Here is a 57,671-nt window from a genome sequence, read left to right as displayed (position 1 = left end):
CCTCAGAGAGCGGGGCGCAGGTTGGATCGACGATCCGAGCAACGAAGATGTGAAATACGAGCGCGTGCGAATTCGGCGGCAACTTTCGGCCGATGCGGGTGCCGAGAGGAATATTCGTGCCATCTGGGACGAGCGACTGGCTCTTTCGGCCGAGGGAGCGGAATGGCTGGATCGTCATTTCAGGCTTCACGGCGGCCTGCTCGGGCAGGTGATGCCTGACGGGTTGCGGCAGGATCGCGCCGTTCTCGACTATGCGCTCGGCCGGCTGACGGCCGTTTTCGGCGGACAGCCGTTCGCGCCGGGGAGGGCGCAGATGGAGCGCCTTCTCTCCTTTGCCACCGGTGAGGAGCCGGGGCGGATGACCGCGGGGAGGGTGGTGTTCGACCTCAGGCGGGACGGGCTTTATCTCACGCGCGAGAGCCGGGGGATATTGCCGCTGGTGGTGAAGCCGGGAGAGGCGGGGGTGTGGGATGGGAGGTTTTGGGCGCGCAACGGGTCGGCAGCTCCAATTGCAATCGAAACCGCCGCTACACACTCCCCCTCATTCCTGTGCTTGTCACAGGAATCCAGCGCGCCCAAGTCCTTGGGCGCGGAAGACACTTCGAGCTGGACGGAGTCAATCACCGCGCGGACGCGCGGTGGCTGGATTCCTGTGACAAGCACAGGAATGAGGAGGAATATGCGGGACCTGCCCAAGGCCGCATGGAAACGCGCCGTCGCCTCCGCGCCAACTTTATCCGTCGAGAAAGCCTCTCTATCTCCGGAATCCACGCCGCCGATCGACCTAATGCCTTATTTCGCACCCTTCGACCGCTTTTTGACACGATTTGATTTCATCTTTGCCAACAGGCTTTCGGCGGTTTTCGCGACGGCGCCCTATGCGAGGCCGCCTTTAAGAAGTATTGACGGAAAAACCATCTGACCTGGGGGATCGCCTTGGCAATCGCACGGCGCAACCCTATGTTAGAAACGAATAAGACGGTCGCCATGAGGCGGCTGTTCCAGTGCTGGGGAGTTCAATGAACCCTAACTTACGTAACTTCGCCTTGTGGGCGATCATAGCGCTTCTGCTGATCGCCCTTTTCAGTATGTTTCAGACGGCGCCGGCGCAGACGGGCTCCCGCGAAATCCCTTATTCGCAGTTCCTGCGTGAGGTCGATGCGGGCCGCGTGAAGGATGTCGTGGTCACCGGCAATCGGCTGAGCGGAACCTATCTGGAGAATAACAATAACTTCCAGACCTATTCGCCCGTCATCGACGACAGCTTGCTCGACCGCCTGCAGGCCAAAAACGTTGCTGTCACTGCGCGTCCGGAGACCGATGGGTCCTCCGGCTTTCTGAGCTACCTCGGAACGCTGCTGCCGATGCTGCTCATCCTCGGTGTCTGGCTGTTCTTCATGCGGCAGATGCAGGGCGGCTCGCGCGGCGCGATGGGCTTCGGCAAGTCGAAGGCCAAGCTGCTCACCGAAGCGCATGGCCGTGTAACCTTCGAAGACGTCGCCGGTGTCGACGAGGCCAAGCAGGATCTCGAAGAAATCGTCGAATTCCTGCGGGATCCGCAGAAGTTCCAGCGTCTCGGCGGCAAGATCCCGCGCGGTGTGCTGCTCGTCGGCCCTCCGGGCACCGGCAAGACGCTGCTCGCCCGCTCGGTTGCCGGCGAAGCCAACGTGCCCTTCTTCACCATCTCCGGTTCCGACTTCGTCGAAATGTTCGTCGGCGTCGGCGCTAGCCGTGTGCGCGATATGTTCGAGCAGGCGAAGAAGAACGCGCCCTGCATCATCTTCATCGACGAAATCGATGCCGTCGGCCGTCATCGCGGCGCCGGTCTCGGTGGCGGCAATGACGAACGCGAACAGACGCTGAACCAGCTGCTGGTCGAGATGGATGGCTTCGAGGCGAATGAAGGTGTGATCCTGATTGCCGCCACCAACCGTCCCGACGTGCTCGACCCGGCGCTGCTGCGTCCCGGCCGTTTCGACCGTCAGGTCGTCGTGCCGAACCCCGATATCGTCGGCCGCGAGCGTATCCTCAAGGTGCATGCCCGCAACGTTCCGCTGGCGCCGAATGTCGATCTCAAGGTTCTTGCCCGCGGCACGCCCGGTTTTTCCGGCGCCGATCTGATGAACCTCGTCAACGAAGCTGCCCTGATGGCCGCCCGCCGCAACAAGCGCGTCGTCACCATGCAGGAATTCGAAGACGCCAAGGACAAGATCATGATGGGCGCCGAGCGCCGTTCGTCGGCCATGACCGAGGCGGAAAAGAAGCTCACCGCTTACCATGAGGCCGGTCACGCCATCACCGCGCTGAATGTCGCCGTCGCCGATCCGCTGCACAAGGCGACGATCATTCCGCGCGGCCGTGCGCTCGGCATGGTCATGCAGCTTCCCGAGGGCGATCGCTACTCGATGAGCTACAAGTGGATGGTGTCGCGCCTCTGCATCATGATGGGCGGCCGTGTCGCCGAAGAACTCACCTTCGGCAAGGAGAACATCACCTCGGGTGCCTCCTCCGACATCGAGCAGGCGACCAAGCTTGCCCGCGCCATGGTCACGCAATGGGGCTTCTCCGACCAGCTCGGTCAGGTCGCCTATGGCGAGAACCAGCAGGAAGTGTTCCTCGGACACTCGGTTTCGCAGTCGAAGAACGTTTCGGAAGCAACCGCGCAGAAGATCGACAATGAAGTGCGCCGCCTGATCGACGAAGCCTATACGCAGGCCCGGACGATCCTGACCGACAAGCACGACGAATTCGTTGCGCTTGCCGAAGGCCTGCTCGAATACGAGACGCTGACCGGTGAGGAGATCAAGGCGCTGATCCGCGGCGAGAAGCCGTCGCGTGATCTCGGCGATGATTCGCCGCCAAGCCGCGGCTCGGCCGTTCCGAAGGCCGGCGCGCGGCCTGCCGCCAAGGGCGACGAGCCGGAAGCCGGCCTCGAACCGCAGCCGCATTGAGCGGCTGGCATCATCTTGAAGAAGGCCGGATTTCCCCAGCGGGAGATCCGGCCTTTTCTATTGGTAACGGGATATAATCATTTTTCTTGCTAATTTACGTGCCGATCGCCGCATTTTGTGGCATTCCGCTGGATTGAGGCAAGCGTGAATCACGCGGGATTGACGACATTCCATGGAAGCGGATTCGCTTGGAACGGTGCGCTGCCTTGAATGGCGCGCGGAAAGCGCAGGAGTGCAGATGAAGAGACGCTATTTCGGAACCGACGGCATTCGCGGCCAATCCAATGTCTTCCCGATGACGCCGGATCTCGCCATGCGGGTCGGCATTGCCGCCGGCACGATCTTCCGCCGCGGCAACCACCGCCACCGCGTCGTCATCGGCAAGGATACGCGCCTTTCCGGTTATATGCTTGAGAATGCCATGGTCGCGGGCTTTACGGCCGCCGGCCTCGATGCCTTTATTCTCGGCCCGATTCCGACGCCTGCCGTCGCCATGCTGACGCGCTCGCTGCGCTGCGATATCGGTGTGATGATCTCGGCTTCGCACAATCCTTACGAGGATAACGGCATCAAGCTCTTTGGTCCTGATGGTTACAAGCTTTCCGACGACCTCGAAGCCGAGATCGAGGATCTGCTCGAAAAGGACCTGAACGCCCAGCTTGCCAAATCCGACGATATCGGCCGCGCCAAGCGCGTCGATGGCGTGCATGACCGCTATATCGAACATGCCAAGCGTACGCTGCCGCGCGACGTGACGCTGCAGGGTCTGAGGATCGCCATCGACTGCGCCAATGGTGCCGCCTACAAAGTGGCGCCCGCCGTGCTTTGGGAGCTCGGCGCCGAGGTCGTCACCATCGGCAACGAGCCGAACGGCACCAACATCAATCTCAATTGCGGCTCCACCAGCCCGGTCGCGCTGCAGAAGAAGGTCGACGAAGTTCGCGCCGATATCGGCATTGCGCTCGATGGCGATGCGGATCGTGTCATCATCGTCGATGAAAACGGCTCGATCGTCGACGGCGACCAGCTGATGGCCGTCATCGCCGAGAGCTGGGCCGAGAGCCAGCAGCTGCGCGGCAACGGTATCGTCGCCACCGTGATGTCCAATCTTGGCCTCGAGCGCTTCCTCGACGAGCGCGGCATGGCGCTTGCCCGCACGCGGGTCGGCGACCGCTATGTCGTCGAGCACATGCGCCAGCACAATTACAATGTCGGCGGCGAGCAGTCGGGCCATATCGTGCTGTCGGACTACGGCACGACAGGCGACGGTCTGGTCGCAGCGTTGCAGATCCTGGCTGCGGTCAAGCGGACCGGCCGGACCGTCAGCGAGGTCTGCCGTCGTTTCGAGCCGGTGCCGCAGCTACTGCGCAATGTCCGCATCAGCGGCGGCAAGCCGCTGGAGGATATCCAGGTGCAGAAAGCGATCGCCGATGCCGAAGCCGAACTCGCCAAAAACGGCCGCCTCGTCATCCGCCCCTCGGGCACCGAGCCGCTGATCCGCGTCATGGCCGAGGGCGACGACCGCGCCCAGATCGAGCGTATCGTCAACGAGCTGATCGGCACGATCTCGAACGTGCGGACTGCTGCCTGATTCTTTGAGGCCAGATCGAGTTCGACCGCAAGCTTCGCGACATAGTTGGAGGATGGGCACGTCCCTCTCTCCGCCCTCATCCTGAGGCGCCCCGCAGGGGCCTCGAAGGACGAGGCCGGCCACCGGGGCGCTATCCGAAAATTCGGATGGCTGTGGTGAGTGCGCAGCCAACCGCTTCGTCCTTCGGTGCCCCTGCGGGGCACCTCTGAAGGCTGATCGGTTTGTTTTGCTCTACGGCAGAAAAGCTAGCGCAAGTATCAACCCACCCTCCTCACCAAGTCAGTTCATGCGGGGACTGGCATTGTCTGGTTTTGCTAGCGGACGGCGTCTCTGACACGAGCGTCTGCGCTGTGAAGGTTCTTCTGCCTGCCCCACACTCCGTCCTGCTCGGCCTTGAGCCGAGCATCCACACCGCGTCCACGGCAGCTGCCGTATGGATCCCAGGCTCAAGGCCTGGGAAGACGGAGAGTGTGGTAGCGTTCTCGCCAAACCCGCCGTCAGCGTGCAGAGACACGCCGCAGCGGTGCTTCGTTAGGCCGACACTTACTACGCCTTCGCCATTTTATCACCACGGCCAGACGAAGATTGCGGGAAGAGCTGGAGCGTTATCCAGCCAAATCATCTCGTCAGGTCCTCTCTTCAAAGACTTGTCGCGGAAATCCATGTTTCCTCTACCTGAAGCTTCAAGATCTACGGTAAATAATCGTGGTTAAGCAGCTTTTAACGTTTCCCATTCATTATCCATCCGAAGCGTATCAGTTTGGCAGCGACTTGAAGCCTGCCGACCCAACGGATTTTGGAGTGGGATCCATGAAAAGAAGCTTGTCCGGCATCTTCGCCGCATTGTTGATCGCGACAAACGCCTATTCCGCGGACCTCGCCCCCGCTGAGCCTATCCCGGAGCAGCCGCCCGAAGTGGCGGTCAGCGAAGCGACCGGCTGGTACCTGCGCGGCGATGTCGGCTATGCCTTCACCGATCTGCGCGGCGCCCGCTATTTCCAGGGCAGCAACGCCACCGAGGTCGATTTCGACGACGCTGACCTCGACGACGCATGGACGATCGGCGGCGGTGTCGGTTATCAAGTCAACAGCTATCTGCGCACCGATCTGACCTTCGACTATCTGACGCAGGCTGATTTCAAGGGCTCGACATCAGGGCAGTGCGGCTTCCCGCTGGTGGATTGCACCTCGAGCGACCGCTCTTCGCTGACGGCTTATACGCTGCTTGCCAACGCCTATGTCGATCTCGGCACCTATGGCTACGTTACGCCTTATGTCGGCGCCGGTATCGGTGGCTCCTACGTCAAGTGGAAGAACCTGCGCAACGTCGCCTGCGCCGATGACGGCAGCTTCTGCGACGATCAGGTCACCCATGGCGGCAAGGGCAACTGGCGCTTTACTTACGCCCTCATGGCCGGCGCCTCGGTCGACGTGACCTGCAACTTCAAGGCCGATGTCGGCTACCGCTACCTGCATATCGATGGCGGCAACATGTTCGGCTATGCCGAAAATGGCGGTCCAGGCCGCGACAAGGGCCTCAGTGCCCATGAAGTCCGCGTCGGTGGCCGCTACCTCTTCGGCGGATGCGCCCAGGCGAGCTACGAACCGCCGCCGGAAATTCCGCTGCAGCCGGCGGTCTACAAGTAAGCTCAATTCGCCCCCATCAGAAAGCCGCCGGCCCGGGCGGCTTTTTGCTGCGTCAAGCGTGCCTGCGTCAAAATATCCTCTCTCTGCGACACTTCGATCTTGACTAAGACGCCTGCTATCCATACACACGGCGGCGGGACACCCTTCCCCAACGAAGGGCTTTCTATCTGAGAGGATAGCATCATGGCGAAGACCGCAAAGCCGGACATCCGTCCGCACAATACTCATTTCTCTTCTGGCCCCTGCTCGAAGCGCCCCGGTTGGTCGCTCGACGCCCTTTCCGACGCGGCCCTTGGCCGTTCGCACCGCGCGAAAGTCGGCAAGACCAAGCTGAAGCAGGCCATCGACCTTACCCGTGAAATTCTCGACGTGCCGGCGGATTACCGCATCGGCATCGTTCCGGCATCCGATACCGGTGCCGTCGAAATGGCGCTCTGGTCGCTGCTCGGCGAACGCGGCGTCGACATGCTCGCCTGGGAAAGCTTCGGCGCCGGCTGGGTCACCGATGTCGTCAAGCAGTTGAAGCTCAAGGACGTGCGCAAGCTGGAAGCCGGTTACGGCGAGCTTCCCGATCTCTCCGCCGTCGATTTCGACCGCGATGTGGTCTTCACCTGGAACGGCACCACCTCAGGCGTGCGCGTGCCGAACGCCGATTTCATTCCGGCCGACCGCAAGGGCCTGACGATCTGCGATGCCACCTCGGCCGCTTTCGCCCAGGAACTCGATTTCGCCAAGCTCGATGTCGTCACCTTCTCCTGGCAGAAGGTTCTGGGCGGCGAGGGCGCCCACGGCGTCATCATTCTTTCGCCGCGCGCCGTCGAACGTCTGGTGACTTATACGCCGGCCTGGCCGCTGCCGAAGATCTTCCGTATGACTTCGGGCGGCAAGCTGACGGAAGGCATCTTCCAGGGCGAGACGATCAACACGCCGTCGATGCTCTGCGTCGAGGACTATATCGATGCGCTGGTCTGGGCGAAGGGCCTCGGCGGCCTCAAGGCGCTGATCGCGCGCGCCGATGCCAACGCCAAGGTCATCCACGATTTTGTCGCGGCCAACGACTGGATCGCCAATCTCGCCGTCAAGGCGGAAACGGCCTCCAACACCTCCGTCTGCCTGAAGATCGTCGACAAGGACATCACGGCGCTCGACGAAGACGGCCAGGCGGCTTTCGCCAAGGGTCTGGTCGGCCTCCTGGAGAAGGAAGGCGTTGCCTATGATGTCGGACACTACCGCGACGCGCCGTCCGGCCTGCGCATCTGGGCTGGCGCCACGATCGAGGCATCCGACATGCAGAACCTGATGCCCTGGCTTTCCTGGGCCTTCGAAACACAGAAGGCGCAGCTCGCTCAGGCAGCCGCCTGACGTGATCGCATCCGGCTCCGCCACAGGGCGGAGCCCGCATCTCCATTCATTCATCGCTGAACACTTTTGAAGGAGGCCACAATGGCACCTCGCGTTCTCGTATCCGACGAATTGTCGGAAACCGCCGTCCAGATCTTCCGCGACCGCGGCGTCGAAGTCGATTTCGAACCGCAGCTCGGCAAGGACAAGGACCGTCTGCTCGACGTCATCGGCAAATATGATGGTCTCGCCATCCGCTCCGCCACCAAGGTCACGGAAAAGATCATCCAGGGGGCGACGAATCTGAAGGTCGTCGGCCGCGCCGGCATCGGCGTCGACAATGTCGATATTCCAGCCGCTTCGCGCCGCGGCATCATCGTCATGAACACGCCCTTCGGCAACTCGATCACCACGGCCGAACATGCGATCGCGCTGATGTTCGCCGTCGCCCGCCAGCTTCCGGCAGCCGATACCTCGACGCAGGCCGGCAAATGGGAGAAGTCGAAATTCATGGGCGTCGAGATCACCGGCAAGACGCTCGGCGTCATCGGCGCCGGCAATATCGGCTCGATCGTCTGCGCCCGCGCCATCGGCCTCAAGATGCATGTCGTCGCCTACGATCCGTTCCTCTCCAAGGAACGCGCCGAAGAGATGGGCGTCACCAAGGTCGAGCTGGAAGAGCTTTTCGCCCGGGCCGATTTCATCACGCTGCACGTGCCGATGACCGACAAGACGCGCGGCATCCTCAACAAGGAAGCGCTGGCAAAGACCAAGCCTGGCGTGCGCATCATCAACTGCGCCCGCGGCGGCCTGGTCGATGAAGCTGCTCTCGCCGAAGCCATCAAGTCCGGCCATGTCGCCGGTGCTGCCTTCGACGTCTTCGAGGTCGAGCCGGCCAAGGAAAGCCCGCTCTTCGGCCTGCCGAACGTCGTCTGCACGCCGCATCTCGGCGCCTCGACGACCGAGGCGCAGGAAAACGTCGCCCTCCAGGTGGCCGAACAGATGGCGGATTACCTCGTCAAGGGGGCGGTCTCCAACGCCATCAACATGCCGTCGATCACCGCTGAAGAAGCACCGATCCTGAAGCCCTTCATCCGCCTCGCCGATGTGCTCGGCGCCTTCGTCGGCCAGGTCACCGAGGAGCCGATCAAGGAAATCGAGATCCTCTATGACGGCATTACCGCCAACATGAACACGCGGGCGCTGACGAGCGCGGTGCTTGCCGGCCTCATCCGCCCGCAGGTCGCCGACGTCAACATGGTTTCGGCGCCGATCATGGTCAAGGAAAAGGGCGTCGTGCTTTCCGAGGTCAAGCGCGACAAGACAGGTGTCTTCGACGGTTATATCAAGCTGACGGTGACGACCGAGAGCATGACGCGTTCGGTCGCCGGCACGGTGTTTTCGGATGGCAAGCCGCGTTTCATCCAGATCAAGGGCATCAACCTCGATGCCGATGTCGGCTCGCACATGATCTACATCACCAATACCGACGTCCCTGGAATGATCGGCTTCATCGGCACGACGCTTGGTACCGCCGGCGTCAACATTGCCAACTTCCAGCTTGGCCGCGACAAGCAGGGCGGCGACGCCATCGCGCTGCTTTATGTCGACGGGGACGTGGATGACTCCGTGCTTGGGGAGCTGACCGCTCACCCGGCGATCCGCCAGGCAAAGCTGTTGACCTTCAACGTCGACTGACTTTCTTCCTCCCAAGGAAACAGCAAAACCCGGCGCTGGAAACGGCGCCGGGTTTTTGCTGCATCAGGAATGGAAGATCTCAGTGGTGCTTACGTCGGCGGACGATCAGGCCGAGGCGGGCGGCATCGTCCTGTGCTTTGGTGCGATGGAGAAAAGCGAGTCGGCTGCCGTCTAACCCCTGGAAGAATTCGTCCCAGGAAATTTCCTCCATCGGTTTCGAGGAAAAATCGACGCCGACGGTTTCGCTGTCCCGGGCGTCCTTGATCCGGGCGGGGTGGCCGCCGCGCTCCTCGATCCAGTGTCTGATCCTCGTATAATCCGCTGTCGTTCCGAACCTGGCCATCAAACCCTCCACAGTAATTCGATTGCGACATTCACCACCTGCAACGCATGATCGAGCGAAACGTTCCGCGGCGGGTAAAATATTTAATCGAATGATTTCCCGGCGAGCCGGTTCCCCGCTCAAGCATTCGTCATTTTGAGAACTGCAGCCGAACCGGCATAATTCACCTGGGCTGGAAAGGAGGATGTTTATGAAACGCTATTCATTCTCGATAATCGGACTGGCGCTCTTGACCGCCATCATCGCCAATCCGGGCATCGCATTCGCCTGCAACAAGCTCATCGGCACCTGAGCCGCACCCCCGCTTCCAAGGCGTGGCTGCGGCTGCGCCTTGCTTTGCCAGCGAATTCCAAAAACCGCTATCCGAGGCCGCCTCTTGCGTCCCGATACAATCCTTTCTATATCGGTTTCTCATCGAGAAGGCGGCCGATCCCGCCTGATATCGGCAAATCCGCCGCAATTGCAGCGCAAGGGCGGATCGAGACCCAAGCAGAATTTGGCACCACCGTTGAACACACTGGATTTTGACAAGCAGCCGGAAGAGACCCGTGTCGTCGTCGCCATGTCGGGCGGCGTCGATTCATCCGTCGTCGCCGGCCTTCTCAAACAGCAGGGTTATGACGTGCTCGGCATCACGCTGCAGCTTTATGACCATGGCGCGGCCGTTCACCGCGCCGGTTCCTGCTGCGCCGGTCAGGATATCGACGATGCGCGCCGCGTCTGTGAAACGCTCGGCATCCCGCATTATGTGCTCGACTACGAGAAGCGCTTTCGCGAGACGGTGATCAATCCCTTCGCCGAAAGCTATGTCGCCGGTGAAACGCCGATTCCCTGCGTCTCCTGCAACCAGACCGTCAAATTCGCTGACCTGCTGGCGACCGCCAAGGAACTCGGTGCCGATGCGCTGGCGACCGGCCATTATATCCGCTCGCGGCCGAACCCGTCGTCGGAGCATCCCGGCCGTCGCGCGCTTTACCGTCCGGCCGATGCCGACCGTGACCAGAGCTATTTTCTGTTCGCCACGACGCAGGAGCAGATCGACTATCTGCGCTTTCCGATCGGCGGCCTTCCGAAGGCCGAGACCCGCAGGCTCGCCGAAGAGATGGGTCTCGTCGTTGCCAAGAAGGCCGACAGCCAGGATATCTGCTTCGTGCCGCAGGGCAAATATTCCGACATCATCACCAAGCTGAAGCCGAATGCGGCGCTCGCCGGCGAGATCGTCCACCTCGATGGCCGGGTGCTTGGAACCCATGAGGGCATCCTGCACTTCACCATCGGCCAGCGCCGCGGCATCGGCATCGCCACCGGCGAGCCGCTCTACGTCGTCTTTCTCGACGCCCGCTCACGCCGCGTCATCGTCGGGCCAAAGGAGGCACTGGAAACGCACCGCGTCTATTTGCGCGACGTCAACTGGCTGGGCGACGAGACGCTTGCGCAAGCTGCCTCCGGCGACGGTTTTGCCTGCTACGCCAAGGTCCGCTCGACACGGGCGCCGGCGCCTGCCGTGCTGCATGTCGATGCAACGGGCACCTATGTCGACCTGACGGTCGGTGAGGCGGGCATCGCCCCCGGCCAGGCCTGCGCGCTTTATTCCGCGCCCGGCGACGACGCCCGCGTCTTCGGCGGCGGTTTCATCGAACGCTCCGAGCGCGAACCTTCGGCGGAAGCTTCGCTGAAGGCCCTTTTGGCCGGCTCCGTCGCTGCGTGAAAGCGATGGGAGAGGACAGGCGGCAAAGCCCACCGTTTTTCTCGATCATGCGCTTGACACAATGCAGAAGCGCACCTTATAAGCCGCTCATCCCACGAGCCCGCAGCGCTTCGCGAGCAGGTATCGTTTGACCAGTGGCGGAGTAGCTCAGTAGGTCAGAGCAGAGGAATCATAATCCTTGTGTCGGGGGTTCAAATCCCTCCTCCGCTACCATCTCTCATTGCAGATTTGGCGATTTTTGCGGCCTTGATTTGAGCCGGTGCCGGCGGCCGTGGCAGCTCATCGGTAGCCGCCCCCTAAACAGGCCGGCAAAGCCGGTCAGCTTCCGATCTGCGGGATTTCCGCTGGCGCCGAAGACAGGACTATTTATAGAGCATCAGAAGCACTATTGGCAGCTTCATCGCCCAAAGGTGGGATGCAGCAGCAATAATAATAGCCCATACGGCAAGCGAGAACGTCACCGCTGCCAACTTGATCCCGACTGGCTGCATCATTTCCTCCATCCCAGCATCCGTGTCCTCCCCGGACATTCTCATGCTAGCAAACACGCAGGTCTGTCCGCTATCGCAAGAAATTGGTACTGGGCAGGCGGCTACAGTGTGAGGATGGCGAACGGCTTCGGCCTCCGCGGCATCTGGAACATTACCTCGTTCACGATGCGGGGAAGGCCGGTTGTTCATCCGAGACGCCCCTCAAACGACGAAATGAAAGTTGTCGTATTGTGCGCCATAATAATCCGGGCCGCTCGCTTCGGTAATGACGGGCTCGGTATCGAGCACGAGAGAGTCGATTTCGCCGTAGGCGCTGAGATCGATCACTTGCGGGTCATGAATGCTGTCGGCGGTCACGTTGACCGTGACCAGGAACACGGTATCGCCGTTCAGCTTACCTTCGATCGTTAAAACGTTGTCATAGTCCGATGTGCCGTTTGCCACGCTGAATTGCTCGATCTGGAAGGTGCCGCCATCGGCGGCTTGGATGGGTGTCCAGAACACGCCGCCTGCGAGATAATGGTTGCCGTCGGCTTCCTTATGTACCGTTGCATCGTCACCATCGTGCCAAGCGCCCCAATCGAAGCCTTTGTAACCCGTGGGGAAGTCGTGTTTGCCGACATCCTCGAAATTGACGAAGACGTCGCCGCGTTCCGGCAAGTCGACCGCGATATTGAGCAAGCCGAAGTCGGTGGCGCCTTTGCCATCCGATATCTTGAAATTGAATTGGTCGACGAGTTGATCGCCCGGGCCGAGCGCCGCCACCACCGGGTTGGAGTGATCGAGTTCATAGGTGTAGTTGCCGTTGGAATAGACGGTCAGCGTGCCGTATTTTCCCTCGATTGTCGTCGTCGTGGCGGGGCCATCCGGATCGGCCGGCTGCGGAATTCTCTGTCCGTTCACGAAGTTGAGGCGCACCCGATCTCCGTCGGCATCTGTGGAACTGGTGCTATCCAGGATGTTGCCGTCGATCGGGTTGTCGATGTCAAAAATAGGCTGGTATACGTCACCTGCGACCGGCTTGTGATTTGCCATTTCTACCTCCCGTCTGATGTTGAATTCGACTATGCAACCCTGTCGAGTGCCTGGCAACCCAAATTGCCGGGAGGGTCAGAGCATTTTCCTGTCTATCCAATGAATTTTCGGCCGGCCGTAGCTCTAACACCCAAGTAAAGAAGCTTCAGGAACCAGGGTTTTACGTCTTGTCCTGCACTGCTGCCGCACGCTCGACCATCATGTTTCTCGCCTCTTCACGCGATCCATCAATTCGGCCGGCAGGAAACTTTCGGTCAGCATAATATCGGCAGGTCAACGATGACGTCGTCATGACGATATACTGCATGAATGGCTCGGCGTGCCAAGGCCAATCTGGAAGGCGGAGCGGGGTCACCGACGGCCCGACTTCGGCGGCCATCAATCAATGCAGGCCGCCGACGCCCAGCAGGCTCTCGATAGCTTCATGATCCCTTGTGAGGTTCTCCGGCGTTCCCGTCCAGGCCAGCCTGCCTCGTTCGAGAATGACGACCTGATCGGCGAAATCGAGCGCGCTCTGAATGCGCTGTTCCACAAGCAGAATGGTCATGTCGCCTGACTTGGCGAGGTCGGTAAAGGCCGCCATCAGTTCCTCGCAGATAACCGGTGCCAGGCCCTCCAACGGTTCGTCGAGCAGCAGGACGGACGGGCGGCCGAGAATGGTACGGGCGGTGGAGAGCATCTGCTGCTCGCCGCCGGAGAGCTGGCTGCCGAGGTTGCGGCGGCGCTCCTTCAGGCGCGGGAACATGGCATAGGCCTCCTCCAGCGCCGTCTTCGGCCGCGCTTTCAGGCCGACGAACAGGTTCTCCTCGACCGTCAGCGTCGGGAAGACGCAGCGTGTCTGGGGCACATAGCCGAGACCCTTATGCGCGCGTGCCGCGCTCGGTGCGGCGGTGATGTCGGCAGCGCCGAGACGGATGTGGCCCTCATATCGCCTGGTCTGTCCGGCAAGCGTCGCCAGGAGCGTTGTCTTGCCCATGCCGTTGCGGCCGAGCAAAGCAAGCCGGCCGCCTGCCGGCACGGAGAAGGAAATGCCTTCGAGCACGCGGGTCGGCCCATACCCGGCCGACAGGTTTTCGACCTCAAGCGACAGGGCCGGCATTGGCATAACTCCCGAGATAAGCCTCGCGCACACGCGCATCCCTAGTGACGTCTTCGGGCAGGCCGTCGAAGATTATGGCGCCTGATGCAAGCACGATGACGCGTTTTGCAAAACGGAAGACGAGATCCATGTCGTGTTCGATCATCAGCACGGCGAGATCGGAAGGCAGATCGGCCAGCGCCTGCTCGATGCGGCCGGTATCGCTCTGCGGCACGCCGGCCGCCGGCTCGTCGAGCAGCAGCACCTTCGGCTTCAGCGCCAGCGCCACGGCGATCTCCAGAAGCCGCTGCTGGCCATAGGCGATCTCGCTGACCTTGCGGTGCATCAGGGGTGCCAGCCCGAGCTTTCCAAGGAGATCGTCGACCTCGGCCATGACATCGGGCATTCGCAAGAAATTTCCAAAGGCGCGCCCGGTCTTTCCGTCCCGTTGAAGAATGGCAAGTCCCACATGTTCGGCCGGCGTCATATCGTGGAAAAGCCGCGTCACCTGAAAGGACCTGATAAGACCGCGTTTGACCCGACCGATCGCATCGACCTTCGTCACCCTCTCGCCGCCGAGGCGGACCTCGCCGGAATCGGGGGCGAGGTTGCCGGTGACGAGATTGACGAAGGTGGTCTTGCCGGCGCCGTTCGGGCCGATCAGGGCGATGCGGTCGCCTGGTGACATCGCCAGCGAAACATCATTGGTGACGGCAAGACCGCCAAAGGCTTTCCTGAGATTGGCGACTTCGAAGACCGGGCTCATGCGCGCTGCTCCCTGCGGCGGTCCATGAAGGCCGCGGCTGTGCCATAGAGACCTTTCGGCGCGAACAGCACGACGGCAATCAGCAGCGCGCCGACTATGGTCAGCCAGTGGAAGGGATTGGCAGCGGAGACATAGTCCTCGAAGAGCATGAAGATGAGAGTGCCGGAGAGCGCGCCGAAGAGAGAGCCGGTGCCGCCGAGCACGAGCATGACCAGCGCTTCGGCCGATTGTGTGAAAGACAGGCTGTCGAGGCCGACGACCTGGGTCGAGATCGCATTCAAGGCGCCGCCGACACCGGCAACCGCGCCCGAGATAATGTACATCCTGATCAGCGTCGCCTTCGGCGAAGCGCCCATGGCGCGGATGCGCAGCGGATCCTGTTTGATGCCGCGGCAGAGCATGCCGAAGGGCGAGCGGACCAGCAATCTGAGCAGCACGAAGACAACAAGCAGCAGCGCCATGCCGAAGAAGAAGGCGGTGTGACCGTAGAGATCGAATTCGAAGAGACCGAAGACCGGGTCCGGCGCGATGCCGGAAAGCCCATCGCTGCCGCCTGTCCAGGACGAAGCCTTGTTGGCGAATTCATGGAAGAGATTGATGAGGGCAATCGACAGCACGAGCTGCGGGAGCCCATGCGCCCGCAGGATGATCGCACCGCTGAGCAGCCCGGCAAGCGCGCCGCCGGCAATGCCGGCCAGCATCATCAGCAGCGGATCATTGATGCCGTAATGCGCCGACAGAATGCCGGCGGCATAGGCGCCGGACCCGAACAGCGCGGCATGGCCGAGCGTGGCGACGCCGCAATAACCAGTCACGAGATCGAGCGACAGAACGAGCAGCGCGATCGTGATCATCCGGGTCAGCAGCGCCAGATTATCAGGGAAGGCGAAATAGCCGATTGCGGCGATGGCCGTCATAACCGCTATTGCGGTGAGATCGCGGCCGAGAAATCCGCGCCGGTGCTGGAGATGTTCGTTTTCGTCGTTGATTGCCAGCGCCATGCTATTTCGCCCTTCCGGCAAGGCCGCGCGGGAAGACGCAAATGATCGCGATCACGGCGAGGTAGAAGAAAAATTCGCCGAATTCAGGCATCAGATACCGTCCTGTCGTATCGATCGCTCCAAGCAGCAGGCAGGCGATCAGCGCGCCCGGAATGGAGCCGGCGCCGCCGACGGAGACGACGACCAGGAAGGTGACCATGTAGCGCAGCGCGTAATAGGGCTCGACCGGCAGCAGTTCGGCGCCGACCACGCCGCCGAAAGCGGCAAGTCCGACGGCGACGGCAAAGCTTACCGCGTAGATGATCTCGGTGCGTACGCCGAGTGCGGCGGCCATGGCCGCATCGTCGACGGAGGCGCGCAGCTTGACGCCGAAGCTCGTCCTTTCGATCGCAAACCAGAGCGTCAGCGCAACAGCCAGGCCGCAAAGGATGGCGAAGAGCCGGTGAACGGGAATGGTGCGGAAGCCGAGATCGGCCGATCCCTGCAGTGTCGCGGGAAGCGGTATGGTTTTCAGCGTCGGCCCCATCGCGTAATTGGCGATGCCGATGACGCAGAAGGTGATGCCGATCGTCATCAGCACCTGGGTCAGTTCGGGCGCACCGTAGATCCGGCGGTAGAGAAAACGCTCGAGCGGGATTGCGATGAGGATGGTGACGACGATGGCGGCGATGACCGCTACCGCATAACCGAGGCCGAGATCGCGGGCGGCATAGGAGGCGATGTAGCCGCCGATCATGGCGAAGGCGCCGTGCGCCAGATTGACGACGCGCATCAGCCCCATGGTCACGGAAAGGCCGATCGATATGACGAAAAGCACCATGCCATAGGCAAAGGCGTCGACGGCTATGCTGAAGACTGTCTGCATGGAAATACCTTGCTCGATGCGACGGGCTCGGCCTCGCGCGCCCGTCGCTTGCCGGGATGCCGGATCTTACTTCACCGCAGCCAGGCCGGGATCGTCCTGCTTCTCGAAGGTCTGGATCTCCTTATTGATGTAGGTCCCGTCATCGGCCTTGGCGACCTCGCGCAGATAGATGTTCTGCGTGATGTGGCGGCTTTCCGGGTCGATCGACACCGGGCCGCGCGGGCTGACCCAGGCAAGGCCCTTGACCGCATCGACAGCCTTCTCGGCATCCTGCTTGCCGCCCGTCGCCTCGATCATCTTGTAGATGACATACATGCCGTCATAGGCGCTGACTGAGGGGAAGGAGAGTTCGGCCTTGTTGCCGATCGCCTTGGAAGCCGCCTCGACGAAAGCCTTGTTCTCGGGAGAATTGTGCGAGACGGCATAGTGGAAGGTGGTCTGGATGCCGAGTGCGGCGTCACCCAGCGCCGGCAGATCGGATTCCTGGGTCAGATCTCCAGGCGCAAAGAACTTGATGCCGGCAGCCTTCAGGCCGTTCTCGTTATAGGCCTTGACGAAGCCCAGCGTCGTCGGGCCCGAGGGCAGGAAGGCGAAGACGCCCTCGGCGCCGGAATCCTTGATGCGCTGCATGATCGGGCTGAAATCGTTGGTGGCAAGCGGCATACGGATCGCTTCGACCACCTGGCCGCCGGCCTTCTCGAAGCCGGTCTTGAAGGCATTCTCGGCATCGATGCCTGGGCCGTAATCGCTGACGACCGAGATCACCTTCTTGACGCCGGCGTCGAAGGCGACCTTGGCGATCGGCGTCGAGGTCTGCCACGTGGTAAACGAGGTGCGCACGACCAGCGGGCTCTTGGTGACGATCGCCGAGGTGGCGGCGTTCATGACGACCATCGGCACATTGCCCTGCTTGAGGATCGGCGTCACCGCCATGGCATCGGGGGTGAAATAGAAGCCCGCGAGATACTGGACCTTTTCCTTGACGATCAGTTCCTGGGCCAGCGCCTTGGATTGAGCAGGATCGGCCTGCGGCACGTCGCGATAGACGATCTCGATCGTGTCGTTGCCGACCTTACTGCCGTTGACCGCCATATAGGCGTCGATGCCGGCCTTGAAGTTCTTGCCCTGGAGCGCGAACGGACCGGAGAACGGGCCGATGACTCCGACCTTGATGGTGTCGGCATAGGCGCTCGTGCCGATGGCGATTGCCGCAACGGCGGCCAGAAGCAGTTTCTTCATTTCTCTCTCCCTTGTTGGCGCATTCCAGCGCCGTATTTGCTAGCCGCAAAAATTGTGCGTTAGCTTGTCATGCGAAATGGTGATGTAAAATGAAATAAAAGCCGCAATCCATCACCATGCGATTATGATTATGTGTGGGAATATTGATGACCGGCTCTGCCGTCGCCTGGGCCGCACCAGCCTCGGATCTTCATGTCAGAATGGCAATCCCACATAGTTTTCCGCGAGCGCCGTGGAGGCAGCACGGGAATGGGTGAGATAATCGAGCTCCGCCTCCTGGATCTTCTGGTCGAAATCGCCGGTATCGGGAAAACGATGCATCATCGTCGTCATCCACCAGGAAAACCGCACCGCCTTCCAGACACGGGCGAGCGCGGTCTGCGAATAGGCGTCGATGCCGTGATCCGAACCGTCGCGGTAATGCTCGACGAGCCCAGAGAACAGGTAATGGACGTCGCTTGCCGCAAGGTTCAGCCCCTTGGCACCGGTCGGTGGCACGATATGGGCGGCGTCGCCGACCAGGAACAGCCGGCCGAAGCGCATCGGCTCGGCGACGAAGGAGCGGAGGGGAGCGATCGATTTCTCGAAGGACGACGCCGTCGTCAACGCTTCGGCGTGATGCGTCGGCAGTCGCCGTCTGAGTTCGTCCCAGAAGCGGTCGTCGCTCCAATTCTCGATCTTCTCGTCGAGCCCGCATTGGATATAGTAGCGGCTGCGCTTGGCCGAGCGCATCGAACAGAGCGCAAAGCCCCTCGGGTGGTTGGCATAGATCAGTTCATGGCTGACCGGCGCCACATCGGCAAGCAGGCCCAGCCAGCCGAAGGGATAGACCTTTTCGAAGCTTCGGATCGCCCGTTCGGGAACGGCCTTGCGGCTGGCGCCGTGAAAGCCGTCGCAGCCAGCGATGAAGTCGCAATCGATGCGCCCGGCAGCGCCGTCTTTCATATAGGTGACGAAGGGAGAGCGGCCGTCGAAGTCATGCGGCGTCACATCGACGGCATCGTAGATCGACAGGGCGCCGCTTGCTTCGCGCCGCTCCATCAGATCGCGTGTCACCTCGGTCTGGCCGTAGACGGTAACGCGCCGGCCGCCGGTCAGTTCATGCAGATCGATGCGATGGTCGCGGCCGTCGAAGGCGAGCGAGAAGCCGTCATGCGGCAGGCCTTCGGCATGCAGTCTCGCTGCGGCTTTGGCCTGATCGAGCAGTCCGACCGTGCCCTCTTCGAGAACACCGGCGCGGACCCGGCCGAGGATATAATCCTTGCCGACGCGATCGAGAATGACATTGTCGATGCCGGCTTCGGTCAGAAGCTGGCCGAGCAGCAAACCGGATGGTCCCGAACCGATGATGGCGACCTGGGTTCGCAAATGCTTCCTCCCTGACATTTTTGCGTTTTGTCAGATTCTGCCGCGCCGGCCGGATCGCCACAATGGACATTCCAGCCTAAAAATTGCACTAATCGAACATGGGCGTGGGAGAGGGCCGATGAGCAGACAGATACCGACCTACGAGCTCTACGGCGAAAACATCGGACGATCGCCGGAATTTTGGTTGCATTGCGAAACAATTCGCTCCCGCAGCAGCCTGCACCAATGGGAGATTCGCCTCCACCGCCACGAGAGTTTCTTTCAGATATTGTACATCGAAGCCGGTTCGGGCGATGCAATCTTCGGCGAGAAGAGCCATGCCATCCGGCCGCCGGCGGTGATTACGGTTCCGCCCGGGCTCAATCACGGCTTTCGTTTTTCACGCGATATCGACGGTCTCGTCATCTCCATATTGCGGTCCCATCTCAGCCATCCGCCCGGCGAACGGAGCCATCTCGGTGAATGGCTGGCGACGCCGCATCTGACGCCGCTCGATCCCGATAATGCCGAGGCTGCCCATGTGATGCAGACGTTGCGGCGACTGGGCGATGAATTCGAAAACCGCCGCAGCGGCCGCAACGAGGTCTTGGCAGCCTACGTCGCCCTGGCGTTGCGGCTGACGGCGCGGATTTCCCATGATGGGAATGCCCGGGAGTTTTCGTCGAACGAAAACGAGCGACGGATGGAGATGCTGGGCGAGCTCATTCAGCAGCATTTTCGATCCCACAAGCCCGCATCCTTCTATGCCAGGGAACTCGGGGTTTCGCCCACGCATCTCACCCGGATCGTCCGGTCGATGACCGGCAGCACGCCGCACGAGTTGATCGCCGCCAAACTCGTTGAGGAGGCGAAGCGTCAGCTTGTCTTTACGCTGGGCAGCGTTCAGGAAATCGGCTTTCGGCTCGGCTTTGCCGATCCCGCCTATTTCTCGCGCTTCTTCCTCAAATATACAGGAGAAACACCGCGGGCCTGGCGCATGAAGGAGAAGGTCCGGCTCGACCGAGCATAGGGTCTTGGCATCCGGTGACGGGCGCATTCGCAGGCGTCAGTCACCGATGTGTCACGTCGCCGGCCATGTCCAGTCCTGCACCTCCGGCATGTCCTCGCCATGTTCGCGCACATAGTCGTGGTGTTCCGAAAGCTTGCCGCGGAAGGCGGCAAGCGCATCCGTCGCCTTTTCCTTCAGGCCCGGTACGCGCTCGATGGCTTCGATGGCAAGGTGGAAGCGGTCGAGTTCGTTAAGGACGGTCATGTCAAAAGGCGTCGTCGTCGTGCCCTCCTCGATGAAGCCGCGGACGTGGATGTTTTCGTGGTTGGTGCGCTTATAGGTCAGGCGGTGAATGAGATAGGGATAGCCGTGATAGGCGAAGATGACAGGCTTGTCTGACGTGAAGATCGCATCGAAGGCCTCGTCGGTCAGTCCGTGCGGATGGTGATCCTTGGATTGCAGCGCCAGCAGATCGACGACGTTGACGGTGCGGATCTTCAGCGCCGGCACGGCCTTGCGCAAGAGGTCGACGGCGGCAAGCGTCTCCATGGTCGGCACGTCGCCGGCGCAGGCCATGACGAGGTCGGGCGCGACGGCGTCTTCCTCGTTGCTTGCCCAGTGCCAGATGCCGATGCCGGCTTCGCAATGTTTCACCGCCTCGTCCATCGACAGCCATTGCGGCTCCGGCTGCTTGCCGGCGACGATGACATTGATGCGGTCATAGGTGCGCAGGCAATGATCGCCGACCCAGAGCAGGGTGTTGGCATCCGGCGGCAGGTAGATGCGGACGATATCGGCCTTTTTGTTGGCGACGAGATCGACGAAACCGGGATCCTGGTGGCTGAAGCCGTTATGGTCCTGGCGCCAGACATGCGAGGTCAGCAGATAGTTCAGCGATGAGATCGGCTTTCGCCATTCGAGCTCGCGCGTCACCTTCAGCCATTTGGCGTGCTGGTTGAACATGGAATCGATGATGTGGATGAAGGCCTCATAGCAGGAGAAGAGACCGTGGCGGCCGGTCAGGAGGTAGCCTTCCAGCCAGCCCTGGCAGAGATGCTCGGAGAGCACTTCCATGACGCGCCCGTCGCGGGAGAGGTGGATATCATAGGGCTCGATATCCTCCATCCAGACACGGTCGGTGACCTCGAAGACGCTGCCGAGGCGGTTGGATTCCGTCTCGTCGGGGCCGAAGATCCGGAAGTTGGCGGCCTCCGCGTTGCGCTTCATCGTGTCGCGCAGGTAGCGGCCGAGGATCTCCGTCGACTGGACCATGGCGCTGCCGCGCTTGCCGATATTTACGGCGTAGTCGTGTATATCGGGAGTATCGAGCTCGCTGCGCAGCAAGCCGCCATTGGCATGCGGATTGGCGCCCATGCGGCGTTTGCCGGCGGGCGCCAGCGCCCGGAGCTCCGGTTTCAGCCGGCCGTCGGCGCCGAACAGATCTGCCGGATCATAGCCTTGCATCCAGTCTTCGAGGATCTTGCGATGGCTCTCATTCTCGCGGCAGTTGGAAACCGGCACCTGATGGGCGCGCCAGAAGCCTTCCACCTTCTTGCCGTCCACCTCCTTCGGGCCGGTCCAGCCCTTGGGGCTGCGCAGCACGATCATTGGCCAGCGTGGGCAGCCGTCCAGAGCTTTGCCGTTACGAGCCTGCCTCTGAATCTCGCGGATGCAGTCGAACACCTGATCCAGCGTCGCGGCCATCTGCTGATGCATATCGCCCGGTTCGTGGCCTTCGACGAAGAAAGGCTGGTAGCCGTAGCCTTCGAAGAGACGGCGCAGATCATCGCCATCGGTCCTGCCGAGAATGGTCGGGTTGGCGATCTTGTAGCCGTTCAGATGCAGGATCGGCAGCACGGCGCCGTCACGGGCGGGATTGAGGAATTTGTTGGAATGCCAGCTCGCGGCCAGCGGCCCGGTCTCGGCCTCGCCGTCGCCGACGACGCAGGCGACGATCAGATCGGGATTGTCGAAGGCAGCGCCATAGGCATGAACGAGGGCGTAACCGAGTTCGCCGCCCTCGTGGATGGACCCGGGTGTTTCGGGCGCCGCATGGCTCGGGATGCCGCCGGGGAAGGAGAATTGCCGGAAGAGTTTGCGCATGCCTTCGGCATCCTCGGAAATGTCGGGATAGATCTCGCTGTAGCTGCCTTCAAGATAGGTATTGGCGACCATGCCCGGGCCGCCGTGGCCGGGGCCGCATATATAGATGACGTCGAGGTCGCGGGCGCGGATCATGCGGTTCAGATGCGCATAGATGAAGTTGAGGCCGGGTGTCGTGCCCCAGTGGCCGAGCAGGCGGGGCTTGATATGCTCCGGTTTCAGCGGCTCGCGCAGCAGCGGATTGGCGAGCAGGTAGATCTGCCCGACCGAGAGATAGTTGGCGGCCCGCCAGTAGCGGTCGGTCAGGGTGAGTTCGGCGTCTGTCAAAGCGGCGGTCGAGATATGCGTTTCCATGGATTTCTCCCGTTCGAAAACCTGTTCAACGTCAATTCTACCGGCCGGCGCGGGGCCTGCCGTTGATCTGGATCAGCCAGTGCCGAGTATGGACAGCGCCTCATCGGCGATGACCTGCTCCTCGTCGGTGGCGATGACATGGGCAGCGATACGGCTTTCCCGCGTGCTGATCGTGAACGCATTGGCGAAATTGGCCTTTTCGTCGATCGCAAGGCCGAGCCAGGAGAGCCGCTTCGCCACGCCGGCGCGAATCTCCGGCTGATGCTCGCCGATGCCGGCGGTGAAGACGACGGCGTCAAGGCCGCCGAGCGTTGCCGCCATGCGGCCGGTTTCGCCGGCGATACGCAGCATGAAGAGGTCGATCGCCTGGCGCGCCTCCGGCCGGCCATCCCTCAACAGATCGCGGGTATCGGCGCTGATGCCGGAAACGCCGAGCAGGCCGGAGCGGTGATAGAGCAGGTCTTCGATTTCTTCGAAGGATTGGTTCCGCTGACCGGCCAGATGCAGAATGACGCCGAGATCGAGTGCGCCCGGGCGCGTCGCCATCGGGATGCCATCGAGCGTCGAAAAGCCCATGCTGCAATCGCGGCTGACGCCATGATCCAGCGCGCAGAGGCTGGCGCCGCTGCCGAGATGGGCGACCACCGCCTTTGCCGCATCCGGCGCCTTGCGGGTTAATTCGCCGGCGATGAATTTATAGGACAGGCCATGGAAACCATAACGCTTGATGCCCTCGTCGTGCAGCGCACGGGGGATGGCGAAGCGGCGAACGAGATCGTCCTGCGTGGCATGGAAGGCCGTGTCGAAGGAGGCCGTCTGGGCAAGATGCGGCTTCAGATGCCTGAGCGCACGGATGAAGCGCAGCGCCTGCGGTTGATGCAGGGGTGCCAGCGGCGTCAGTGCATCGACGGCATCGATTGCGGCGTCGTCGAGGGCGATCGCCCTGGTGAAACGGTCGCCGCCATGGACGACGCGGTGGCCGGCGGCGCGGGTGGCGGCCATGTCGAAATGATCGCCGAGACGCGCGAAGGTCTCATCGATGATGTCGTGCAGGTCTTCCGTCACCTCGGCCTTCAACGGCATGTCGAATGTCAGCGATCCCTTGATCAGGCCGAGCGAGAGCGGTTCGGCACGGAAATCGATAACACCTTTGCCGAGGCGCCGCGCCCTATCGCCATCCATCGCGAAGATACCGATCTTGATCGTGGAGGAGCCGGCGTTGAAGGTCAGGAGCAGATCGGTCGATGACATGTCTTCAGAGACTCCGCACAGTCGGTATTTTGGCCGAACTTAGTGCGGGGGCTGCGGACGGAAAGGCGTTTATCCGCCGTTCACGTGCTTTGCCGATGCGCAGCCTATCGTCATCTTCGGCTGGGATCGAGTACAGCTTTCATCGATGTCCCGGGGCTGGGAGGTGCAATTGGCGCTGGCGGCTTCGATTGCATTCCTGCTCTTCATCATCGACGCCGGCTTTTTAAGCTGTATCGTCAGGCCGTTGAGGCCAGGCTGGCATTGCGATCGCTGATGAAGATGCCCGCCTCGGCGGCGGGCATCGCCTTGCCGAAAAGATAGCCCTGGCCGATGTCGCAGCCGAGCTGCAGCAGGAAGGCGAGCTGGCCGTGCTCCTCGACGCCCTCCGCGGTCGTCTTGATGTTGAGGCTCCTGCCGAGTCCGAGCATGGCGCGGATGATCTTTTCCTGGCGTTCGTCGCCGCGATAGGTGGCGACGAAGCTTTTGTCGATCTTGATCTTGTCGAAACGATAGCGGGCGAGCTGTGCCAGGCTCGAATAACCCGTGCCGAAATCGTCAAGCGCGATCTGGATGCCGGCCGCGTGGAGTTCATCAAGGATGACGGCGGCGACGGCGGGATCCTGGATCAGCGCGTTTTCGGTGATCTCCACCTCCAGGCGCTGCGGCGGCAGCCGGCTTGCCGAAAGGACCTTGAGAATGCGCGACGTCAGCAGCCTGTCTTCCATCTGCACCGGCGAGACGTTGAAGGACAGCATTACATGCTCAGGCCAGGTGAGTGCGTCGCTGCAGGCCTGGGCGAGAAGATCCTCGAACAAGGCGGTGATCATCCCGTTTTCCTCGGCGATATCGATGAAAACAGGCGGCGGAATATTGACACCGTCTTCGCCGATCCAGCGCGCCAAGGCCTCGAAGCCGCAGAGCTGACCGGTCTTCAGGTCGATCAGCGGCTGATAGAAGGGTTTGATCGCCTTGTTGGCGATTGCGGCGCGCAGCCTGGTTTCTAGCGCAGCGCGTTCCGTGACTTTGTCCTGCATGGCCGGTTCGAAAGCGAAATAATGGTTGGGGCCGCGTGATTTTGCCTCGTACATGGCGAGGTCGGCACGATGCGCGGCATCTTCCAGCGGTTCGGCTCCTTCGGTCCAGCGGTCGTAGCCGACGCTGGCGCCGACTTCGACGGCAAAACCGTCGATATGGATCGGCCGGGTGACAGCCTGGATTAGCAGTCTGGCAAAACGCTCCTCGCGCGGTGCCGTCAGGGCAAAGGCGACGATGATGAATTCGTCGCCGCCGAAGCGGTAAACGCAATCGGCGTTGCCGAGCGCGCAGATTCGCCTGGCAACCTCGATCAGCAGAATGTCGCCGCCCTTGTGGCCGACGAGATCGTTGACTTTCTTGAAGCCGTCGAGATCGACGGAGAAGAGCGTGACGTTGCGATCCCATTCCTCGATTTGGTCCTCGTCGTCCTTGATCGGCCATGAGAGGATCTTGCGTTCGAAGGCGTAGCGGTTCGGCAGCTTGGTTAGATGGTCGTGGGTGGCCGTCCAATCGGCCTTCGCCTGGGCGGCGGCGCGCAGTTCCGTTTCCTTGCGCAGGTCGGCGATGCGCAGCACCGAATAGATGAAGCTCATGGCGCCGGCGATGCCGAGCGCCAGAACGAGTTTGTCGGCGCCATATTCGCCGAAACCGGTCATGAAATAGACAAGGCTGTCGTCGAGCTGCAACAGCGCGCCGAGGAGCCAGAGAGTTATCCCAAGCCCGACGATCGACACGCATTGCCTTCCGGCCCTGCTCTGGAAAAACACCGGCATGTGGCCTTCTCCATCTCCACCCTATGCCGAACTATCACGAAAGTCTGAAATGTTCGTTGAAACCAGAAGGCGAATTATTGGAGGCCGCAGCCTGTTGCTGCACCGTCGAGAGACGGACGCGCTTCTCGTGAAGCGGGGACGGGAAAGCACGAAGGCGAGCGTGCTGTCGCATGCTCGCCCTTTCTCGTGCTTCAGGCGGTGACGATCAGCAGCGGGACGCTGACGACGAGACCGATCAGAAGTGTGATTGTGGCGAAACGCATCAGGCGCAGGCGCCGCGTACGCTCGCCACTCCAATCATATGTCATGTCTTCCATCTCCTTGGGACAAGGAAGTAGTCCCGGTGAAGCCGGGTTCAACAGAGATGACGCAATTTGCTTGTGTAAAGCTGGATAAGATGAGGGATCGCTAATGCGCGTCGCATTAAACGGGATTCATGCGACGCGCCTTAGGTTTTTGTTTTATGCATGTCGTTATCCCGGAACCGCGGCACACTTCCGGGCGACATGCATTAATGCTGAAAACGCAGCGACCAGCGCCGTCCGTTGCTGGTCATGCGAACGATACCAAGCGGCTCGATGTCGACGAGCCAGAAAGAGGATGGCGGCGCCCGAAGCACATGGGCAACCGCTGCCCGGATGACGGCGGCGTGGCTGATGGCGATCACATGGCCGCCGAGGGCGGATTCATTGTCCATCCAGCCGGCGACGCGTATGCCAAGATCAACAAGGCTCTCGCCCCCGTGCGGGACCGCTTCCGGATCGCTCATCCAGGCCATGAGGTCCTCCGGCTCCTCGGCCTCTATCGCCGCGATCGACTTGCCGGCCCAGCGGCCATGATCGCAGTCGCCAAGGACAGGGTCCGTCCGGGCTTGAAGGCCGAGCGCGTCGGCAGTCTGGCGGGCGCGCAAAGCCGGGCTGGTGACAATACGATCGGCACGGGGCAGGGCGGCCATCCTGGCCGCGTCTTCTGCGGCCTTGTCTTCCAGCGGTTCGTCGAGCGGGAACAGGGCCTTGCGGCTCGCCGCCGTCGCGCCGTGGCAGATCCAGGTAAGGCGCGTATTCACGGTCGTTCCGATCTCCGGATAGCGGTGGGAACAGCCCGTCGCCGCTTCATGAAGTTTCGTTGACAGGCTCTTCGGCCTGCAGATATAACCGTGCTGTTGCGGGTTTGGAAGCCGGTGTAAATCCGGCACGGTCGCGCCGCTGTGACCAGCGTGTCGAAGGTTCTTCGCGCTGGAAGTCAGACCCTGCCGCATAAGCACTCTTTCGACTGAACGCGTCATTCCCGGAGGAATACATGTCTGACACCACTTTTGCGCCTGTTGCGGCACCGGCGCCGATCCCCGTAGCAGAGATCCTGCCATGGGCGATCTTCGGCGGCCTGCTGATGCTCATCGCCATCTATTTCGTCGGCACCGAGGAAGGCGCGATGGCGCTGTTCAACGGCATGTACGTGCATGAATTCGTGCATGACGCCCGCCACCTCCTCGGCTTCCCCTGCCACTAGGGGAGTTCCCGACATGGTTGGAAACCTCCTGCTACGCGGCATGCTCGCGGGCCTGATTGCTGGCTTCCTCGTCTTCGCCTTCGCCCATACTTTCGGCGAGCCGCTGGTCGATTCGGCGATCGCCTTCGAGGAGGCGAGCGCCCAGGCGACCGGCGAAGCCGCCGAACCTGAAATCGTCAGCCGCGCCATGCAGGCCGGTCCGGGCCTTTTCACCGGCGTCATGGCCCATAGCATTGCCGTCGGCGGGCTTTTCGCGCTCGCCTTCGCTTTCGTGCACGGCCGCGTCGGCAGCCTTTCGGCGCGCGGCACCTCGGCGGTCATCGCCATTTTCGCCTTCGTGGCGATCGTTCTCGTTCCCGCTATCAAATATCCGGCCAACCCGCCGGCGGTCGGCAATGCCGATACAATCGGCGTCAGGACCGAGCTGTTCTTCCTGATGATCGTCGTCTCCCTCGCCGCCCTGATCGCCGCGGTGGCGCTGTCGCGCCGTCTTTCCGAGCGTTTCGGCCTCTGGAACGGCGCCATCATCGCCGGCATCGCCTATCTCGTCTTTATCGGCCTCGTGCTTTATCTGCTGCCGCCGATCAACGAAGTGCCGGAGAACTTCTCGGCGATGGTGCTTTGGCGTTTCCGCACGACAACGCTCGCCATGCATGCGATCCTCTGGGCAACGCTCGGTCTTGGCTTCGGAGCGCTGGCGGAAAAGCGGCTTGCCGTGAAGGGCGGGCAACCGGTCCGGCAGGTAAAGGCCTTCCACTGAACACATCGAGGGGCGCCGTTTTGCCGGCGCCTTTAGATTTTCGGGCAACGATGAAAAGCTGCAGCACCATATCGCTCCTGTCGACGGCCTTTGCCGCCGCCGCTTTCTTTTGCATGCCTGTTGAAAACGCCCTTGCTCATAGCCGCAGCGGCGGCGCCAGCCATGCCGGTCTCGAGATCCCAGAAATTTCGCATGGCGAGATGGCGGTGATTTCGGACTATCGCGGCCGAATTATCGGTCTGGCGTCCCGTGCAGTCGATACGAACGAGCCATTCCGGCGCGTTCTGAACTACGCCGAAATCCAGTATTCCTATTGTCTCTGGGGACGGATGCCGGGCAGCGTGAGCGACGAGCAGAGCCCGTTCAACGAATGCGCCCATGCCTATCTTGCGGCGACCAAGGCGGTATTGCTTTCGATGCGTGAGATGCCGCGGGAGGCCGTTGCGGCTGGTGAAATCATTTCCGCGGTCGATGACGACATGGTGCGGCGCAGCCTGGCGCTCATCACCTGCCGGTTCAGCGGCGAGGCCTTCAACACCGCCGATGTCGTCAAGCCACGCTGGAGTAAAGTGCCGTTTCATGCCGCCAGCATGGCGTCGCTGACGGGGTTCGCCGCTCTGTTCGCCCTTGTGGTGTTTGCGCTGGGTCGCTTTCTGCGGCCGAAGGCTCAATCGTCGGAATAGCGCTGCTCGCGCCACGGATCGCCATACATATGGTAGCCGTTCTTTTCCCAGAAGCCGGCCTCGTCACCCGACATCAGTTCGATGCGGCGCAGCCATTTGGCGCTTTTCCAGAAATAAAGATGCGGCACGACGAGGCGCATCGGGCCGCCGTGATCCGGCGTCAGCGGCAGGCCTTCCCATGATGTCACAAGGATCGCGTCCTCGGCGGCGAAATCGGCAAGTGGAAGGTTGGTCGTATAGCCGTCATAACTCGTCAGCATGATATAACCGGCGTCCGGCTTCGGCATGGCGAGATCGAGCAGATCGCGCGTGGAAACACCCCGCCATTTGTTATCGTAGCGCGACCAGGTGGTCACGCAGTGGATATCGCTGACCTTGGTACTCTGCTCGATCGCCTGGAAGTCGGCCCAGTTGAGTGTGAGCGTCGTTTCGACGAGGCCGCGCACTTCAAGACGCCAGCTATCGGTGGAGATGACGGGCTGCTGGCCGAGATCGAGCACCGGCCAGTTTTTGACGAGATGCTGGCCGGGCGGCAGGCGCTCGGCTTCGGGGCGGCTGATGCGGCCGGTCAGAAACTTGCCCTCTGCCGCCCAGCGACGCTTGGAGCTGGTGAGCTTGCTGTCGGCGGGCGTCTTGTCGTTGCTCATGATGGGGTTCCCTACGATACCGCAATAGGGCATTCGCGTCTCCGGGTGTCAAGTTTCGGCGGGCCCTTGGAAATCCGTGTCGGCGTCATTAAACTTGAGCCGTCGGGTATGCCTCGCTGGGGAGTGGAGGCGGAAAGGGGAGGAGCCGGATCTGTCGAGATATCGTGCGATAGCGGCGTTCCTGGTGGTGCCGTTGATCATCTTCGCCTTCTTCACCTATGGAAGCGCGATTGCGACACGCGCCTATATGGGAGAGGCCTCGGCGCAGGCGGGGACAGCGCTGCGCCTTGCCGTCTCGGCGCTCAGCGGTCACCTCAACCGCTACGAGGCGCTGCCGGCGCTGATCGCCGATCATGACGACATCAAGGAACTGGTGAGCGCCCCTGAAAATGCGGCACTGCGCGATGCGGCCAATCTCTATCTCAAGCAGATTAACGGGCTGCTGAAATCCTCCGACATTTATGTGGTCAAGCCGGATGGAGAGACGATCGCGGCCAGCAATTACGACGGACCTGGAAGCTTCGTCGGGCAGAATTTCAGCTACCGGCCCTATTTCCAAGACGCGATCGAAGGCCGGCAGGCGCGGTTCTATGCGCTAGGCACCACCTCGCTGAAGCGCGGCTATTATTTCGCCGCGCCGATCCGGACCGGCACGGATATTCGCGGCGTCATCGTCTTCAAGGTCGATATCGACATGATCGAATCCTCCTGGGGCGGCGGCGAATACAAGATTTTCGTCTCCGATCCTGAGGGCATCATCTTCATGTCCGGCAGCCCGGAATGGCTCTACGGCGCGATCCTGCCGCTGACGGCCGATCGCATCGCACGCACGGAAGCCTCGCGGCGTTATGCCAATGCCAGACTGACGGCGCTGCCGGTCACACGCCAGCGCTTCGAGCCGCACGAGTTGATGACGCTCGCCGGCGAGCGCGGATCGAGCGAATATCTGGTTCTCTCGCACTACATGCCGGCCGAGGACTGGACGGTGAACGTGCTGATGGAAACGAGTTCCATCCGCGCCCAGGCGCGCACGGCGCTTGCGGCTGTCTTTCTTATCCTTTGCATTGCCGGGCTTGCGGTCGCGGTTCTGCGCCAGCGGCGGGCGCGGCTTGCCGAACGCATGCAACTGCAGACGGAGGCTCGCAACGAACTGGAGCAGCGCGTCGAGGAGCGCACGGCCGATCTTGCCCGCGTCAACAGCCGCATCGAGGAGGAGATATCGGAACGGCGTCTGACCGAGCAACAGCTCCGTCAGACACAGGCCGATCTTATCCAGGCCGGGAAGCTCGCCGGCCTCGGGCAGATGTCGGCTGCGCTTTCGCACGAGTTCAACCAGCCGCTCGCCGCCGCCAAGACCTATACGGACAGCGCCTCCGTTCTCATCGATCGCGGCCGGACCGAGGAGGCGCGGGACAATATAAGGCGTATCGGCGGGCTGATCGACCGCATGGCCGCGATCAGCCGGCATCTGCGCAACTTCGCCCGCAAACCGAACGAGAAACTCGGCTCGGTGTCTCTCGACGAGGCGATGCATGACACGCTCGAGATCATCGCCTGGCGGCTGAAGGCGGCCGATGCCGAGCTCCGGCTTGATCTGGGCACCCGGCCGCCGGTGGTGCGTGCCGGTTCGGTGCGCCTGCAGCAGGTGCTGGTGAATGTGATTTCCAACGCGGCCGATGCCGCGGAAGGGCTTGATGACAGACGTATCGAGGTTTCGGCCTTCGAGGAGGCCGGCAAGGTGGTGCTGACGGTGCGGGACCATGGGCCAGGCGTGCCTGCGGCGATCGCCGAGCGTATCTTCGATCCCTTCTTCACGACGAAGGGCGTCGGCAAGGGGCTCGGTCTCGGACTGTCGATCTCCTACAATATCATCAAGGATTTCGGCGGCAGCCTTTCCGCGGTCAATCATCCGGAAGGGGGCGCGGTGTTCCGTATCGAACTGCAATCGGCGGCAGGGCTGATGCCGGAGGCCGCGGAATGAACGATGCGAAGATTCTGCTGGTCGACGACGAGGAGGAGTTGCGCCGCTCGACGGCGCAGGCGCTGGAGCTTTCCGGCTTCAGCGTCGAGACTTTTTCGAACGGCGATCATGTGCTGGAATTGATCGGCTACAGTTTTCCCGGTGTCGTCGTCAGCGATATCCGCATGCCCGGCATGGACGGAATGACGCTGATGCAGAAAATCCGCGAACTCGACCCTGAAGTGCCGGTCATTCTCGTCACCGGCCACGGCGACGTTCAGCTTGCGGTGAAGGCGATGCGCGAAGGCGCTTATGATTTCATCGAGAAGCCGTTCACGCCGGAGATGCTTGCCGGCGTCATTCGCCGGGCGATGGAGCGGCGCGGCCTCGTGCTCGAAAACCGGCTGCTGAAGGCGGTCGCCGGCAAGCGCGACGATATCGAGGCGCGGCTGCCGGGACGCACGCAGGTGATGGTGGATCTGCGCTACCGCATCCGGGCGATCGGGGCGAGCGATGCCGATACGCTGATTGTCGGGGAAACCGGCGCCGGCAAGGAGGTGGTGGCCCGCGCGCTGCACGATATCAGCGCCCGGGCGAGCCGGCCGTTCATTGCGATCAATTGCGCGGCGCTGCCGGCCAACCTGATCGAAAGCGAGCTCTTCGGCCATGAGGTGGGCGCCTTTCCCGGCGCGGTGAGACCGCGCTACGGAAAGTTCGAGCATGGGCGCGGCGGCACCATCCTGCTCGACGAAATCGGCTCCATGCCCTTCGACCTGCAGGCGAAGTTCCTGCGGGTGCTGCAGGAGCGGATGATTTCCCGGTTGGGATCGAATGAGACGGTGGCGCTTGACGTGCGCTTTATCGCTACGAGCAAGGTGGACCTGGAGGCGGAGGTGGCGGCGGGACGCTTCCGCGCCGACCTGTTCTACCGGCTGAACGTTGCGACGCTGCATGTGCCGTCGCTGTCGCAGCGCCGGGCGGATGTTCCGCTGCTTTTTCTGCAGTTGGTGCGGGAAGCGGCCGCCCGCTATGGCCGCGATGAGGTGACCGTGCCGCCCGACGTGATCTCCGATGTCGCCCAGCGTGACTGGCCGGGCAATGTGCGTGAATTGAGGAATGCCGCCGACCGTCTGGTTCTCGGACTCGACGATGGCGGCCCACAGGCCGGGGAGGCAACCGGGCTTGCGGAGCGCGTCGCCGAATTCGAACGGGGCGTCATTGCCAGTGCGCTGGTGGCGCATGGCGGCAGCCTCAAGCCGGTCTATGAGACACTCGGCATCTCCCGGAAGACCCTCTACGAAAAGATGCAGAAATACGGCCTCGACAAGCGGATGCTGACCACCGAAGGCTAATTCTCGGCGCCGCCCCATGTTCGCGGTGGGTGGAAATCCACCCATCGCACAAGCCGTTTGTTTCCAAATCGACCCATGCTGCATCGCACTGTCGCAAAATCGTGTCTCGAAAGTGGCTGTAATGATTGCGGGCCGGTTTTTCCCGGCGGCAAATAGGTCATGCCCGGCGCGGAGGATGTGTCGGCGGGCTTGCTTGTTTCATCAGGGAGGAAACGATGAAAATTCTGAAGGCCATGCTCGGCCTGACCGCGGCTGCCGCAGTCTCTCTTCTCGCCGGCGTCGCTTCGGCGCAGACCTATCCCGAACGCACCATCACCATGGTCGTGCCCTTTGCGGCCGGCGGCCCGACAGACACAGTCGCGCGCCTCGTCGCCGAATCCATGTCGAAGGATCTCGGTCAGCAGATCGTCGTCGAAAATGTCGGCGGCGCCGGCGGTACGCTCGGCGCCGGCCGCGTGGCGAGCGCCGATCCCGACGGTTACACGATCCTGCTGCACCATATCGGCATGGCGACCAGCGCCACGCTCTACCGCAAGCTCGCCTATGACACGCTCGGCGCCTTCGATTATGTCGGCCTCGTCACCGAGGTGCCGATGACGATCGTCGCACGCAAGGACATGGAGCCGGCCGACCTCAAGGGGCTGATCGACTATATCAAGGCCAACAAGGACAAGGTGACGGTCGCCAATGCCGGCATCGGTGCGGCTTCGCATCTCTGCGGCATGATGTTCATGAGCGCCATCCAGACGCCGCTGACCACCGTTCCCTACAAGGGCACCGGCCCTGCCATGACCGACCTGCTCGGCGGCCAGGTCGACGTCATGTGCGACCAAACGACCAACACGACCAAGCAGATCCAGGGTGGCACGATCAAGGCCTATGCGGTGACTTCGCCGAAGCGCCTCGACGTGATGAAGGACATTCCGACGGCAGTCGAAGCCGGCCTGCCGGGCTTCGAAGTCGGGATCTGGCACGGCATCTACACGCCGAAGGGCACGCCGGCCGCGATCAACGAACGCCTGTCGAAGTCGCTGCAGGTCGCACTGAAGGACCCGAATGTCGGCGCCCGCTTCGCCGAACTCGGCACAGCGCCTTCCTCCGACGCCGATGCGACGCCGGCTGCGCTGAAGGCCAAGCTCGAAGGCGAGATCGCCCGCTGGAAGCCGGTGATCGAGGCTGCCGGCGAATATGCCGACTGAGACTTGTCCTCGTCCAGGACATGCCGGATGAGCCCCTCACCCTAACCCGCGCGCGGGGAGAGGGACTTGCCCCGCGCAACAGCGGCATGGATGAGAGGCCAGCGGCATATCCCCTTCTCCCCGCTTGCGGGGAGAAGGTGCCGGCAGGCGGATGAGGGGCAATCGCCGCAGCAACGGCATCACGTGAACCATCTCCAACTCCAGGAGACACCATGAAATCCATCAGTTTCGATACCACCAATGCGATCTGCGGCGGGCTTTTCGTCGCGACCGGCGCTTTCTTCGCCATCCAGTCGCTGGGGCTCGACCTCGGCACGGCGGTGCGCATGGGGCCGGGTTATTTTCCGCTGGTGCTGGCCGGCGTGCTCGTGCTGCTCGGCGCGATCATCTTCATCCAGGCGCTGCGCGTCGAGGGGGAGCCGATCGGTCTCTTCGCCTGGCGCGGCATGTTCTTCATCCTGCCGGCGCCCGTCTTCTTCGGGCTGACGGTACGCGGCCTCGGATTTGCGCCGGCGCTGTTCTTCACCGCGTTCATCGCCTGCTTCGCATCGCAAAAGATGAACGTGTTCTTCGCGATCATTCTTTCGCTGCTGCTGACAGTCTTTTCGGTGGCGGTCTTCAGCTATGGGCTCGGCCTGCCGTTCGAGCGCTTCGGCCCCTGGGTCCGGTTCTAGGAGTCGATGATGGATCTTTTCAGCAATCTCGCGCTCGGTTTTGCGACGGCCGGCACACCGGAAAACCTGCTCTTCTGCCTGATCGGCGTGCTGCTCGGCACGCTGATCGGCGTGCTGCCCGGCATCGGCGCCACGGCGACGATCGCCATGCTTTTGCCGATCACCTTCCAGCTCGAACCGGTCTCTTCGCTGATCATGCTGGCCGGCATCTATTACGGCGCGCAATACGGTGGTTCGACGACGGCGATCCTCATCAACATGCCGGGCGAATCCTCCTCCGCCGTCACCGCAATCGACGGTTACCAGATGGCGCGCAAGGGCAGGGCGGGGGCAGCGCTTGCGATCGCCGCCCTCGGTTCGTTCTTCGCCGGAACGGTTTCGACCTTCCTCGTTGCGATTTTCGCGCCGCCGCTCACCGCCATCGCGCTGCAATTCGGCTCGGCGGAATATTTCTCGCTGATGATCGTCGGCCTCGTCTCGTCGATCGCTTTGGCGCACGGCTCCGTCGTCAAGGCCTTAGCGATGGTGGCGCTCGGGCTGCTGCTCGGTCTGGTCGGAACCGATATCTACACCGGCACGCCGCGCTTCACACTCGGCATTCGGGAATATGCCGATGGGCTGAATTTCGTGGCGCTCGCCGTCGGTGTCTTCGGCGTGGCGGAGATCCTGCGCAACCTCGAGGGCGAGTCGACCCGCACGGTGCTGATGGCCAAGGTCTCCGGCCTCTTGCCCTCGCGCCAGGAATTCAAGGAGATGATCGCGCCGATCTTTCGCGGCACGGCGATCGGTTCGGCGCTCGGCATTCTGCCCGGCGGCGGCGCGATCCTCGCTTCCTTCGCCTCCTATACGGTGGAGAAGCGCATGTCGAAGACGCCGGAGGAATTCGGCAAGGGTGCCGTCGCCGGTGTGGCGGGCCCGGAATCGGCCAACAATGCCGGGGCGCAGACCTCGTTCATTCCGCTGCTGACGCTCGGCATTCCGGCCAATCCCGTCATGGCGCTGATGATCGGCGCGATGATCATCCAGGGGATCGTGCCGGGACCGAATGTCGCCACCGAGCAGCCGGCGCTGTTCTGGGGCATCATCGCCTCGATGTGGATCGGCAACCTGATGCTCGTCATCCTCAACCTGCCGCTGATCGGGCTCTGGGTGAAGCTCTTGACGGTGCCCTATTACGTGCTCTTCCCGGTCATCATGGCCTTCTGCTCGATCGGGGTCTACAGCGTCAACGCCAACGTCTACGACCTCTATGCCGTCGCCTTCTTCGGGTTCATCGGCTACGTGCTGGCAAAGCTTCGCTGCGAGCCGGCGCCCCTTCTGCTCGGCTTCGTGCTCGGGCCGCTGCTCGAGGAGAACCTGCGGCGGGCGATGATCCTGTCGCGCGGGGATCCGACGACCTTCGTCACACGCCCGATCAGCGCCACGCTTCTGGCGATCGCGCTTGCCGTGCTCATTGTCGTCTTCCTGCCGAGCGTGAAGAAGAAGCGCGAAGAGGTGTTCGTCGAGGAGGCTTGATGGTTGAACTTGCGACCTGTTTGATGAACAAAGGATGATCTGACGCGGGCGCCGGTTGGCGCCCGTTTCGCTTGACAGGATATCCAGGCCCCAGGAGCATTGTCCGATGAGCATCCCCGCCCGGATCAAGGACGATCTGCCGTTTCTCACATCCTTGCGCCGCGATCTGCATGCCCATCCCGAACTTGGTTTCGAGGAAGAGCGCACTGCCGGCATCGTCGCGAGATTTCTCGAGGAGGCCGGCATCACGGTGCACCGCGGCCTCGGCGGCACCGGCGTGGTCGGCACGCTGCAGCTCGGCAATGGCACCCGCCGGATCGGTCTCAGGGCAGATATGGATGCGCTCGCCATGCCTGAAATGGCGGAGCGCCCCTATAAATCGACTGTGCCGGGAAAGATGCATGCCTGCGGCCATGACGGCCATACGGCGATGCTGCTGGGTGCCGCGCGGCATCTGGCGGCGACGCGCGGTTTCTCCGGCACGGTGCATTTCGTCTTCCAGCCGGCTGAAGAGGGCCGCGGCGGCGCGAAGCGCATGGTGGAGGAGGGCCTCTTCCAACTCTTCCCCTGCGATGCCGTTTATGGCCTGCACAATATGCCGGGGCTTGCGGTCGACGAGATTGCCGTGGTCGAAGGGCCGCAGCTTGCTTCCTCCGACAGCTGGCGCATCACTTTTCGCGGCATCGGCACCCATGGCGCAAAACCGCATCTTGGCCGCGATCCGATCACGGCCGCCGGCACCTTCCTGTCGTCGCTGCAGACGATCGTCGGACGGGTGGTCGATCCGCTGCAACCGGCCGTCGTCAGTGCCTGTTTCCTGCAGGCGGGTGATTCCAAGGCCTTGAACGTCATTCCCGATATAGTGGAGATCGGCGGGACGGCGCGGGCCTATTCGCCCGATGTGCGCGATCAGCTGGAGAGCGAGATCGGTCGGTTGGCCAGCGGAACGGCTGCCATGTACGGCATATCCGTCGACTACCATTTCGAACGGCGGATTCCGCCTGTCGTCAATGATGCGGACGCTACCGCCCGGGCGCTCGTCGCCGCCGACGTGGTTTTCGGTGGGAAGGTGCGGACGAGTTTTCCGCCGTCGACAGCAGGAGATGACTTCGCCTTCTTCGCGCAGAATGCCCCGGGCTGTTATGTCTGGCTCGGCAACGGGCCGGCAGTGGATGGGGCACTGCATCACAATACGGCTTATGATTTCAACGACGAGGCGCTTGGATATGGTGCGGCTTATTGGGTGGCGTTGGTGGAGCGGGAGTTGAAGGTTTAGCTAGAGCCTTTGGCCCGCAGGGCGGATGAGGGGGCTGCACGGCAAGTACGGTCTGTGCGTCCAAACTTACAAAACCTCCAGCACCGGGCTTTCCAGCACCTTTCCCGTCACTACATCGGCAATCCCCCGGTCCGTCTGGTGCGGGCCGGCATTGCAGGCAAGCGTTGCGCCGAAGCAGGCCTTGAAGACGCGATAAGGCGGTTTCCAGTCGACGATTTTTTCCATGGCTTTGCGGATGCCGGCGAAAGCCGAAGCGGTTTCCTTCAGCGATGCGCCGGTCACCAGGCCGGAGAGCGGCAGCGGCAAGATCGCCTCGATCTTTCCGTCCTTGGCGACCGCCATGCCGCCGCCGGCTGTTATGACGGCGTTGGCGGCGAGCGCCATGTCACGCGCATTGCCGCCGAAGACGGTGAGGTTGTGGCTGTCATGCGAGACGGTGGTGCAGAAGGCGCCGCGCCATTCACTCCAGCCGGTGAGGAAGCCGATGCGCGGGGTCCCGTCGGCCTTGCCGTGGCGATGGGCGACGGCGATCATGGCGCTGCCGGCCGGCGGCACGACGAAGCCGTCCCTAACCTCCGTCTCCGCCTCGCCCCATTGCGTGAAGCGCGGGCGGTCGATGGTGGCGACGCGAACGCGCTCGCCTCTCGACGGGATGCGGAAATCATCCTCGGCGAATTGCGGGAGCTTCACCGAATTTTCAAGCGGCGCAGTATCGAGCTGCTTAATGTCACCCTGCATGCCGCCGTTGCGGGCGGCGATGCGTCCGCCCGATATGACCAGCCGCGCCCGGAATTGCTCAAGGTCCTCGAAGAGCACGATGTCGGCGCGGCGGCCAGCGGCGATAAGACCGAGATCGGAGCGCTTCAGCCGCGCAGCGGCGTTGAAGGTCGCGGCCCGGAGCGCCCATTCCGGCTTCATGCCGTAGCGCACCAGCCGGCGGATGACATCGTCGAGGCCGCCGGTTTGATAGAGTTCATCGGGAAAGACGTCGTCGGTGCAGAGCGTCACGGTTGGAGGCAGGTGGCCGAGACCGTTCAGCACCTCAACGAATTCCTGCAGCAGATGGTCGTGCGAGCCGCGCAGCTCGATCGTCAGGCCGGCGGCAAGCTTGGCGGCGAGGTCGGTGCCGGAGGTGAGTTCGTGGTCGGAGGTGACGCCCGCCGCCATGAAGGCGTTGAGATCGGCGCCTTCAAGGCCGCGGGCATGACCGCAGACGAGCTTACCGGAGGCAAGGCCGGCATTGACGATAGCGCTCATGCGCGGATCGCCGTCGATGACGCCGCGCATGTTCATGACTTCGGCGACGCCGCCGACGGCGGAGGAACGCAGCATTTCGGCAATGACGGCGGCATCGAAATCGGCGCCGGCAAATTCCAGCCCCGGCGCCGACGGCACGCAGGAGGGGGCGAGCAGGATCATGCGCAGCGGCGGTGAGCGTGCCGCCTCTACAGCCCAGCGCACGCCGTCGAGGCCATGCACATTGCCGAATTCATGCGGATCCCAGACGATGGTGGTGACGCCGCGCGGCAGCACGGCACGCGCATATTCCGCTGGTGTCACCATCGAACTTTCGACATGCATGTGCGTGTCGATCAGGCCGGGTGTTGCGATGCTGCCCGCCGCATCGATGATCTCGGCCGCATCGCTCCGGCTTGCCGGGGCATGGACGCTTGCGATCAGCGCGCCGACGAGGCCGATATCGGCCTCCCGGATCAGGCCCGTTACCGCATCGAGCAGCCGGCCGCCGGTAATCAGCATGTCGAAGGGGGCATCGCCGCGCGCGGCAGCGACGGCTCGCGCACGCAGGGCGGGATCGTTGAGATCGGCGGGTTCCTGGCGAGGGGTGGTGTTCATTTGCGGGCCTCGTTGACCAGGGCGGCGAGAATGATCGCACGCGCGCTATCGGCATCGATGTCGGCGGCGAATTCTGCGTTGAAGGTCGCATGCGTAGCGCGGGTCTCGACGACGGTGCGGCCACGGGTCAAGGTTCCCTGCAGCTCGACGTCGATGCGCGCGGGGCGGAAGCTGACGATGTCAGGAGCGATGAAGGCGACGGCGGCACAGGGGTCGTAGATCGCCATGCCGGGGCGGCCGCGGCTGGCGCCGATACTTACATAACCCGACAACATATCGGCGATCAGCTCGGCATTGGCGCCGCCTGCCTCGCGCACCGGCTCGGCATCCTCCGGCCTTGCCAGCACCTTGCGGCAGAGATCGAGATCGACCATGCGCAGCGGCAGGCCATGGGCGATGACGATCGACAGAGCTTCGGGATCGGCGAGCGCATTGAACTCGGCGGAGGCCGTATGGTTGCCCGATGTGACGCCGCCGCCCATCCAGACGAGGTCGCTGATGCGGGCGGTTAGATCGGGGCGGGCGAGCGCCACGGCGGCGATATTGGTAAGCGGCCCGAGCGCCAGGATGCGATGCTGGCCTTCGCCTTCCAGCCAGCGGCAAAGTGCTGCGAAGGCATCGCTTACGGCAAGGGCTGAGGCCTCCGGCAGGCTCCTGCCGATGGTCGGAATGCCGGTTGCGCCGAGGATCGCCTGGGCGGTTTCGAGCTTGCCGAGAACCGGCATGGCGCGGCCGGTGTGGATGGGGAACTTCCAGCCGAAGGCGCTGGCGGCGCCGGCGGCATTTTTTCTCACCTGCGGTAGCGGCGCATTGCCGAAGACCAGCGATACGCCGGCGATGTCGAATTCCGACTGTGCCACCACCAGAATGGCGGCGATGTCGTCGAAGCCCATATCGGTATCGATCCAGACGCCCATGATTTTACCCGAACCGTTTGAGGTTGGCCGCGCCGGCAACCGGCAGATCGAAGGCCAGCGCGCAGCCGATCTCGTGCGGCGGCAGGTTTGCGTCGATCTCGGCCTTGATGGGCCCAAGCGGCGTATCGAGGAGATATTCGCGAGTGTTGCCAGCAAAGGAGGTGCCGCGCACTGTTCCCTGGAAGGAACCTGAGCCGAGGACCACCGTGCGCGGACGCCAGGCCAGGCCCGCTGCAGCTTGTGGCGGCGGAGCGGAAAGTGCTACCGGGCCGTTCGGCGTCGCAAGCTTTCCGTCTTTGAGCGCGAAGACGTTCTCGAAGCCGACGAAATCTGCAACGAAGGCGGAGGCGGGATTGTTGTAGATTTCCTCCGGTGTGCCGATCTGTTCGATGCCGCCGTTCAGCATGACGACGATGCGATCGGCGAGCGCCAAAGCCTCTACCTGATCGTGGGTCACGAAGATCATGGTGACGCCGGTCTCTTTCTGCACCCGCTGCAATTCGGCGCGCATTTCGAGGCGAAGCCGGGCGTCGAGATTGGAGAGCGGCTCGTCGAGCAGCAGCACCTTCGGCTCCATCACCATCGAGCGGGCAAGGGCCACGCGCTGCTGCTGGCCGCCGGAGAGTTCGGCCGGCTTGCGGCCGGCGAAGGCCGAGAGGCCGACCGATTTGAGGCCGGCGCCGACGCGGGCGTCGAGATCGGCGCCCGAGATGCGCTTGAGGCGCAGACCGAAGGCGACGTTCTCATAGACCGTCAGATGCGGGAAGAGGGCGTAGGATTGGAAGACGAGGCCGACGGCGCGCTTGTTGGCGGAGACGCGGGTGATATCGGCGCCATCGAGGCTGATGCGGCCGGAGGCGGGCGTCAGCAGGCCGGCGATGGCGCGCATCGTCGTCGTCTTGCCGCAGCCGGAGGGGCCGAGCAGCGCCACCAGTTCGCCTTTGCCGATCGTAAGGTCGAGATTTCCGACCGCGACCGTATCGCCATAGGCAAGCGTCAGCTTGTCGAGTTGAAGATAGGCATCAGACATAACGCGAGAATCCCAGGAAACGTTCGGCGAGGAAGACGATGCCGATCGAGAGAAAGGCGAGAAGGGCGGAGAGCGCCGCAATGGACGGGTCGTAGGTGGTTTCCATGTAGCCCAGCATGTCGATCGGCAGCGTCCGCACACCGGGACCGGAAAGGAAGAGGGAGACGGGCACCTGATTGAAGCTGGTGACGAAGCCGAGGATGAAGGCTGCGAGAATGCCGCCGCGAATATTCGGCATTACTACACGGAAGAAGGCGCCGAGCCTGGAGGAGCCGAGCAGGACGGCGGCCTCCTCGATATCCGAGCGCAGATTGTCGAGGCTCGCCGAGACGACGCGCACGGCATAGGGCAGCACGAGGGCGGTGTGGGCAAAGAAGAGCGCGAGCGTGATGTTGAAGCCGAAGGGCACGACGAGATAACGCAAGAGCGCCAGGCCGACTATGATGCCGGGCACGATGATCGGCAGCGAGACGATGGTGCGGACGGTTTCTGCCGCGGGCAACCGGTAGCGCGACAGGGCATAGGCGGCCGGGATACCGAGGACGAGGGCTGCGAGCGTTCCAAAGACCGCAAGGAACATCGACATGGCGAAACTGTCGCGGAAACTCTCGACGGTAAACACCTTCATCACCCAGCGCAGCGACAGTCCCTGCGGCGGGAAGGCCAGCGTATCGCCTGCCGACAGCGAAGCGGCGATAATGATCAGGAAGGGACCGATCAGAAAGACCAGCAGCAGGAAAAGCACGATGGGCGAAAACAGGCGCAGGGTCATCGGCGGCTCCTCGCCGTCGCAAGCCGTTTCAACAGGATATTGGCGGCAAAGCTCATGATGATCAGAATGAAGGCGATGACGCTTGCCGAGACGAAATCATTGGCGACGGAGACCTGCTGATACAGCAGCGTTTCCAGCATCAGCACCTTCGAGCCGCCAAGCACGGCAGGGGTGATATAGGCGGTCAGCGATCCGGTGAAGACAAGCGTGCCGCCGACGACGAGGCCTTCCCTGGTCAGCGGCACGATGACCTTCCAGAAGACCTGGAACCAGTTGGCGCCAAGCACGCGGGCAGCGGGAATCGCATCCTTCGGCATGTTTTCGAGCGCACTGATCAAGGAAAGGATCATCAGCGGCAGAAAGAGCTGCAGGAGACCGATGAAGACGGCGGTCTCGGTGAACAGCAGCCGCAGCGGCTCGGCGCTGAGGCCGAGGCCCGTTATCGCCTGGTTGACGATGCCGGTGCGGCCGAGAATGACGATCCAGGCATAGGTGCGCGCCACCGGCGAGATCATCAGCGGCAGGGTGACGAGGCCGATGATGCGCCCCTTGCCCTTCGCCGGCAGGTTGACGATGGCGAAGGCCGCGGCATAACCGATAACCGCCGAGACGGCGGTGACTTCGAGGCCGAGCCGGAAGCTGCGTAGGAAAACGGTGCGGTTCAGCGTCTCGGAAAAGAAACCGGCATAGGCCGACAGTGTCCAGCCGCCGCCGGCACGGAAGCCCTCCGACAGTAGGATCGCGACGGGCAGCAGGAAGACCACGGTCGCGAAGACCGCTGCCGGCAAGGCCAGCGCCAGGGCTTCTGCGCGGTTCTGGAACATGAGGCGCCTTTCGAGCGGACAGAGGATGGTCCCGGCAGAGCTGCCGCGACCGGTTCTCATTCAGGCCTTACTGGCCGACCTTTTCGTTCCAGGTTTTCAGCCAGCCGGCGCGATTGTCGAGGGCGACGGCCGAAGGGATCAGCTTGAGGTTCTTGGCGGTTTCATCGCCATAGGTCAGATTATTGGCGGCGGCTTCGGACAGCTTGACCTCGCTGTTGGCGGGGCTGTCGACCAGCTTTTCGGCGAGCTTGGTCTGGATCTCGGTCGAAAGCCAGAAATCCATGAACTGCAAGGCGAGATCCTGGTTCTTCGACCCCTTGGTCAGCACCAGCACGTTCATGCCGCCGGTCTGCCCCTCTTTCGGCGTCGCCCAGGCGACCGGGACGTCGAGCTTGGTGAAGCCTGCCCAGGAGAAGCGACCGATCGGCGCTGCCCAGATCTCTTCCTGCTGCATCAGCTGTACGAGCTGCGAGGATTTTTCGTAGAAGGTGACGATGTCGTCCTTCTTCTCGCCCAGTGCTTCGATCGGTCCCTTCAGATCCGGCGTGTCCTTGCCGAGCGCCTGGCCGAGCATATAGAGCGCCGGTGGCCCCTGATTGGTGGTCACGTTCGGAAAGGCGACATGGCCGACATATTCCGGCTTCAGGAGATCGGCCCAAGAGTCGATCTTCATCTTGTCGGAGCGGTAGGCGATGGAGGTGGCGTAAAAGGTATAACCGACGCTCATGCCGTCGCGGTTCGGATCCTTGGCGACGTCGTAAAGCCTGGCGAAATTAGCGAGCTTAGCGGTGTCGATCTTGTCGACCAGGCCGGCGCGCGATGCGGCCAGCGCATCGGCCATGGAAACGGCGGCGAGATCGACGACAGGATTGGCCTTGTTGGCCTCCATCTTGGCCAGACGTTCGACGCTGTTGCCCGTCTCGACCACGAGCTTGCAGCCGCATTTGGCTTCGAACGGATCATAGACCAGCGTTTTGAAATCGTCCTGCGCAAAGGCATAGACGGAAATGGTCAGCGTGCGGTCCGCTGCGGCTACTCCGAGCGGAGACAGGGCGGCGAGTGCTGCCGAGGCAATGAGAGCTTTTTTCATCTTACATGTTCTCCATCTCTGAGGTTTTTGGTGCCGGGTTCGCGGGCCCGGATGATTGGCGGACGACCAGCTGCATGGCGACGCGCTCGATCTCAGCGGTAACGAGCACGCCCTGCCGGATGCTGTTTGCTCTTATGGCATCCGCCAGCGCCGACACGGCAATCCCGGCAATAGTGTCCATGTCCATGCGAACCGTCGTAAGCGACGGCGTGACGACGGGCGACCAGATGAGGTCGTCGAAGCCGGTGACGCTGACATCGGCTGGAATGTTGACGCCGGCCTGCTGTAGCTCCGTCAGCGCACGCAGCGCCTGCAGATCGGAGAGGGCCGCGAAAGCGGTGAACCCCTGCCTCACTCTTTCGGCGAGTCCAAGCGGACAGCCGCTGCCCCCATCCCGCTCCAGCTTGTCGATCCACAGGGTTTCAGCATGCATGCCGGAGTGCAGACCAGAGCGGATGCCACCGACGCGGTCGTTCTGGACGCTGGATTCCTGATTGTTGCCGATGATGAGGATGCGGCGATGGCCGAGGCCGGCAAGATGGCCGGCGATTTCACGGCCGCCTTGCCAATGGTCGGCGGAAACGGTGTTGCCCGGCGTCGAAGGGGTATCAATGACGGCGATTGGACAGGCGGCGGAGGAAATGCGGGTGGCGCGGCGGGGAATGATGACCATGCCATCGACGCCACGTTCGACGAGCCGATTAATGGCCTCGGTCTGGGCGGCGACATCGCCGCGGGAATCGGCGATCAGCACACCGTAACCGGCGGCAGAAGCGGCGAATTCGATCGCCTGGGCGATCTTGGGAAAGAGCGGATTGGCGATGTCGGGCAGCACCAGTCCGAGAACGCCGCTGCGGCCGGTCCGCAGCGCCCGCCCGGCCTGGCTCGGGACGTAACCGAGCTCGGCCGCATGCTCGCGAATCCTTTCGACCAGTTGGCCGGAGACGCGGCCCTTGCCTGATAGCGCATTGGAGACCGTGGCGACCGAGACGCCGAGCGACGTCGCTATCCTGCTGAGGTTCGGTCCCGAACGCGATGAAGCCATGATCGATGACGCCTGATTAATCGTTTAATCAGAGCTTTACCTCAGCTCTTTTCGCATGTCGAATCCCAATTCATCTTATCGCGCTTTATCCGCGATACAAATTCGGCCGACATGAAAAAGCCCCGCGAGACGATCGCGGGGCTGTGTATGTCCATACGACGCAAGGCGGCCGATCAGGTCTTGGCCGGCTTCACCACGACAGTGGTGTTGGCCACGGTGGCCTTGCCGCCGGGGGCGTAGCCGCCGCCGACCGCGATGTTGAGGGAGACATAGTCCTTGGCCATCTGCTGAACTGCCTGGGCAAGGCTTGCCTGGGCGAGCGAAACCTGGCGTTGCGCGTCGAGAACGTCGAGCAACGAAGAGGCGCCGTCCTTGTAAGATGCAGTCGACAGTTCCAGGGTTTCCTGCGTGGTCTTCACCTGGGCCTGGAGTGCAGAAACCGTGCGGGCGTCACGCCGGACAGCGGCGAGTGCGTTCTCAACCTGCTCGACGGAGGTCAGCACCGTCGATTTCCAGTTGAGGTAGGCGGTCGCGGCGTCGGACTGTGCAGACTTGACGTTGGCGCGCAGGCGGCCGCCATCGAAGATCGGCAGGTTGAGGGTTGGACCGAATGACCACGGCGTCAGGCCGCCATGGATGCCGCGCTGGTTGATGTAGGACGGCGAGATCGAACCGCTGAGCGAGATGCTCGGATAAAGCTGCGCCTGGGCAACACCGATATTGGCCGTTGCCGCGGCGAGATCGCGCTCCGCTACGCGAACGTCGGGACGGTTGCGGATCAGGTCGGCCGGGATGCCGGAATTGATGCCGCCCCGGAACACCGGCTGTCCGTGGCCCTTCAGCAATTCGTCGACGAGGGCCGAGGCCGGCAGGCCGAGCAACGTGGCAATGTGATGGGCCGATATGCGGATGTTGGTTTCGAGGCCTGGAATTTCGGCGAGCGTCGATTGTACCAAGCCTTCGGCCTGGACGACGTCAAGACGCGAGGCGGCGCCGGCTTCAAGCTGGAACTTGGTCAGCTCGTAGGTTTCCTGGCGAGACTTCAGGTTGGCCCTCGAAAGCGCCAGGCGCTGCTGATAGTAGCGAACGTCGATATAGCTCGAGACGAGATCCTGCACCAGGGTCAGCTTGGCGACATCGGCGGATGCATAGGCGGAATCGAGCGAAGCGAGCGCGCTCTCGGTGCTGCGCTTGTAGAGGCCGAAGAGATCGAGCAGCCAGCTCAGCTGGACGTCGCCGGCACTGGTATTGCGTGTGTCGAACTGCGTGCGCAGTTCGCCCCTCTGGCCGCTGACCGTATGCGAGCCGCCGACCGTCAGGTTCGGCAGGCCGCCGGCGCCGGCGGTGGTGACGTTGGCGGAGGCCGCATTGATGCGTTCGATCGCCTGCTGGACGCTCAGGTTCTGGTCGAGGCCGGCCTGGACATAGCCATTCAGTTTGGGGTCGTTGAAGGCGGTCCACCAGGCTGCGGTAGCAACATCGCCTACACTCTTTGTTCCGCCCTCTCCGAATTTGGCGGGCAGCGGCATCTCAGGAGGAGCATGATCCGGGCCAACAACGCAGCCCGACAATAATAACAGCAATGCCGGTGTGGCGGCAAAACGAAGAGATACCATTCATTTCATCCTGTACTCGAGCAAGTCAATTCTTGTCCGAAGCTTCATGCTTCACTATCGGCCGCCGCGCCTCGTTTACCAAAAACACCATTCCGAAGCAGTCGGGCGCAATGTAGCAATCGAAACAGCATTATCACAGTGCATTTATATCACAGTCCCGCCGCATTTTTGCCGCGTGTGGCAAAGATGCGTCGAATGACGACGAAGAAAGACGGTACGAAGAAAATTCCGAGCATCGTTGCCGCCAGCATGCCGCCGAGAACGCCGATACCGATGGCGTTCTGTGCCGCCGAACCCGCGCCTGTCGCAATTGCCAGCGGCACGACACCGAGAATGAAAGCCAGCGAGGTCATGATGATCGGCCGCAGGCGCAATCTCGCTGCCTCAAGGGTCGCTTCGTAGAGGCCCATGCCGCTTTCCATGCGGTCCTTGGCAAATTCGACGATGAGGATCGCGTTCTTCGCCGCCAGCCCGATGGTCGTGAGCAGGCCGACCTTGAAATAGACGTCGTTTGCCTGACCGAACAAGGTCGCTGCCGTCAGCGCCCCGAGAATGCCGACAGGCACCGCCATGATCACCGAGAAGGGGATCGACCAGCTTTCATAAAGCGCTGCCAGGCAGAGGAAGACGACGAGAACGGAGATCGCATAGAGCATCGGCGCCTGCGAACCGGAAAGGCGCTCCTGATAGGAGATGCCCTGCCAGGCGACCGTATAGCCGCCGCCGAGCTGTTCGGTCAGCGCTTCCATTTCGTTCATCGCATCGCCGGAGGAAACCCCAGGCGCGGAAGCTCCATCGAGCGGAATGGCGCTGACGGCGTTGAAGCGGGCAAGCGAGGGCGCACCCTTCACCCATTCCGTCTTGGTAAAGGCGGAGAAGGGCACCATCTCGCCGTCATTGTTGCGGGCGTACCAGTGGTTGAGATCGTCAGGCTGCATGCGGAAGGGAGCATCGCCCTCGACGTAGACCGGTTTGATCTCGCCGTTCAGGGTGAAGTCGTTGACGTCGCGGCCGGTGAAGATGATCGACAGCATCGAATTGACCGAGGCGATGTCGACGCCCATGGCGCCGATCTTCTCCTGATCGAGCACGATTCGCATCTGCGGCTCGACTTCCTTGTTGCTGCTGCGCAGCGCCACGATCTTGCCTGAGGTATTGCCCATCTGGATCAGCCGCTTGGAGGCGGCCGTCAGGGCGTCGTTGCCATGGCCGCCGGTATCGACGAGGTACATGGAGAAGCCGCTCGATACGCCGAGACCCTGGATCGCCGGTGGCAGAAGTGCAAAGACCTGCGCCTCGCGGATCGCAAAGAAATTGCCGAGCGCACGGTTGACGACCGACTGGGCGCTGAGCTTGGGATCGGTGCGCTTTGCGAAATCCTTGAGCTTGGTGAAGACGATAGCGCTGTTCTGGCCGGAGCCGTTGAAGCCGAAGCCGAGGGCGCCGAACACGGATTCCACCGCATCCTTTTCGTTTTCACGATAATATTTCTCGACCTTCTCGACGACCGCCTGGGTCTGCTGGGTGGTCGAGCCCGGCGGCGTAGTGACGATGGTCAGCAGCACGCCCTGGTCTTCCTGCGGCAGGAAGGAACTCGGCAGGCGGGTGAAGAGATAGGCGCAGCCGGCGCCGACGAGCAGGAAGACCAGCATGACCCGGATCGGCCGTTTCAACAGATAGCCGATGGTGCCGACATAGCTGTTGGTCGAGCGCGTGAAATTGCGGTTGAACCAGTCGCCGACGCGGTGCTTCCTGTGTTCGCCGACCGGCTTTAGCATCGTGGCGCAAAGGGCTGGCGTCAGCACGAGGGCGACGAGCGCCGACAGCAGCATGGCCGAGACAATCGTGATCGAAAACTGGCGATAGATGATCCCGGTGGAGCCGCCGAAGAAGGCCATGGGAATGAAGACGGCGGTCAGCACGAGCGCGATGCCGACGATGGCGCCGGTGATCTCGCCCATCGATTTTTCCGTCGCCTCGAGCGGCGAAAGCTTTTCTTCGGACATGATGCGTTCGACGTTTTCGACGACGACGATGGCGTCGTCGACGAGAAGGCCGATCGCCAGCACCATGGCGAACATCGTCAAGGTATTGATCGAGTAGCCGGTGACCGCCAGCACGCCGAAGGTGCCGAGCAGCACCACCGGAACGGCAATCGTCGGGATCAGCGTCGCCCGCAGGTTCTGCAGGAAAATGAGGAGGACGACGAAAACGAGCACGATCGCCTCGATCAACGTGTGCACGACCTTCTCGATCGACAGCTCGACGAAGGGTGTCGTGTCGTAGGGATAGGTGATTTCCACACCTGCGGGCAGGCCGCGGCCGATGACATCGAGCGCCGAGCGCACGCGGGCGGCGGTATCGATGGCGTTGGCGCCGATCGCCAGGTTGACGGCAAAACCGGTCGAGGGCTGGCCGTTGTAGCGCGAATTGCCGCCATAGCTTTCCTGGCCGATCTCGATGCGCGAGACGTCGCTCAAACGCACCGTCGCGCCATCCTTTTCGACCTTCAGAATGATGTGCTCGAAATCGGCGACGGTGGTCAGCTGGCTTTGCGCGGTGATGGTGACGTTGATCTGCTGGCCGGGGACCGCCGGCTGGGCGCCGAGCGAACCGACCGAGACCTGGGTGTTCTGCGCCTGGATGGCGGCGGTGACGTCGCTCGGCGTCAACTGATATTTCAAGAGCTTAAAGGGATCGAGCCAGACGCGCATGGCGTATCCCGAACCGAAGACGTTGATGCTGCCGACACCTTCCAGGCGTTGGATCTGATCCTCGATCGAGGTCGACAGGATATTGCCGAGGTCGACCGAGTTGCGCTTGCCGTCGGTGGAAACAAGCGAACCGACGAGAAGGATGCTCGACGTCGAGCGGGTGACGCTGATGCCGGCATCGATGACATCACCAGGAAGCTGCGACTGAACCAGCTGCAACTTGTTCTGCACCTGCACCTGAGCGATATCAGGGTCGGCGCTCGTTCCGAAGGTCAGCTGGATGCTGGCCGAACCCGTCGACGAGGTCGAGGTCATGTAAGTTAGATCGTCGAGGCCCGTCATGCCGTCCTCGATGATCGTCGTCACCGATTTCTCGACGGTCTCTGCACTCGCGCCCCGATAGGTGGCATTGATGCGGACCGTTGTCGGGGCGATGTCGGGATATTGCGAGATCGACAGGGTGAAGATCGCCAGCAGGCCGGCGAGCATGATGGTGATCGCAATGACCCAGGCGAAAATCGGACGTCGGATGAAAAACTTGGCCATCGGTTGTTCCTGTGCGGCTGAGACGGTGACGATGCGGGCTCGAAGCTATTTCGCTGCGGGCTTCTCTGCGTCACCGGCCGCGGGCTGCTCGGCAGCCACGACCACGCCATTGTCGGTGATCTTCATCGGAACCGGTTTCACCGGCATGCCTGACGTGATCGATTGCAGGCCGCTGACGATCAGCTGATCGCCGTCCTTGATGCCTTCGGTGACGAGCCAGGAATTATTGGAGGGCGAGCTGTTTTCGAAAGCGCGGGTTTCGACCTTGCCGTCGGCGGAAACGAACTGTGCCGTCAGCCGGCCATTGGCGTCACGGCTCGTCGCCAGCTGCGGCAGCGCATAACCGTCCTCCGCGCCAAGCTCGACGGTTGCCCGGACATACATGCCGGGCAGCACGATACGGTCGGGATTGGGAAAGAGCACGCGGATGATGAATGTGCCTGTGGTCTCGCTGACCACCTGCTTCGACATGTCGAGCTTGCCCTGCTGATTGTATTCCTTGCCGTCTTCGAGGATCAGGTGGAAGACGACATTGGCTGCCCCCTTGATGTCGCCGGCGGCCATCGCATCGCGCAGCTTCAAGAGGTTGGTGCTCGACTCGGTCAACGAGATATAGATCGGATCGAGCTGGCGGATCGTCGTCAGCGCCGTCGTCTGGTTGGCCGAGACGACGTTGCCGACATTATAGGCCGTCTGGTCGCTGATGCCGTCGAAGGGCGCGATGATCCTAGTGTGGTCGAGGTCGATCTGCGCGGCGGACAGTGCTGCTTTCGCCGATTCGACTTCGGCCTTGGCCTGGAGCAGCGTCGTCTTGGCGGTTTCGAATTCGATCTGGGTGGCGCCGCTGCCGACCAGGCGCTGGTAGCGGTCGAGATTGCTTTCCGCGCTCGGCACACTCGCCTCGGCTTTGGAGATTGCCGCCTTGGCCTGCTCGACGGCGGCGATATAGGGGGCATCCTCGATCTGGTAGAGAAGGTCGCCCTTCTTGATCTCGCCGCCTTCCTTAAACGCGATCTCGCGGATGAGGCCGCTCACCTGTGGGCGGATATCGGCCGTCTGGAAGGTCTCGGCGCGGCCGGGAAGGATGGTGGTGACTGGGAAACTGCCCTTTCTCAGCGTGATTACGCCGACCGGAGAGGCCTGCTGGGTCGCGCCAGCGCCCGCATTGCCGGCGGGCTTGCCGGCGTTGTCGCTGCAGGCTGCGAGCAACGCGCCGAACGCCAGCACCGAGGAGATGAGGAGGACACGCCGTATCATTCTGAATTCCCTGTACGGGGCAATGGCCGTTCGATCCACGGGCTCGGCTCCGCCGAGCGCAGGCTTATATAAGCGTCAGGATTGGTTCGGCTTCAAATGCCATCATCCGAATTTAACAAAAGCTTTACGAAGTGACGTAAGTCAGCAATCGTCACTTAGCAAGCGTTATTTTGCAGTGCGGCATCGACGAAATCCACGATGTCCTCGGCGCGGCGCACCAGCGTTTCCTTGTCGTCGCGGACGATCAGGATGGGGTGCAGCACACAGGTCAACACGTCTGCGACGGTGTGTGCCGCGCTTTTCGGATCGCGGCAATGGTAGCGTTCCTCCGCCATGCCCTCGAGGATGATCCCGCCGAGCTTCTCTTCGATACGGGCGCGATAGCGGTTGCCGGCCTCGAGTTTGGCTTCGACCGTCGAAAGCACCATTTCGAAGATGTAGGGGTTTTTCTGGATGTCCTGCAGATGGCCTTCCAGCAGGCGCAGAACGAAGCGGAGCAATTGCTCTTTCGGCGGCAGGTCCTGGTCGAAGGCTGCGAAACGCTCGGTGGCGTTGTCGAGATGGCGTCCGGCGATCGCATCGATCAGCGCGACCTTGGAACGGAAATGCTTGAAGACATTGGCCGGGGACATGTGAAGCGCCCCGGCGATGTCGGCGATCGACACTGCCACATAGCCGCGCTCGCGAAACAACGTCTCCGCCATGGAGAGGATATCCTCCCGCGTTTCCTCGGCCTTGCGTCTCGGCCTTCTTGCCATCCGTCCCCCGCCGGGCCGGGCCCGATCCTTTTGGCTGATGTTAGCGCGATTGCACGAAATGCCGCAAGCCGATGATTGGCCGGCGGCTTTCGCGCGCCGCCATCTCAGGGGAAGTGCGGGGCGAGGTTCTGCCGGATACGGGCAAGCGGCGTCTCGCCGCTGTCGTCGGGAACAAAGCGCTCGCCGGTGATCGCCTCATAGGCCCTGATGTAGACGGCCGAGGTTTGTTCGATCAGTTCGGTGGGGATCTCGGGGATCTCGTCCTTATACGGGTCGCAGCGTTCCGCCACCCAGGCGCGGACGAAATCCTTGTCGAAACTTTCCGGGCGTTTCCCGGCGGCAAAACTTGCCGGATAGCTTTCGGCAAGCCAATAGCGGCTGCTGTCGGGCGTGTGGATCTCATCGGCGAGGATGATGTTGCCGTCGGCGTCGGTGCCGAATTCATATTTGGTGTCGACGAGAATCAGGCCGCGTTTGGCCGCCATTTCCTGGCCGCGGGCAAAGAGTGCGAGCGCGTATCGCGAAAGGGTTTCCCACTGCTGCCTGGTCAGCAGGCCGCGCGAGACGATTTCGGCAGGCGTCAGCGGCTCGTCATGGCCGCCGTCGAATTCCTTGCTGGTCGGGGTGATGACGGGTTCGGGCAGGATCTGGTTGTCGCGCATGCCGTCGGGCAGGTGCATGCCGTACATCTCGCGCTCACCCTTCTTATAGAGCGTCAGGATCGAGGTGCCGGTGGTACCGGCGAGATAACCGCGCACAACGATTTCGACCGGCAGAATGTCGAGCCGCTTGCCGATGACGACATTGGCATCGGGATAGTCGAGGACATGGTTCGGGCAGATGTCCTTCGTCGCCTCGAACCAGTAGCGCGCCGTCTGCGTCAGCACCTGGCCCTTATAAGGAATGCAGGTGAGGATGCGGTCGAAAGCGCTCAGCCGGTCGGTGCTGATGATGATGCGGCGTCCGTCCGGAAGATCGTAGTTCTCGCGCACCTTGCCGCGATAATAGTTCGGCAGTTCCGGGAAATGGGCTTCGGATAGGATTCGCACGGCGCTAGACTGTCCTTGTGATTGGGTGAAGGCTTCCTGCTCTACTGCATAATTCCTTAAATCGGAATCGATTTAAGGAATTATGCAGTACTCAATGTGCTACAGCGTCCTTTCCGCGTCTGAAAGACGCGCGGCGCTGTAGTCATCGCCGGGAGGTCAAGGTGGCCCCAACTATCGTATCACAGCCAGAACAGAGCCAGGAGAAACAAAGCGAGGCCATAACTTGTGACGGCAAGTGGCCAGCCGACGAGCAGGAAGTCACCGAAGCGGTAGCCGCCGATGCCCATTGCCAGCGTGTTGTTGTGATGGCCAAAGGGCGTCAGGAAATCCAGCGAGGCGCCGGCGGCGACGGCGATCAGATAGGCGTCCGGGGCGTGGCTGCCAGCTTTCGCGAATTCCAGTGCGATCGGGGCCAGTATGATTGCGACCGTCGCATTGTTGACGAAGGGCGTCAGCGCCATGGCGAGGAAGAGGATGAGAGCGATGCCGAAGAGCGGGCGGGTGATCGGCACGACGAGGCTCAGCCAACCGGCAGTGGTTTCGGCTGCCCCGGTGGTTGCCACTGCCTGACCGATCGGAATCATCGCCGCCAGCATGATAATGATCGGCCAGTTGAGATCGGCCATCGCCTGGCGGATATTCAGATGATTGAGCAAAGCGAGCACGAGCACGACGCCGGCAAAGGCGACGTCGGGACGCAGACCGGCGGCAGATGCGGCGATGCCGCAGGCAAAGAGCGCGAAGGGCCGCCAGGAGAGCGAGGCCGGGTCGCTCGAAGCAGCCGAAGCGAGCGGCAGGCACTCGCTTTCTTCAAGCGCTTCGGCGATCGCCATGCGCGGCCCTTCGAGCGTCAATATATCGCCGATCGACAGCTGCAGGTCGAGGAAACGGCCCTCGATGCGTGGCGCGCGCATGGAAAGAGCGATGACCGCGACGCCGCGGCTGTGAAAGATTTCGAGCGAGCGGATGCGCGAACCGACCAGCGTGCTTTCCGGCATGACGACGGCTTCGACGCGGCAAAAATCCGGCTGCAGGCCATGCGGATTGATATCGGCGATCAGCGCCTGCGCGGCGGCAAGGCCGGCAAAGACGGTATCGTCGCCTTCGGCGAGCAGCATGTCGCCGGCTTCGATCACCGACTGATCGAGCGGACCGAAGACGAAATTCTCGCCGCGGATCAGCGCATGCGGCTTGATGCCGAAATGCGAGGGACAATCGGAAAGCCGGACGCCGATCAGCGGCGACCCGTCAGGGACGCGACGCTCCACGACGATGCGGCGCTTGGCCGGTGAGATCGCCGCCGGCGCCTCGTCGGGCTCTGGAAACAGCCGCTGCACACGAAAGGCGATGAGCAGAATGCCGGCGATTGCGACCGGCAGGCCGACATAGGCGAAATCGAAGAAGCGAAAGCCGGCTCCGGTCGCATTGGCGAGCGCGTCGCTGACGAGCAGGTTGGCCGGGGTGCCGATCAGCGAGACGAGGCCGCCGAGCAGGGCTGCAAACGCGACCGGCATGACGAGCTGGCGGCGGGGAATCGTCAGCGCCGTGCCGAGCCGCAGCGCCACCGGCAGGGTGATCGCAAAGGCGCCGATATTGTTCATGAAGATGGAGATGAAACCGGCAAGCGAAGAGGTGCCTGCTATGACCTGGAAGCCCGACGGGCCTGCGGCCGCGAAACGGGCCGCGAGATTGTCGAAGAGCCTGGCGCGCGCCAGCACCTGGACGATCAGCAGGATCTCGACGACCGTGACCACGACGGGACTGGCAAAGCCGGTGAAGATCTGGTCGGCTGGATAAAGCCCGAGCGCATAGCCGGCGAGCAGACCGGCGATCGAAATCACCTCGATGCGGAAGCGATCGAGTGAGAAAAGAACGAGCATCGCCAGCAGAAGGATCAGCAGGGATGCTTGCTCGAACGTCATGCGTGGGCCCGGTGTTTCATCGACGAGGCGAACTGTAATCGTTCCTCATGCGCTGTACAGAGGTTCCTTCAGGCAAAGATTGAACAATTCTCAAGTCTCTCGTCAAGCCGATGGGGTCCACCGACCGGTTGCGTTCCGCTCCAGAATAGGAGTTGCGAAAACGCCGACGGTGCGCGCGATCCATTGCGGTCCGGTGGCCGCCAGGCTTTCGCGCCAGCGATCCGATTGCAGCATCGCCGCACCGATGGCGGCCGGTTCGATGCCGCAGCCCATCAGCAGGTGAAGGCCGGCCGTGATCGAGGCGCCGCTGGATATGACGTCATCGATCAGCGCGACGCGCCGTCCGATCAGCAGCGGCAGCATGCGCGGATCGATATAGAGGCGCTTCTGCTGTGTCGGCGTGGTGATCGAGGACAGGGCGACGGAAAGCTCGTCGCGGTACCAGAATTTGCGCGAGGTGCCGAGCGGAACATAACGGTGGTGGCCGAGCTTCTGCGCCACCGCGGCGGCAAGCGTCAGGCCGAGTGTCGGCAGGCCAGCGACGACATCGATGCACATCGGCCTGATCTTTTCGGCGAGGCTTTCGGCCAAGGTATCGAGCACGGCGAAGCTCGCCTGGTTGACGATCAGCGAGGCGAGGGCATGTTCACCATCCGCCAACACGCGGATCGGCAGGCGAAGCTGGCGGCCGTCTTCCAACACAGCGACATAGAAGGAGGTGAACTCGCCGGCGGCGGCAAAGGTGCCGGGCGGATGAAACTCCTGCCAGAAATCATGCGGCGCCATGCCAGCCCCATCCGTCAATTGCGTCTTGTCCTCTCAACCCCGGTTTTCCGGCGCAACGCTTGTAACTCCGCCTCGGTCAGCGCACGCACGGCGCCTTTCGGCAGTTCGCCGAGTTCGAGCCCGCCGATTGCGACGCGCACGAGGCGCAGGCACTCGGTTCCGAGCGCCTCCAGCATGCGGCGGATCTGGCGGTTGCGGCCCTCGTCGAGTTCGACCTCGATCCATGAATTGCGGTCGCCCTGGCGCAAGCGCCGCGCGGCGGTCGCCGTCAGCAATTCACCGTCGTGACGGATGCCCGATGTCATGGCGGCGATGCCCTCGTCGTCCATGATGCCGTCGATCTGGACATGATAGGTCTTCGTCACATGCGTGATCGGATCGAGCAGGATCTGGGCGAATTCCGTGTCGTTGGTGAAAAGCAGCAGGCCTTCGCTCGCCTTGTCGAGCCGGCCGACCGGGGAGAGATGCGGGATGTCGAAATTCCTGAGACAATCATAGACCGTCGGCCTGCCTTCGGGATCGTCGCGGGTGGTGACGAGCCCGCGCGGCTTGTTGAGCATCAGATAGATTTTCGCTTCGGCGGCAATGACGAGACCGTCGACGCTGATCTTGGCCGTAGCAAGATCGACCCAGGCGGAGGTGTCGTTGATGGTGCGGCCGTCGACGGCAACGCGACTTTCGCCGATCAGCCGCTCGGCCTGGGTTCGGGAGCAATAACCAAGCTTGGAAAGAGCACGGGGGAGGGTGACCCGCTTGGCCGCGGCACCGTCGGCGGGCTTTGTCCGCTCGCGCGTTTTATACGATGGGCGCCGTTCCCTCATTTGCGGTCCTTATGCTGCCTTCATGCCCTCTCTTGGCATGAACGACGCAACGATGCCAGCAAGGCAAAGAAAAACCGAGGGAAGAGATGCCGTAAAAGAACGTCAGCGCTTTGGTGAAAAGCGCCGTTCCGGCATGGTGGGGTTGCGCTGGCTCAGCGGCAGGCCATGAAGCCGGCAAGTTCCTTGCGGCTGACAACGATACCGGCGGCGGCCTTGACCGGGTCCGGATGCGTATACGACAGACTTGGCATTTCGGGCAGGTCGAGTGCCTGGCGCATATTCATGATGCCGACCGCGTAACGGCCGTTGACGCCATCGACGCTGACTTCAATGATGCAATTGGCCCTCTTGTTTTCCATGCTGTCCTCCCTTTCGTTTTTTATGGTCCCTTGCTTGCATTAAAAATTGGTTTTTCTAAGACATAAGCATTTACGCACCCTGCCGAAAAACGGATCGGCGGGTGCGTAAAAATATGATTTTTCAACGGATCCGGCAGGCCCTAGCGCCACCAATGGCGTGGCTGCGGCTGTGAGCTGGCGGAAAGCAGATAGCCGGCGAGGAAGCCAATGGCGCCTGCAAGCACCAGCGCAGTTGTCGCTGCGGTCGGATGCTCGCGCGCAGCGCCTGCAGCAGCGACCCCTTCGGCCTTGATCTGGGCGACGGCATTCTTGGCGCGGGGCAAGGCGTCATCATAAGCCTTGCCGGCGCGGCCGCGCACTTCGTAATAAGCTTCGGCGCCTTGGGCGGAAATCATCTTCTGCAGGCGCGAGACTTCCTGTTGGAGTGCGGCGATGTCCTTGCTGACAGATGCTCTGATATCATCGGTGTTGGCAGCCATATCGGTCTCCTTCCTTCAATGGGAAAGACAACACTCCAGACGGCGATAGGTTCCGAAATGTCCGCCATTGATTTGTGACGGAAATTTAAAGCCTGCGGCCGGAAGCACGTTCATCCTTCGTTAACCATAAATTCGCTCAAGCGGCTGTTTTCCTATCATCTTTTGCCGGTTGAGAGCGGGTTTCCGATGATTTTTTGACCGGGCGGTAAAGGAATTTTTGAAAATTTGCTCCGAAAACGCCGACTGTGGATAAGGGTCTGCGGAAAAATGCTTGCCGAATCAACCCGTTACAAAAATGTCAAAAAACTTTGGTTTGGTGTGTTGACTTGGAAAAGGGGTTAGTTCTATAAGCCCACTCACTGAACGAGGGCGGCGGCGCTGCTGGCGACGAAGTCCTTCGTTCTCAAGAAACTCAAGCGGATTGGCGATTGGCTGGTTTGTGTTCTGGGCGAAAGTTTGGAGCGGGTTTTGGTGACGGCTTAGGGTCGTCGGTTTTTTGACAATTGAATATAGAGAAGAAAGAGAAACGTGGGCGGCGGAGCTTGCGGGATCTGAAGAGATTTGGATCCTTTGAAAGAGACTTTGGCGGTCACGTTTATCAAGAGAAGTTACACTGGTTTTCGGAGATGGA

General features: G+C 62.2%; 49 protein-coding genes, 1 tRNA gene and 1 riboswitch (1 of these 51 running past the window's edge). Of the genes, 18 read left to right on the top strand and 32 right to left on the bottom strand.

The window, feature by feature from the left end; genetic code table 11:
* The 6 genes from tilS to serA all read left to right on the top strand — a co-directional run.
* Positions 1–922 carry the 3' portion of a tRNA lysidine(34) synthetase TilS gene (gene tilS, locus BBJ66_RS25590; RefSeq protein ID WP_071090741.1) on the top strand. The gene continues 536 nt to the left of window position 1, outside the view, so only the last 922 of its 1,458 coding nucleotides appear in the window; the start codon falls outside the window, past its left edge; it ends in the stop codon at positions 920–922.
* Positions 923–1,019: 97 nt separating this feature from the next.
* A complete protein-coding gene (gene ftsH, locus BBJ66_RS25585; RefSeq protein WP_003590353.1) occupies positions 1,020–2,951 on the top strand; it encodes an ATP-dependent zinc metalloprotease FtsH in 1,932 nt (643 codons plus the stop codon).
* A 238-nt stretch (positions 2,952–3,189) separates the two neighbouring features.
* A complete protein-coding gene (gene glmM, locus BBJ66_RS25580; RefSeq protein WP_003582103.1) occupies positions 3,190–4,542 on the top strand; it encodes a phosphoglucosamine mutase in 1,353 nt (450 codons plus the stop codon).
* Positions 4,543–5,352: 810 nt separating this feature from the next.
* Positions 5,353–6,189 (top strand): outer membrane protein, encoded by an 837-nt coding sequence (locus BBJ66_RS25575; protein ID WP_049735714.1) that lies wholly within the window; start codon positions 5,353–5,355, stop codon positions 6,187–6,189.
* 183 nt (positions 6,190–6,372) lie between these two features.
* A complete protein-coding gene (locus BBJ66_RS25565) occupies positions 6,373–7,551 on the top strand; it encodes a phosphoserine transaminase (RefSeq protein ID WP_071090738.1) in 1,179 nt (392 codons plus the stop codon).
* A gap of 81 nt (positions 7,552–7,632) precedes the next feature.
* Positions 7,633–9,228: a phosphoglycerate dehydrogenase gene (gene serA / locus BBJ66_RS25560; protein WP_071090735.1), complete on the top strand. Its 1,596-nt coding sequence runs from the start codon at positions 7,633–7,635 to the stop codon at positions 9,226–9,228.
* Positions 9,229–9,307: 79 nt separating this feature from the next.
* Here the strand turns inward: serA and BBJ66_RS25555 are convergent, their stop codons facing one another.
* Positions 9,308–9,571 (bottom strand): hypothetical protein, encoded by a 264-nt coding sequence (locus BBJ66_RS25555; RefSeq protein ID WP_071090732.1) that lies wholly within the window; start codon positions 9,569–9,571, stop codon positions 9,308–9,310.
* Between the two features lie 508 nt (positions 9,572–10,079).
* Between BBJ66_RS25555 and mnmA the strand changes: the two genes are divergently transcribed.
* Positions 10,080–11,279 carry a tRNA 2-thiouridine(34) synthase MnmA gene (gene mnmA, locus BBJ66_RS25550; protein WP_071090730.1) on the top strand — a complete coding sequence of 400 codons (1,200 nt, stop codon included), beginning with the start codon at positions 10,080–10,082 and terminating at the stop codon, positions 11,277–11,279.
* A 136-nt stretch (positions 11,280–11,415) separates the two neighbouring features.
* Positions 11,416–11,492 (top strand) — tRNA-Met (locus BBJ66_RS25545).
* Between the two features lie 149 nt (positions 11,493–11,641).
* On the opposite strand, the gene BBJ66_RS35080 is transcribed toward BBJ66_RS25545, so the two are convergent.
* The 8 genes from BBJ66_RS35080 to pobA form a co-directional block, all read right to left on the bottom strand.
* Entirely contained in the window at positions 11,642–11,782 is a 141-nt protein-coding gene (locus tag BBJ66_RS35080) for a hypothetical protein (protein WP_167347833.1), read from the bottom strand.
* 189 nt (positions 11,783–11,971) lie between these two features.
* The gene (locus BBJ66_RS25540; RefSeq protein WP_049735708.1) at positions 11,972–12,805 is read right to left on the bottom strand and encodes a VCBS domain-containing protein; all 834 of its coding nucleotides are present in this window, start codon (positions 12,803–12,805) and stop codon (positions 11,972–11,974) included.
* A gap of 382 nt (positions 12,806–13,187) precedes the next feature.
* Positions 13,188–13,904 carry an ABC transporter ATP-binding protein gene (locus BBJ66_RS25530; protein WP_071090724.1) on the bottom strand — a complete coding sequence of 239 codons (717 nt, stop codon included), beginning with the start codon at positions 13,902–13,904 and terminating at the stop codon, positions 13,188–13,190.
* Positions 13,885–14,649: an ABC transporter ATP-binding protein gene (locus tag BBJ66_RS25525; RefSeq protein WP_049735705.1), complete on the bottom strand. Its 765-nt coding sequence runs from the start codon at positions 14,647–14,649 to the stop codon at positions 13,885–13,887. The genes BBJ66_RS25530 and BBJ66_RS25525 overlap by 20 nt, the downstream gene beginning before the upstream one ends.
* The gene (locus BBJ66_RS25520; RefSeq protein WP_071090722.1) at positions 14,646–15,650 is read right to left on the bottom strand and encodes a branched-chain amino acid ABC transporter permease; all 1,005 of its coding nucleotides are present in this window, start codon (positions 15,648–15,650) and stop codon (positions 14,646–14,648) included. The genes BBJ66_RS25525 and BBJ66_RS25520 overlap by 4 nt, the downstream gene beginning before the upstream one ends.
* 1 nt (position 15,651) lies before the next feature.
* Positions 15,652–16,515, bottom strand: coding sequence for a branched-chain amino acid ABC transporter permease (locus BBJ66_RS25515; protein ID WP_071090720.1), 864 nt, complete (start codon positions 16,513–16,515; stop codon positions 15,652–15,654).
* 66 nt (positions 16,516–16,581) lie between these two features.
* Positions 16,582–17,754, bottom strand: coding sequence for an ABC transporter substrate-binding protein (locus tag BBJ66_RS25510; protein ID WP_071090717.1), 1,173 nt, complete (start codon positions 17,752–17,754; stop codon positions 16,582–16,584).
* Between the two features lie 195 nt (positions 17,755–17,949).
* On the bottom strand, positions 17,950–19,122 hold the full coding sequence (gene pobA, locus BBJ66_RS25505) for a 4-hydroxybenzoate 3-monooxygenase (protein ID WP_071090715.1): 1,173 nt from the start codon (positions 19,120–19,122) through the stop codon (positions 17,950–17,952).
* A gap of 118 nt (positions 19,123–19,240) precedes the next feature.
* Here pobA and BBJ66_RS25500 point away from each other — a divergent pair, with 118 nt between their 5' ends.
* Entirely contained in the window at positions 19,241–20,131 is an 891-nt protein-coding gene (locus tag BBJ66_RS25500; RefSeq protein ID WP_071090712.1) for a helix-turn-helix domain-containing protein, read from the top strand.
* 51 nt (positions 20,132–20,182) lie between these two features.
* Here BBJ66_RS25500 and BBJ66_RS25495 read toward each other — a convergent pair whose 3' ends face one another.
* From BBJ66_RS25495 to BBJ66_RS25480, 4 genes are all read right to left on the bottom strand, one after another.
* Complete coding sequence (locus BBJ66_RS25495) at positions 20,183–22,567, bottom strand: phosphoketolase family protein (RefSeq protein ID WP_071090709.1); 2,385 nt, start codon at positions 22,565–22,567, stop codon at positions 20,183–20,185.
* A gap of 72 nt (positions 22,568–22,639) precedes the next feature.
* Positions 22,640–23,818, bottom strand: a complete 1,179-nt coding sequence (locus tag BBJ66_RS25490) for an acetate/propionate family kinase (RefSeq protein ID WP_049735698.1) — start codon at positions 23,816–23,818, stop codon at positions 22,640–22,642.
* Between the two features lie 236 nt (positions 23,819–24,054).
* Complete coding sequence (locus BBJ66_RS25485) at positions 24,055–25,626, bottom strand: putative bifunctional diguanylate cyclase/phosphodiesterase (RefSeq protein WP_071090706.1); 1,572 nt, start codon at positions 25,624–25,626, stop codon at positions 24,055–24,057.
* Positions 25,627–26,137: 511 nt separating this feature from the next.
* Positions 26,138–26,692, bottom strand: coding sequence for a histidine phosphatase family protein (locus tag BBJ66_RS25480; RefSeq protein WP_049735716.1), 555 nt, complete (start codon positions 26,690–26,692; stop codon positions 26,138–26,140).
* Positions 26,693–26,769: 77 nt separating this feature from the next.
* A riboswitch (adenosylcobalamin (AdoCbl) riboswitch) is annotated at positions 26,770–26,912 on the top strand.
* Between the two features lie 13 nt (positions 26,913–26,925).
* On the opposite strand from BBJ66_RS25480, the gene BBJ66_RS25475 reads away from it, so the two are divergent.
* From BBJ66_RS25475 to BBJ66_RS25465, 3 genes are read left to right on the top strand one after another with little or no spacing between them, the layout of a single operon-like run.
* Positions 26,926–27,135, top strand: a complete 210-nt coding sequence (locus tag BBJ66_RS25475; protein WP_049735696.1) for a CbtB domain-containing protein — start codon at positions 26,926–26,928, stop codon at positions 27,133–27,135.
* Between the two features lie 13 nt (positions 27,136–27,148).
* Positions 27,149–27,895: a CbtA family protein gene (locus BBJ66_RS25470; protein ID WP_071090703.1), complete on the top strand. Its 747-nt coding sequence runs from the start codon at positions 27,149–27,151 to the stop codon at positions 27,893–27,895.
* A 50-nt stretch (positions 27,896–27,945) separates the two neighbouring features.
* Positions 27,946–28,578 (top strand): hypothetical protein, encoded by a 633-nt coding sequence (locus tag BBJ66_RS25465; protein WP_049735694.1) that lies wholly within the window; start codon positions 27,946–27,948, stop codon positions 28,576–28,578.
* Here BBJ66_RS25465 and BBJ66_RS25460 read toward each other — a convergent pair.
* Positions 28,563–29,225: a sulfite oxidase-like oxidoreductase gene (locus tag BBJ66_RS25460; protein ID WP_049735693.1), complete on the bottom strand. Its 663-nt coding sequence runs from the start codon at positions 29,223–29,225 to the stop codon at positions 28,563–28,565. The two genes, BBJ66_RS25465 and BBJ66_RS25460, sit on opposite strands and share 16 nt — an antisense overlap.
* 184 nt (positions 29,226–29,409) lie before the next feature.
* Between BBJ66_RS25460 and BBJ66_RS25455 the strand changes: the two genes are divergently transcribed.
* The 6 genes from BBJ66_RS25455 to BBJ66_RS25430 all read left to right on the top strand — a co-directional run bounded on the left by BBJ66_RS25455 (position 29,410) and on the right by BBJ66_RS25430 (position 37,201).
* The gene (locus BBJ66_RS25455) at positions 29,410–31,206 is read left to right on the top strand and encodes a sensor histidine kinase (protein ID WP_338012727.1); all 1,797 of its coding nucleotides are present in this window, start codon (positions 29,410–29,412) and stop codon (positions 31,204–31,206) included.
* Entirely contained in the window at positions 31,203–32,537 is a 1,335-nt protein-coding gene (locus BBJ66_RS25450; protein WP_071090700.1) for a sigma-54-dependent transcriptional regulator, read from the top strand. The genes BBJ66_RS25455 and BBJ66_RS25450 overlap by 4 nt, the downstream gene beginning before the upstream one ends.
* Positions 32,538–32,752: 215 nt before the next feature.
* Positions 32,753–33,736 carry a tripartite tricarboxylate transporter substrate-binding protein gene (locus BBJ66_RS25445; protein WP_049735691.1) on the top strand — a complete coding sequence of 328 codons (984 nt, stop codon included), beginning with the start codon at positions 32,753–32,755 and terminating at the stop codon, positions 33,734–33,736.
* Between the two features lie 212 nt (positions 33,737–33,948).
* Positions 33,949–34,410 carry a tripartite tricarboxylate transporter TctB family protein gene (locus BBJ66_RS25440; RefSeq protein ID WP_049735690.1) on the top strand — a complete coding sequence of 154 codons (462 nt, stop codon included), beginning with the start codon at positions 33,949–33,951 and terminating at the stop codon, positions 34,408–34,410.
* A 9-nt stretch (positions 34,411–34,419) separates the two neighbouring features.
* A complete protein-coding gene (locus BBJ66_RS25435) occupies positions 34,420–35,925 on the top strand; it encodes a tripartite tricarboxylate transporter permease (RefSeq protein ID WP_071090697.1) in 1,506 nt (501 codons plus the stop codon).
* 106 nt (positions 35,926–36,031) lie between these two features.
* On the top strand, positions 36,032–37,201 hold the full coding sequence (locus BBJ66_RS25430) for a M20 aminoacylase family protein (RefSeq protein ID WP_071090693.1): 1,170 nt from the start codon (positions 36,032–36,034) through the stop codon (positions 37,199–37,201).
* Positions 37,202–37,267: 66 nt separating this feature from the next.
* Here the strand turns inward: BBJ66_RS25430 and BBJ66_RS25425 are convergent, their stop codons facing one another.
* From BBJ66_RS25425 to BBJ66_RS35165, 18 genes are all read right to left on the bottom strand, one after another.
* Complete coding sequence (locus BBJ66_RS25425) at positions 37,268–39,055, bottom strand: adenine deaminase (RefSeq protein WP_071090691.1); 1,788 nt, start codon at positions 39,053–39,055, stop codon at positions 37,268–37,270.
* Entirely contained in the window at positions 39,052–39,972 is a 921-nt protein-coding gene (locus BBJ66_RS25420) for a nucleoside hydrolase (protein WP_071090687.1), read from the bottom strand. The genes BBJ66_RS25425 and BBJ66_RS25420 overlap by 4 nt, the downstream gene beginning before the upstream one ends.
* A gap of 4 nt (positions 39,973–39,976) precedes the next feature.
* Positions 39,977–41,002, bottom strand: coding sequence for an ABC transporter ATP-binding protein (locus BBJ66_RS25415; RefSeq protein WP_071090684.1), 1,026 nt, complete (start codon positions 41,000–41,002; stop codon positions 39,977–39,979).
* The gene (locus BBJ66_RS25410) at positions 40,995–41,774 is read right to left on the bottom strand and encodes an ABC transporter permease (protein ID WP_071090681.1); all 780 of its coding nucleotides are present in this window, start codon (positions 41,772–41,774) and stop codon (positions 40,995–40,997) included. The genes BBJ66_RS25415 and BBJ66_RS25410 overlap by 8 nt, the downstream gene beginning before the upstream one ends.
* On the bottom strand, positions 41,771–42,598 hold the full coding sequence (locus BBJ66_RS25405) for an ABC transporter permease (protein ID WP_071091199.1): 828 nt from the start codon (positions 42,596–42,598) through the stop codon (positions 41,771–41,773). The genes BBJ66_RS25410 and BBJ66_RS25405 overlap by 4 nt, the downstream gene beginning before the upstream one ends.
* A gap of 67 nt (positions 42,599–42,665) precedes the next feature.
* Complete coding sequence (locus BBJ66_RS25400; protein WP_071090678.1) at positions 42,666–43,688, bottom strand: ABC transporter substrate-binding protein; 1,023 nt, start codon at positions 43,686–43,688, stop codon at positions 42,666–42,668.
* Between the two features lies 1 nt (position 43,689).
* Complete coding sequence (locus BBJ66_RS25395) at positions 43,690–44,733, bottom strand: LacI family DNA-binding transcriptional regulator (RefSeq protein WP_071090675.1); 1,044 nt, start codon at positions 44,731–44,733, stop codon at positions 43,690–43,692.
* A gap of 173 nt (positions 44,734–44,906) precedes the next feature.
* Positions 44,907–46,349 carry an efflux transporter outer membrane subunit gene (locus BBJ66_RS25390; RefSeq protein WP_049731198.1) on the bottom strand — a complete coding sequence of 481 codons (1,443 nt, stop codon included), beginning with the start codon at positions 46,347–46,349 and terminating at the stop codon, positions 44,907–44,909.
* A gap of 149 nt (positions 46,350–46,498) precedes the next feature.
* On the bottom strand, positions 46,499–49,609 hold the full coding sequence (locus tag BBJ66_RS25385; protein WP_071090672.1) for an efflux RND transporter permease subunit: 3,111 nt from the start codon (positions 49,607–49,609) through the stop codon (positions 46,499–46,501).
* A 45-nt stretch (positions 49,610–49,654) separates the two neighbouring features.
* On the bottom strand, positions 49,655–50,866 hold the full coding sequence (locus tag BBJ66_RS25380) for an efflux RND transporter periplasmic adaptor subunit (RefSeq protein ID WP_071090669.1): 1,212 nt from the start codon (positions 50,864–50,866) through the stop codon (positions 49,655–49,657).
* 155 nt (positions 50,867–51,021) lie between these two features.
* On the bottom strand, positions 51,022–51,624 hold the full coding sequence (locus tag BBJ66_RS25375; RefSeq protein ID WP_071090666.1) for a TetR family transcriptional regulator: 603 nt from the start codon (positions 51,622–51,624) through the stop codon (positions 51,022–51,024).
* A gap of 104 nt (positions 51,625–51,728) precedes the next feature.
* On the bottom strand, positions 51,729–52,673 hold the full coding sequence (locus BBJ66_RS25370; protein WP_049731194.1) for a phosphoribosylaminoimidazolesuccinocarboxamide synthase: 945 nt from the start codon (positions 52,671–52,673) through the stop codon (positions 51,729–51,731).
* A 179-nt stretch (positions 52,674–52,852) separates the two neighbouring features.
* A complete protein-coding gene (locus BBJ66_RS25365; protein WP_071090663.1) occupies positions 52,853–54,595 on the bottom strand; it encodes an SLC13 family permease in 1,743 nt (580 codons plus the stop codon).
* Positions 54,596–54,697: 102 nt separating this feature from the next.
* Complete coding sequence (locus tag BBJ66_RS25360; RefSeq protein WP_049731192.1) at positions 54,698–55,381, bottom strand: phosphoribosyltransferase; 684 nt, start codon at positions 55,379–55,381, stop codon at positions 54,698–54,700.
* 14 nt (positions 55,382–55,395) lie between these two features.
* On the bottom strand, positions 55,396–56,202 hold the full coding sequence (locus BBJ66_RS25355; RefSeq protein ID WP_071090660.1) for a pseudouridine synthase: 807 nt from the start codon (positions 56,200–56,202) through the stop codon (positions 55,396–55,398).
* A gap of 152 nt (positions 56,203–56,354) precedes the next feature.
* Positions 56,355–56,561 carry a hypothetical protein gene (locus tag BBJ66_RS25350; protein ID WP_003590425.1) on the bottom strand — a complete coding sequence of 69 codons (207 nt, stop codon included), beginning with the start codon at positions 56,559–56,561 and terminating at the stop codon, positions 56,355–56,357.
* Between the two features lie 140 nt (positions 56,562–56,701).
* A complete protein-coding gene (locus tag BBJ66_RS25345; protein WP_071090657.1) occupies positions 56,702–57,040 on the bottom strand; it encodes a hypothetical protein in 339 nt (112 codons plus the stop codon).
* A gap of 279 nt (positions 57,041–57,319) precedes the next feature.
* On the bottom strand, positions 57,320–57,671 hold a 352-nt coding region (locus BBJ66_RS35165; RefSeq protein WP_210184959.1), incomplete at its 5' end, for a hypothetical protein.

Source organism: Rhizobium sp. RSm-3 (genome assembly GCF_001854685.1).
GTDB classification, from domain to species: Bacteria; Pseudomonadota; Alphaproteobacteria; order Rhizobiales; family Rhizobiaceae; genus Rhizobium; species Rhizobium ecuadorense.
This window is presented reverse-complemented; position numbering and strand designations above follow the sequence as displayed.

Excerpts from the sequence above, each read along its gene's own strand:
- ftsH (WP_003590353.1), top strand. The coding sequence starts at position 1,020 with ATGAACCCTAACTTACGTAACTTCGCCTTGTGGGCGATCATAGCGCTT.
- glmM (WP_003582103.1), top strand. The coding sequence starts at position 3,190 with ATGAAGAGACGCTATTTCGGAACCGACGGCATTCGCGGCCAATCCAAT.
- BBJ66_RS25575 (WP_049735714.1), top strand. The coding sequence starts at position 5,353 with ATGAAAAGAAGCTTGTCCGGCATCTTCGCCGCATTGTTGATCGCGACA.
- BBJ66_RS25565 (WP_071090738.1), top strand. The coding sequence starts at position 6,373 with ATGGCGAAGACCGCAAAGCCGGACATCCGTCCGCACAATACTCATTTC.
- serA (WP_071090735.1), top strand. The coding sequence starts at position 7,633 with ATGGCACCTCGCGTTCTCGTATCCGACGAATTGTCGGAAACCGCCGTC.
- BBJ66_RS25555 (WP_071090732.1), bottom strand. The coding sequence starts at position 9,571 with ATGGCCAGGTTCGGAACGACAGCGGATTATACGAGGATCAGACACTGG.
- BBJ66_RS35080 (WP_167347833.1), bottom strand. The coding sequence starts at position 11,782 with ATGGAGGAAATGATGCAGCCAGTCGGGATCAAGTTGGCAGCGGTGACG.
- BBJ66_RS25540 (WP_049735708.1), bottom strand. The coding sequence starts at position 12,805 with ATGGCAAATCACAAGCCGGTCGCAGGTGACGTATACCAGCCTATTTTT.
- BBJ66_RS25530 (WP_071090724.1), bottom strand. The coding sequence starts at position 13,904 with ATGCCGGCCCTGTCGCTTGAGGTCGAAAACCTGTCGGCCGGGTATGGG.
- BBJ66_RS25525 (WP_049735705.1), bottom strand. The coding sequence starts at position 14,649 with ATGAGCCCGGTCTTCGAAGTCGCCAATCTCAGGAAAGCCTTTGGCGGT.
- BBJ66_RS25520 (WP_071090722.1), bottom strand. The coding sequence starts at position 15,650 with ATGGCGCTGGCAATCAACGACGAAAACGAACATCTCCAGCACCGGCGC.
- BBJ66_RS25515 (WP_071090720.1), bottom strand. The coding sequence starts at position 16,515 with ATGCAGACAGTCTTCAGCATAGCCGTCGACGCCTTTGCCTATGGCATG.
- BBJ66_RS25510 (WP_071090717.1), bottom strand. The coding sequence starts at position 17,754 with ATGAAGAAACTGCTTCTGGCCGCCGTTGCGGCAATCGCCATCGGCACG.
- BBJ66_RS25500 (WP_071090712.1), top strand. The coding sequence starts at position 19,241 with ATGAGCAGACAGATACCGACCTACGAGCTCTACGGCGAAAACATCGGA.
- BBJ66_RS25495 (WP_071090709.1), bottom strand. The coding sequence starts at position 22,567 with ATGGAAACGCATATCTCGACCGCCGCTTTGACAGACGCCGAACTCACC.
- BBJ66_RS25490 (WP_049735698.1), bottom strand. The coding sequence starts at position 23,818 with ATGTCATCGACCGATCTGCTCCTGACCTTCAACGCCGGCTCCTCCACG.
- BBJ66_RS25485 (WP_071090706.1), bottom strand. The coding sequence starts at position 25,626 with ATGCCGGTGTTTTTCCAGAGCAGGGCCGGAAGGCAATGCGTGTCGATC.
- BBJ66_RS25475 (WP_049735696.1), top strand. The coding sequence starts at position 26,926 with ATGTCTGACACCACTTTTGCGCCTGTTGCGGCACCGGCGCCGATCCCC.
- BBJ66_RS25470 (WP_071090703.1), top strand. The coding sequence starts at position 27,149 with ATGGTTGGAAACCTCCTGCTACGCGGCATGCTCGCGGGCCTGATTGCT.
- BBJ66_RS25465 (WP_049735694.1), top strand. The coding sequence starts at position 27,946 with ATGAAAAGCTGCAGCACCATATCGCTCCTGTCGACGGCCTTTGCCGCC.
- BBJ66_RS25460 (WP_049735693.1), bottom strand. The coding sequence starts at position 29,225 with ATGAGCAACGACAAGACGCCCGCCGACAGCAAGCTCACCAGCTCCAAG.
- BBJ66_RS25450 (WP_071090700.1), top strand. The coding sequence starts at position 31,203 with ATGAACGATGCGAAGATTCTGCTGGTCGACGACGAGGAGGAGTTGCGC.
- BBJ66_RS25445 (WP_049735691.1), top strand. The coding sequence starts at position 32,753 with ATGAAAATTCTGAAGGCCATGCTCGGCCTGACCGCGGCTGCCGCAGTC.
- BBJ66_RS25440 (WP_049735690.1), top strand. The coding sequence starts at position 33,949 with ATGAAATCCATCAGTTTCGATACCACCAATGCGATCTGCGGCGGGCTT.
- BBJ66_RS25435 (WP_071090697.1), top strand. The coding sequence starts at position 34,420 with ATGGATCTTTTCAGCAATCTCGCGCTCGGTTTTGCGACGGCCGGCACA.
- BBJ66_RS25430 (WP_071090693.1), top strand. The coding sequence starts at position 36,032 with ATGAGCATCCCCGCCCGGATCAAGGACGATCTGCCGTTTCTCACATCC.
- BBJ66_RS25425 (WP_071090691.1), bottom strand. The coding sequence starts at position 39,055 with ATGAACACCACCCCTCGCCAGGAACCCGCCGATCTCAACGATCCCGCC.
- BBJ66_RS25420 (WP_071090687.1), bottom strand. The coding sequence starts at position 39,972 with ATGGGCGTCTGGATCGATACCGATATGGGCTTCGACGACATCGCCGCC.
- BBJ66_RS25415 (WP_071090684.1), bottom strand. The coding sequence starts at position 41,002 with ATGTCTGATGCCTATCTTCAACTCGACAAGCTGACGCTTGCCTATGGC.
- BBJ66_RS25410 (WP_071090681.1), bottom strand. The coding sequence starts at position 41,774 with ATGACCCTGCGCCTGTTTTCGCCCATCGTGCTTTTCCTGCTGCTGGTC.
- BBJ66_RS25405 (WP_071091199.1), bottom strand. The coding sequence starts at position 42,598 with ATGTTCCAGAACCGCGCAGAAGCCCTGGCGCTGGCCTTGCCGGCAGCG.
- BBJ66_RS25400 (WP_071090678.1), bottom strand. The coding sequence starts at position 43,688 with ATGAAAAAAGCTCTCATTGCCTCGGCAGCACTCGCCGCCCTGTCTCCG.
- BBJ66_RS25395 (WP_071090675.1), bottom strand. The coding sequence starts at position 44,733 with ATGGCTTCATCGCGTTCGGGACCGAACCTCAGCAGGATAGCGACGTCG.
- BBJ66_RS25390 (WP_049731198.1), bottom strand. The coding sequence starts at position 46,349 with ATGGTATCTCTTCGTTTTGCCGCCACACCGGCATTGCTGTTATTATTG.
- BBJ66_RS25385 (WP_071090672.1), bottom strand. The coding sequence starts at position 49,609 with ATGGCCAAGTTTTTCATCCGACGTCCGATTTTCGCCTGGGTCATTGCG.
- BBJ66_RS25380 (WP_071090669.1), bottom strand. The coding sequence starts at position 50,866 with ATGATACGGCGTGTCCTCCTCATCTCCTCGGTGCTGGCGTTCGGCGCG.
- BBJ66_RS25375 (WP_071090666.1), bottom strand. The coding sequence starts at position 51,624 with ATGGCAAGAAGGCCGAGACGCAAGGCCGAGGAAACGCGGGAGGATATC.
- BBJ66_RS25365 (WP_071090663.1), bottom strand. The coding sequence starts at position 54,595 with ATGACGTTCGAGCAAGCATCCCTGCTGATCCTTCTGCTGGCGATGCTC.
- BBJ66_RS25360 (WP_049731192.1), bottom strand. The coding sequence starts at position 55,381 with ATGGCGCCGCATGATTTCTGGCAGGAGTTTCATCCGCCCGGCACCTTT.
- BBJ66_RS25355 (WP_071090660.1), bottom strand. The coding sequence starts at position 56,202 with ATGAGGGAACGGCGCCCATCGTATAAAACGCGCGAGCGGACAAAGCCC.
- BBJ66_RS25350 (WP_003590425.1), bottom strand. The coding sequence starts at position 56,561 with ATGGAAAACAAGAGGGCCAATTGCATCATTGAAGTCAGCGTCGATGGC.
- BBJ66_RS25345 (WP_071090657.1), bottom strand. The coding sequence starts at position 57,040 with ATGGCTGCCAACACCGATGATATCAGAGCATCTGTCAGCAAGGACATC.